At 44.3% G+C, this 53,426-nt stretch carries 39 protein-coding genes and 1 CRISPR repeat array (1 of these 40 running past the window's edge); of the genes, 29 read left to right on the top strand and 10 right to left on the bottom strand.

The features are described 5' to 3' along the window. The 7 genes from folC to Q4486_RS03645 form a co-directional block, all read left to right on the top strand. Positions 1-185, top strand: the final stretch of a protein-coding gene (gene folC / locus Q4486_RS03615) for a bifunctional tetrahydrofolate synthase/dihydrofolate synthase (RefSeq protein ID WP_303518332.1). 1,084 nt of this gene lie to the left of the window's left edge; 185 of the gene's 1,269 nt are visible here — the last part of the coding sequence; the start codon falls outside the window, past its left edge; it ends in the stop codon at positions 183-185. Continuing rightward, positions 186-749, top strand: a complete 564-nt coding sequence (locus Q4486_RS03620) for an SPOR domain-containing protein (protein ID WP_303415297.1) — start codon at positions 186-188, stop codon at positions 747-749. 64 nt (positions 750-813) lie between these two features. Next, a complete protein-coding gene (locus Q4486_RS03625; protein ID WP_067864027.1) occupies positions 814-1,308 on the top strand; it encodes a CvpA family protein in 495 nt (164 codons plus the stop codon). A 33-nt stretch (positions 1,309-1,341) separates the two neighbouring features. After that, positions 1,342-2,859, top strand: a complete 1,518-nt coding sequence (gene purF / locus Q4486_RS03630) for an amidophosphoribosyltransferase (RefSeq protein ID WP_303415295.1) — start codon at positions 1,342-1,344, stop codon at positions 2,857-2,859. Between the two features lie 12 nt (positions 2,860-2,871). Continuing rightward, the gene (locus tag Q4486_RS03635; RefSeq protein WP_303415293.1) at positions 2,872-4,089 is read left to right on the top strand and encodes an O-succinylhomoserine sulfhydrylase; all 1,218 of its coding nucleotides are present in this window, start codon (positions 2,872-2,874) and stop codon (positions 4,087-4,089) included. A gap of 246 nt (positions 4,090-4,335) precedes the next feature. Then, positions 4,336-5,286, top strand: coding sequence for a tRNA-dihydrouridine synthase (locus Q4486_RS03640; protein WP_303415292.1), 951 nt, complete (start codon positions 4,336-4,338; stop codon positions 5,284-5,286). Positions 5,287-5,315: 29 nt separating this feature from the next. After that, positions 5,316-7,319, top strand: coding sequence for a methyl-accepting chemotaxis protein (locus Q4486_RS03645; RefSeq protein WP_303415290.1), 2,004 nt, complete (start codon positions 5,316-5,318; stop codon positions 7,317-7,319). Between the two features lie 157 nt (positions 7,320-7,476). Here Q4486_RS03645 and Q4486_RS03650 read toward each other — a convergent pair whose 3' ends face one another. Continuing rightward, a complete protein-coding gene (locus Q4486_RS03650) occupies positions 7,477-7,896 on the bottom strand; it encodes a DUF2185 domain-containing protein (RefSeq protein ID WP_303415288.1) in 420 nt (139 codons plus the stop codon). A gap of 230 nt (positions 7,897-8,126) precedes the next feature. Between Q4486_RS03650 and Q4486_RS03655 the strand changes: the two genes are divergently transcribed. Then, complete coding sequence (locus Q4486_RS03655; RefSeq protein WP_303518336.1) at positions 8,127-8,432, top strand: DUF3622 domain-containing protein; 306 nt, start codon at positions 8,127-8,129, stop codon at positions 8,430-8,432. A gap of 131 nt (positions 8,433-8,563) precedes the next feature. Here the strand turns inward: Q4486_RS03655 and Q4486_RS03660 are convergent, their stop codons facing one another. Further along, positions 8,564-9,346, bottom strand: a complete 783-nt coding sequence (locus Q4486_RS03660; protein WP_303415285.1) for a DUF4197 domain-containing protein — start codon at positions 9,344-9,346, stop codon at positions 8,564-8,566. A 278-nt stretch (positions 9,347-9,624) separates the two neighbouring features. Between Q4486_RS03660 and sugE the strand changes: the two genes are divergently transcribed. Together sugE and Q4486_RS03670 are read left to right on the top strand one after the other, a co-directional pair. Beyond that, positions 9,625-9,942, top strand: coding sequence for a quaternary ammonium compound efflux SMR transporter SugE (sugE, locus tag Q4486_RS03665; protein WP_303415283.1), 318 nt, complete (start codon positions 9,625-9,627; stop codon positions 9,940-9,942). 33 nt (positions 9,943-9,975) lie between these two features. Further along, a complete protein-coding gene (locus Q4486_RS03670; protein ID WP_303518337.1) occupies positions 9,976-11,271 on the top strand; it encodes an APC family permease in 1,296 nt (431 codons plus the stop codon). A gap of 172 nt (positions 11,272-11,443) precedes the next feature. On the opposite strand, the gene metH is transcribed toward Q4486_RS03670, so the two are convergent. Then, positions 11,444-15,145: a methionine synthase gene (metH, locus tag Q4486_RS03675; protein ID WP_303518340.1), complete on the bottom strand. Its 3,702-nt coding sequence runs from the start codon at positions 15,143-15,145 to the stop codon at positions 11,444-11,446. A 449-nt stretch (positions 15,146-15,594) separates the two neighbouring features. On the opposite strand from metH, the gene panD reads away from it, so the two are divergent. From panD to Q4486_RS03690, 3 genes are all read left to right on the top strand, one after another. After that, a complete protein-coding gene (gene panD, locus Q4486_RS03680) occupies positions 15,595-16,029 on the top strand; it encodes an aspartate 1-decarboxylase (RefSeq protein ID WP_067864057.1) in 435 nt (144 codons plus the stop codon). A gap of 212 nt (positions 16,030-16,241) precedes the next feature. After that, complete coding sequence (gene thrH, locus Q4486_RS03685; protein WP_067864060.1) at positions 16,242-16,859, top strand: bifunctional phosphoserine phosphatase/homoserine phosphotransferase ThrH; 618 nt, start codon at positions 16,242-16,244, stop codon at positions 16,857-16,859. 156 nt (positions 16,860-17,015) lie between these two features. After that, positions 17,016-18,200 carry an HD-GYP domain-containing protein gene (locus Q4486_RS03690; RefSeq protein WP_303518343.1) on the top strand — a complete coding sequence of 395 codons (1,185 nt, stop codon included), beginning with the start codon at positions 17,016-17,018 and terminating at the stop codon, positions 18,198-18,200. 1 nt (position 18,201) lies between these two features. On the opposite strand, the gene pabB is transcribed toward Q4486_RS03690, so the two are convergent. Further along, positions 18,202-19,548 carry an aminodeoxychorismate synthase component I gene (gene pabB, locus Q4486_RS03695; RefSeq protein WP_303518345.1) on the bottom strand — a complete coding sequence of 449 codons (1,347 nt, stop codon included), beginning with the start codon at positions 19,546-19,548 and terminating at the stop codon, positions 18,202-18,204. Positions 19,549-19,756: 208 nt separating this feature from the next. Between pabB and Q4486_RS03700 the strand changes: the two genes are divergently transcribed. From Q4486_RS03700 to cas6f, 13 genes are all read left to right on the top strand, one after another. Next, positions 19,757-20,623: an alpha/beta fold hydrolase gene (locus Q4486_RS03700; protein ID WP_303415273.1), complete on the top strand. Its 867-nt coding sequence runs from the start codon at positions 19,757-19,759 to the stop codon at positions 20,621-20,623. A 142-nt stretch (positions 20,624-20,765) separates the two neighbouring features. Next, positions 20,766-21,470, top strand: coding sequence for a GntR family transcriptional regulator (locus Q4486_RS03705; protein WP_303518346.1), 705 nt, complete (start codon positions 20,766-20,768; stop codon positions 21,468-21,470). Position 21,471: 1 nt separating this feature from the next. After that, complete coding sequence (gene prpB, locus Q4486_RS03710; protein ID WP_303415270.1) at positions 21,472-22,365, top strand: methylisocitrate lyase; 894 nt, start codon at positions 21,472-21,474, stop codon at positions 22,363-22,365. A gap of 81 nt (positions 22,366-22,446) precedes the next feature. Beyond that, the gene (gene prpC, locus Q4486_RS03715; protein ID WP_303518349.1) at positions 22,447-23,574 is read left to right on the top strand and encodes a 2-methylcitrate synthase; all 1,128 of its coding nucleotides are present in this window, start codon (positions 22,447-22,449) and stop codon (positions 23,572-23,574) included. A gap of 129 nt (positions 23,575-23,703) precedes the next feature. Further along, the gene (gene acnD / locus Q4486_RS03720) at positions 23,704-26,307 is read left to right on the top strand and encodes a Fe/S-dependent 2-methylisocitrate dehydratase AcnD (RefSeq protein WP_303518351.1); all 2,604 of its coding nucleotides are present in this window, start codon (positions 23,704-23,706) and stop codon (positions 26,305-26,307) included. A gap of 270 nt (positions 26,308-26,577) precedes the next feature. Next, positions 26,578-27,759, top strand: coding sequence for a 2-methylaconitate cis-trans isomerase PrpF (gene prpF / locus Q4486_RS03725; RefSeq protein WP_303415265.1), 1,182 nt, complete (start codon positions 26,578-26,580; stop codon positions 27,757-27,759). A gap of 247 nt (positions 27,760-28,006) precedes the next feature. Continuing rightward, on the top strand, positions 28,007-28,858 hold the full coding sequence (locus Q4486_RS03730; protein ID WP_303415263.1) for a WYL domain-containing protein: 852 nt from the start codon (positions 28,007-28,009) through the stop codon (positions 28,856-28,858). Between the two features lie 156 nt (positions 28,859-29,014). Next, a complete protein-coding gene (gene cas1f / locus Q4486_RS03735; protein WP_303518353.1) occupies positions 29,015-29,977 on the top strand; it encodes a type I-F CRISPR-associated endonuclease Cas1f in 963 nt (320 codons plus the stop codon). Continuing rightward, entirely contained in the window at positions 29,974-33,372 is a 3,399-nt protein-coding gene (cas3f, locus tag Q4486_RS03740) for a type I-F CRISPR-associated helicase Cas3f (protein WP_303518355.1), read from the top strand. The genes cas1f and cas3f overlap by 4 nt, the downstream gene beginning before the upstream one ends. A gap of 26 nt (positions 33,373-33,398) precedes the next feature. After that, a complete protein-coding gene (gene csy1, locus Q4486_RS03745; protein WP_303518356.1) occupies positions 33,399-34,661 on the top strand; it encodes a type I-F CRISPR-associated protein Csy1 in 1,263 nt (420 codons plus the stop codon). Continuing rightward, entirely contained in the window at positions 34,658-35,605 is a 948-nt protein-coding gene (gene csy2, locus Q4486_RS03750) for a type I-F CRISPR-associated protein Csy2 (RefSeq protein WP_303518358.1), read from the top strand. Before csy1 ends, csy2 begins: the two co-directional genes overlap by 4 nt. A gap of 29 nt (positions 35,606-35,634) precedes the next feature. After that, positions 35,635-36,660 (top strand): type I-F CRISPR-associated protein Csy3, encoded by a 1,026-nt coding sequence (gene csy3, locus Q4486_RS03755; protein WP_303518360.1) that lies wholly within the window; start codon positions 35,635-35,637, stop codon positions 36,658-36,660. 9 nt (positions 36,661-36,669) lie between these two features. Continuing rightward, the gene (gene cas6f / locus Q4486_RS03760; protein ID WP_303518361.1) at positions 36,670-37,302 is read left to right on the top strand and encodes a type I-F CRISPR-associated endoribonuclease Cas6/Csy4; all 633 of its coding nucleotides are present in this window, start codon (positions 36,670-36,672) and stop codon (positions 37,300-37,302) included. A gap of 128 nt (positions 37,303-37,430) precedes the next feature. Continuing rightward, positions 37,431-41,121: a CRISPR direct-repeat array (repeat unit 28 nt; unit sequence GTTCACTGCCGCACAGGCAGCTTAGAAA). Positions 41,122-42,101: 980 nt separating this feature from the next. Here cas6f and Q4486_RS03770 read toward each other — a convergent pair. The 3 genes from Q4486_RS03770 to fusA form a co-directional block, all read right to left on the bottom strand. Next, entirely contained in the window at positions 42,102-44,246 is a 2,145-nt protein-coding gene (locus Q4486_RS03770) for a methyl-accepting chemotaxis protein (RefSeq protein ID WP_303415254.1), read from the bottom strand. 349 nt (positions 44,247-44,595) lie between these two features. After that, positions 44,596-45,249, bottom strand: coding sequence for a DUF4253 domain-containing protein (locus Q4486_RS03775; protein WP_303518364.1), 654 nt, complete (start codon positions 45,247-45,249; stop codon positions 44,596-44,598). A 97-nt stretch (positions 45,250-45,346) separates the two neighbouring features. Continuing rightward, entirely contained in the window at positions 45,347-47,431 is a 2,085-nt protein-coding gene (fusA, locus tag Q4486_RS03780) for an elongation factor G (protein WP_303518367.1), read from the bottom strand. A 397-nt stretch (positions 47,432-47,828) separates the two neighbouring features. Between fusA and Q4486_RS03785 the strand changes: the two genes are divergently transcribed. Continuing rightward, entirely contained in the window at positions 47,829-48,440 is a 612-nt protein-coding gene (locus Q4486_RS03785) for a tRNA-(ms[2]io[6]A)-hydroxylase (RefSeq protein ID WP_303415249.1), read from the top strand. A gap of 71 nt (positions 48,441-48,511) precedes the next feature. Here Q4486_RS03785 and Q4486_RS03790 read toward each other — a convergent pair whose 3' ends face one another. Then, positions 48,512-49,240 carry a UDP-2,3-diacylglucosamine diphosphatase gene (locus tag Q4486_RS03790; RefSeq protein WP_303518368.1) on the bottom strand — a complete coding sequence of 243 codons (729 nt, stop codon included), beginning with the start codon at positions 49,238-49,240 and terminating at the stop codon, positions 48,512-48,514. A gap of 2 nt (positions 49,241-49,242) precedes the next feature. Continuing rightward, the gene (locus Q4486_RS03795; RefSeq protein WP_303415717.1) at positions 49,243-49,773 is read right to left on the bottom strand and encodes a peptidylprolyl isomerase; all 531 of its coding nucleotides are present in this window, start codon (positions 49,771-49,773) and stop codon (positions 49,243-49,245) included. A 281-nt stretch (positions 49,774-50,054) separates the two neighbouring features. Between Q4486_RS03795 and Q4486_RS03800 the strand changes: the two genes are divergently transcribed. After that, the gene (locus Q4486_RS03800; RefSeq protein ID WP_303415246.1) at positions 50,055-51,722 is read left to right on the top strand and encodes a glutamine--tRNA ligase/YqeY domain fusion protein; all 1,668 of its coding nucleotides are present in this window, start codon (positions 50,055-50,057) and stop codon (positions 51,720-51,722) included. A gap of 94 nt (positions 51,723-51,816) precedes the next feature. Here the strand turns inward: Q4486_RS03800 and Q4486_RS03805 are convergent, their stop codons facing one another. Further along, positions 51,817-52,365, bottom strand: a complete 549-nt coding sequence (locus Q4486_RS03805; protein ID WP_303518370.1) for a TetR/AcrR family transcriptional regulator — start codon at positions 52,363-52,365, stop codon at positions 51,817-51,819. 118 nt (positions 52,366-52,483) lie between these two features. Between Q4486_RS03805 and Q4486_RS03810 the strand changes: the two genes are divergently transcribed. After that, positions 52,484-53,122, top strand: a complete 639-nt coding sequence (locus Q4486_RS03810) for a glutathione S-transferase family protein (RefSeq protein ID WP_303518372.1) — start codon at positions 52,484-52,486, stop codon at positions 53,120-53,122. Positions 53,123-53,426 lie beyond the last annotated feature (304 nt).

Consider the following 53,426-nt stretch of genomic DNA (forward strand, 5'->3'; position numbering starts at 1 on the left):
GAGGCCAAAAAGCTTCAGTGTTAGCCGAGTTTCTTCCTGGCAATACGCCGATAAAGCAGTTTTCTACTGTAGCTGATGCTTTAAATCTATTTAAAAATAACCACAACAGGTCTGGTGATGTTATTATTGCCGGATCGTTTTTTACTGTCAGCGCTGCGCTGGCCGCATTAGGAAAGGAAGAGTAAATGCAGCAAAAAATTAAATATCGGCTGACAGGGTTAGCTGTGATTTTAGTCTCCGCTGTTATTGTTTTTCCTATTTTTTTTGATGGGGCTGGCTATAAAGAACGTCATCTCACATCTGAAATACCAGAAGCGCCCGAGCGCCCAGAAGTGGTACGCATTCAACCTCAGAATCAAGCATTACCCGATACATCATTAGCTGCGGAACCAATGTCACCAGTACCTCTGCCCAAAGCGCCAGAGAAAGTACAAAAAGTAATAGATAAAGAAGCAGCAGACCATAAGATCGACATTGATATTCATAATGAACAACCTGTTTTAGATCAACAAGGTGTGCCGGTCGCTTGGACTTTACAATTAGCTAGTTTTAAAGATGAAGCTAATGCAAAAGGTTTACGCAAACAATTGATCGCCGAAGGGCATAAAGTTTTCACCCGAAAACAGGGTGATTTAGTGAAAGTGTATGTTGGACCTGAGTTCCAAAAGTCTAGATTAGAAGCGCTTAAGTTGAAGTTAAAAACTGACTTCGGACTTAATGGTATTATTGTTCGCTTTACGACGCAGTAAGAATACGTTTAGTGGTGTTAGAAACTCTGATAAAATGCGCGCAATTTTACATTGAGCAGTGGATATGAATTGGGCTGACTGGACTATCTTAACGATTATAGGGATTTCAAGCTTATTTAGTTTGAAACGAGGCTTTGTCCGTGAGGCGTTATCACTGATTACTTGGGTTTCTGCATTTGTAGTGGCCCGATTGTTTAGTCAATCACTGTCTTTTTTACTCGAACCTTATATTCAGACACCATCAGTACGTTTGGCCGCAGCCTTCGCTATTCTTTTTATAGCGGCATTAATTGTCGGGGCTTTGGTCAATAAGTTGATAGGGGTTCTCGTCGAGGCGACAGGCCTTTCGGCAACAGACCGGATTTTAGGTATAGGTTTTGGTGCAGCAAGAGGCGGTTTAATTATCGTAGCAATTGTTGCATTGATTGGAATGACCCCAGCGATCAATGATCAATGGTTTAAGGAATCGCAGTTGATTCCACATTTCTTATTAATGGAAGCATGGACGAAAGATGTAGCGGGCGATGTTGGCCGCATGATCTGGAATGCGGGACGCTAAATTTCTTTAGTTTGCACTTTGAGGTGAGTTTTAATGTGCGGGATTGTTGGCATTGTAGCCAAATCTAATGTGAACCAGACTATTTTTGATGCCCTAACTGTATTGCAGCACCGGGGTCAAGACGCAGCAGGCATGGTAACTTGTGAGGGAAACCGTTTCTTTTTGCGTAAAGACAATGGCTTGGTGAACGAAGTATTTCGTACCCGCCATATGAAGCGTCTGGCAGGGAATGTGGGTATAGGCCATGTTCGGTATCCAACCGCAGGAAGTTCTAGTTCTGCAGAAGCACAACCGTTTTATGTTAATTCACCTTATGGGATAGCACTTGCCCACAATGGTAATTTAACTAATGCGGAAGATGTTGCAGAACAGATGTTCCGTGCTGACCTTCGTCACATCAATACCACGTCAGATTCTGAAGTACTGCTAAATGTTTTAGCTCACGAGCTTCAACTTCAAGGTAAGTTGAAACCACAAGCGGATGATATGTTTGCTGCGGTTCAGCGTGTGCATGAACGTTGTAAAGGTGGTTACGCTGCGGTTGCGTTGATCACCGGCTATGGCATGTTAGCTTTTCGAGATCCTCATGGTATCCGCCCTCTGATTTACGGTAAGCGTGAAACTAAGGGGGGGACTGAATATATGGTCGCTTCAGAGAGTGTAGCGCTAGATATTTCAGGTTTTGAGCGTGTTCGCGATATCGCACCGGGTGAAGCGATCTATATTGATATGGATGGCAATGTATTCACCCAGCAATGTGCGGAAAATACCAAACTGGCGCCATGTTTGTTTGAATATGTGTATCTAGCACGTCCTGATTCAATAATGGATGAAGTGAATGTACATGTCTCTCGTATGCGTATGGGCAAAAATTTAGCCGATAAAATCATTCGTGAAAGACCTGATCATGATATTGATGTCATTATTCCTATACCGGATACCAGTCGTACATCAGCGATGGAGATGGCTAAAGAGTTAGGTGTAACTTTCCGTGAAGGTTTTATCAAAAACCGATACATTGGCCGCACTTTTATTATGCCTGGCCAAGTTCAGCGTAAGAAATCAGTACGTCGAAAGCTGAACCCAATTGGTATGGAATTTAAAGACAAAGTTGTAATGTTAGTGGATGACTCTATTGTTCGCGGCACAACGTCTAGTCAGATTGTTCAAATGGCTCGTGATGTTGGGGCTAAGAAAGTTTATTTTGCATCAGCTGCGCCTCCAGTTAAATATCCAAATGTTTACGGTATTGATATGCCAGCGGCTGAAGAGCTTATTGCGCATGGTCGAACAGATGAAGAGATTGGTAAAAAGATTGGTTGTGATTGGATGATCTATCAAGAACTAGATGATCTGAAAAAATCAGTTTCTGATGGTAATCCAAAAATTACTACATTCGATACCTGTGTTTTTGACGGCCAATATGTTGCCGGTGATATTGATGCTGATTATTTGAAACGCTTAAAAGCTGCCCGTAAAGACTCTGCTAAAGGCAAGAACAAGCAGGCGACTAGTAATGAGTCTTCAAACCTATGCAGTAAAATAGATTAAGAGGCGCTATTAATGTCTATTTCTGATTATGAACGCGCAGAGCGTATTCAATTTGATCCTGAAGGATATGATTTGGGTACCTTGGCTGTGCGCGCAGGTCAGCATCGTTCCCTCGAAGGGGAACATAGTGATCCTATCTATCCTACCTCTAGTTTTGTATTTTCAAGCGCACGTGAGGCCGCTGCACGTTTTGGTGGAGAAGAGGAGGGGAATATCTATTCCCGATTCACTAATCCAACAGTGCAGTTTTTTGAAGAGCGAATAGCAGCCTTAGAAGGTGGAGAGCGTGCAGTTGCTACTTCATCGGGTATGGCGGCTATTTTAAGCACTTGCCTCGCGCTAATGAAAGTGGGGGATCATGTTGTATGCTCCCGTAGCGTGTTTGGGTCAACGGTATCTCTTTTTGAGAAATACCTATCTCGGACAGGCATAACCACTACATTTGTTGATCCAACGGATCTTCAATGTTGGGAAGATGCAATTACAGAGAATACCAAAATTCTATTTTTGGAAACGCCCTCAAACCCACTGGCCGAACTAACCGATATTTCAGCCGTGGCAAAGATTGCTCACCAGCATGATGTTTTGCTGGTTGTGGATAACTGCTTCTGTACACCTGTCCTTCAGCAACCGCTAAAACAGGGGGCTGACATCATTATTCATTCAGCGACTAAGTACCTTGATGGACAAGGGCGTTGTGTGGGTGGTGTAGTTGTTGGTGCACAAAAAGAGATGGAAGAGGTGTTTGGCTTTATCCGTACTGGCGGTGCTTGTATGAGCCCCTTCAATGCTTGGGTCTTTCTAAAAGGCTTAGAAACATTGAAAATTCGTATGGATGCCCATTGCCGTAATGCTCTTGAGATCGCTAACTGGCTCGAAGAGCAGACGGGTGTTGAACGTGTATTTTACTCTGGATTAGAGAGCCACCCTCAGCATGAGCTAGCCAAAAAACAGCAATCAGGTTTCGGTGGCGTGCTTTCATTTGAAGTTAAAGGTGGTCAAGAGGCTGCTTGGCGCTTTATTGATGCGACCACTATGGTTTCGATCACTGGGAACTTAGGTGATGTGAAAACTACGATTACTCATCCCTCTACCACAACCCATGGACGTATGAGTGAAGAGGATCGTGTTGCCGCAGGTATTCATCAAAACCTTATACGTTTGTCGGTGGGTATTGAAGACATCGATGACATAAAAGCGGATATGCAACGGGGTTTAGCTGCGCTCTAGCCGGTTGTAATATCGATCATAAGAGCCCGCTACGAGCGGGTTTTTCGTTATATGAAAGTATATTTTCTTTAAATTGACAGTGAATGGATTACTCAATAATTCGTTTAAGTGGATTGGGCGCCTATTTTTTAGCCTAATCTAATAAATTCTACAGTTTAAAACATCTTATCTTGTTTACTTTGAAGTACCTTTGTTAATAGCAGCTATAATGTAGTGGTTTCCAGTGATCTTACCTGTAATTGTATTTTGAAAATTATTCTTGCGCCGATGGAAGGCGTTGTTGATTACACAATGAGAGATCTGCTGACTCAGATAGGTGGCATTGATCAATGTGTTACTGAATTTGTCCGCGTAAGTGATCGCGTGTTGCCGGCAAAGGTTTTTAGGCGTTTGTGTCCTGAGCTGCTTAATGGCGGTAAAACAAGCGCTGGGACGCCTGTGGCTTTGCAGTTGCTTGGCAGTGATCCTTCGGTCTTAGCGGGTAATGCACGTAAAGCGGCTAAGCTTGGAGCGCCTAGTATAGATCTTAATTTTGGCTGCCCAGCTAAAACAGTAAATAAAAGTAAAGGCGGGGCTGTTTTACTTGATACCCCTGAACTTATTTATGACATTGTTAAAGCTGTTCGAATAGCGGTCCCTAGTGATACCCCTGTGACGGCTAAAATGCGTTTGGGGAACAAAGATAAATCCTTAGCAATGGAAAATGCACAGGCGATTGAAGAGGCTAAAGCGGATGGCTTAACTGTGCATGCACGGACTAAGCTTGAGGGTTATCGTCCACCTGCTCACTGGGAATGGATAAGACGTATTAAGGAGGAGATTAGCATACCAGTAACCGCTAATGGTGAAGTCTGGAATTGGCAGGATTATCAGCAATGTAGAAGTATTAGTGGCTGTGATGATGTGATGATTGGACGAGGGTTGATCGCTAAACCAGACTTAGGAAAAGTCATAAAGCATCATCAAGCGGATGAAAATGTTAAAGCATTAGATTGGCAAGAAATACTCCTGATTGTGGATAGATATCTAGATCGGGTTGAGCAGGATATTGCGGCTAAATATGTGCATGGTCGTTTGAAACAATGGCTATATCACTTGCAGAGAGAATATGCTGAAGCAGCAGTTTTGTTTGAAAAAATTAAAAAAATTAAGGAACCTTCTTTGCTAAGGCTTGCCTTATATGGTTTATTTGAATAACCGCTCAAAAAATTGTGGAGATGTAAAAAATGGGATCTTGGATTAGACCAGCAGTAAAGCTGATGGGTAGCATGAAATACCCAGCAAAGTTCACTATTGTTAGTGTCCTTTTTCTGATTCCGTTGATATTAACGGTTGTTTTGTATTGGCAGGAGTTGAGTCGCAGTATTAACTTAACTCAATCAGAATTACGTGGCATCGAGATTATTCAGCTGACCGAACCTTTAGTTGTGAATATAGGTCAACATCGTGGGCTGACCAATGCACTTTTAAATGGTAATGCAGCAGTAGAAAGTAAAGTTTTAGATCGTCGCGCTAAAGTTGATGCGGCGCTGTCTAATCTAAAAGCCGGATCAACAGGTATAAGTCCGAAGACGCAAGAAGTTCTTGCTGACTTAGATAAACATTGGCAGAACCTGATCGCTAATATTAACAGTCAATCTCCTGCTGAGATCTTTGAATTGCATAACGAATTCTCTGCCAAAGTACGAGATTTCAATCATATTTTGTTGCGTGAATTTTCTTTAGAGTTGGATCCTAGCGCTAGTAATACTTATTTAATTGATAATGTTGCGGTGTTTTTACCGTTAATTATCGATGAAACAGGCCAGTTGCGTGGCAAAGCGGCGGGTGTTGCAGCAAGGGGGTCTTTCACACCAGATACATTTATTTATCTAAATAATGTTATTGGTCATTTGGATGAGGTATATCCAGCTTTGCGCATTGGATTAGATATGCCTGGATTATCATCTATGGCTGAGGATATTAAAGCAGCAGAAGAAGGTATTCGGAATTATATTAGCTATGTTCATTTGAATGTTATAGAACCCGATAATTTAACGGTTGATTCGAATAAAGTATTTTCAGAAGGGACGGCAGCTATAGAGAAAATTGTGGGTCTGTATAAAGGGATGTTGCCTGCTTTATATGAGAAAGAACAAGCGTATTTAGAAACGCAGATTTTTAGTCGTAATTTAATCTTAGCAGTCATTATTGTTACTGTATTTTTAGCATTTTATCTTTTTCTTGGCTTTTATCGTTCAACTATTCAAACCATGGATGAGTTTAAAAGTGTCTCTGAAAAGCTGGCGAATGGGGATTTATCCGCGCGTTTGTATTATCAGGGTAAGGATGAAATGGGAGCTATATCAGCCGGTATGAATAAAGTTGCTGATGGCTTTGAAGCATTGGTAGAAGAGGCGCAAAGGGCTACAAAGCTGGTTGCTGGTAACTCAAAACGTTTGGTAAGCGAAGCGTCTCAAACCCGTGATGGGGTTGCCCGACAAAAAGAGGAAACCTCTCAAATTGCGGATGGCGTAGGAGATTTATCAGCGAGTGCTGCGGAGATCGCAAAAAACACAAATATGGCGTCCACGACTGCCCAAGGTGTAGAAGCGGTAGCAGCAGAAGGCTTAGCAGTAGTACAAAAAACAACGCAGTCATTCACTCAGCTGTCTAATGAGGTAAGTAGTACGAGTGAAGTGATTAGTGAGCTAGACCAAGATGTGCAGAATATTCATGCGGTTTCTAGTGTTATTAGCGCTATAGCAGATCAAACTAACTTGTTGGCATTAAACGCAGCTATAGAGGCTGCACGTGCTGGAGATCAAGGTCGTGGTTTTGCTGTAGTGGCGGATGAAGTACGAACCTTAGCCCAGAGAACGCAAGAGTCCACAGGTGAAATTCGGGAAACTTTAAGCAAACTTCAAGATTGTACTACACGCGCAGTGACCATGATGGAGCGTACGAGCCATTCAGTAAACGAGAATGTTTCCGAAATGACGCGTACAAGCGATGTATTGCATGAAATAAATCATGCATTAACTGACATGAACTTAATGAATGCGGGTATCGCCTCAGCTGCTGAAGAGCAGAGTGGTTTAGTTAACCATCTGCATAATAGTCTGGCCGCGATTGCTGAGGTGGCTGATAGTTCTGAAGGTGCCGCTAGAAATACATCTAGCTTAGCGGAAGAGATGTCATCATCTGCCTCGCATCTTGAACGTGCTCTATCGCGTTTTTCGCGGCGTTAAACGCTAATTGATATCAGATTAGCCCGTTGTGTATCCGCAGCGGGCTTTTTTATTTCTGTGAGATTAATATTTTCTATGTTCGCCCTATATCTAGGGTCAAAATATTTCCTGTTTTTTGACTCTAAATCCTATTGGAAGAAATGCCTAAAATTGGCATTTAATCATTAAGTTCAACGTTAAAGCGATCAATATCGTTTGTGATTTCTACATCAACTTTAGGTGACGGGATCTTATAATCGTATACCCGTTCCCAGCTCTCATTACCTGGTGCTCGCTCCCAAACAGTACCTGCATTGAAAGTGACTAAATCATTCAGTGATGGATCTAAACTGCACATTTTAACAACAGGAATAGGTACTAAGTTTGATAGCTCATCTTCAAGAAACTCTTCGGTCTCATAGCCTGTAAACATACGCCATCCAGTATCATTAAGATGCTCAGGTACAGTTTTATACATAAAACGTATAGGCAGTGTTTCATCAAAGCACAGTTTTGAAACAAGCGCTAAAAAGCCGTTTTTGGTTTGATTTGTTTCTGAGTCGGTTGAGATAGGTGTGTCTACTTCAGGCGATTTCATAGCGTCTCTTTACTTAAAAATAATCAGCAAAATATTAATTGAGCCTATTCTAAACTTTCAGGCTGAATCAGGCTAGCAGCGGAAAGGCTAAGAAACGCCTAAGCTAGCTTTTTGGCAATATCTAAGCGCTTCATCTGCTGTATAAGCTAAATAAATCTATCTTAACTTTAGGGGAAGCATGATAGAATGGAGCGCTTGTTATGAATCATCTATATCTTCAGGAAAAATGAATGGCCAAGGGTAAGAAATACGACTATCAGGTAGTAGCAGAAGGTGAAACCTGGTCTGTAAAAATTTTGCGACAGGCAAGTGCCCGTAGAATAGTGGTATCAAAACGTCAAGATGGTTTTGCGACTGAAGATGAGGCTAAGGCTTGGGGCGAAGCTGAGCTAAAGCAGTTTATGGAACAGCAGATTGAGCGTAATAAACGCAAAGCTGAGCGCCGTGTTGAGCGTGATGAAGCTGAAGCAGCAGCGCAATCTCGCTATGAAGAAGCACAGGCCCGTTATGAAGCTTCACGTGTGGAAGACGAGTAAAGCTTTCTAGAGTTTAGTTTCTGCGATTTAGTTTTCTACGATACAACTACATAAAAAAGCCGAGATGAATATTCATCTCGGCTTTTTTTATAAGTGATAATTATATAGAGGAGACTTAATAAGTATCGCTATTATTGAAACAGTTGTTTTAATAGGTCTGTAGTCCGTGCTGCAGGATTCTCACGAATCTTTTTCTCTTCTACTGCCAACATTGTGAATAAACCGTTTAAGGCTTCTTCGGTAACATAGTTATCTAAGTCTACATTTACCTTATCCCCAACGAATGGAATCTCTTTCGCTTCACTAGCTAAGTCGTTGTAGTAACGTGTTGCGCCGACTTGACCAAGGGATTCCTCAACAGTTGGCTGAAAAAGCTCTCTTAGCTTACCGCTAGTTTTCTCTTTAAAGTACTGAGTAGCAGCATCATCTGAGCCTGAGTAGATCTTTTTAGCATCATCAAAACTCATCTCTTTTACAGCGCTAACAATAAGTTCAGTTGCTTGTGGTGCTGCTTTTTCAGCGGCACGGTTCATACTCTCTTCGAATTCAGTTACTTGGCTTTCTAGACCGTATTTTTTAAGTAGTGAAGCAACTTTATTAATGCCGTCAGGTAAAGGTATACGGATATCTTGATTATCCAGATAACCACCCGGCTGGCTGATCTCTTCTATAGCGCGTCGGCTACCGACCTCAAGTGCTTCTTTTAAGCCGTTAATTACGGTTTCAGTACTTAGGTCTGTGGCTTGGCCCGATGTGCTACTTGTTGTGTTACTACCCGTTGCCGTATCTAGAACTTTCTGTTGTACCTCTTCATCTTGAACTGCTTCTTTGAGCATATCAGCCCAACCAGCATAAGCAGTTGCGGATGTAATTGAAGCGGCCAGTATTGAAGTGATGAGATATGATTTTTTCATTATGCTTTTCCCTATGTCGCAATTGCACTAAGCATATCAGACAAGTACGAACGAAGCCTTAATAGGATTTAAAATTAGAAATAAGTGTTAATACAGAGCATAGCTATATATTTAGCTGATAGTAGCGCTACCCGGTTCAATTGAATAGGGAGATTTAATGTGTAGAATACTCAGTATCACCCAGTGGAAGCTGGTGACTTTATCTATTTATCAATGAAGTGAGGACGACCTCACCTCTCGATGCGTCTGGGGACGGCCCCTTTAATTATGGGGGCTATATGCATTGGTTCTTTTTGGTTCTAGCTGGGTTGCTTGAGATTGGTTGGGCAATTGGGCTGAAGTATTCTGAAGGTTTTAGCAAATTATGGCCATCGCTGGGAACCGTGTTGGCATTGTTCGCGAGTTTATTGTTACTTAGCTTTGCAATGAAGGCCTTACCCGTTGGAACTGCATATGGTGTATGGGTAGGTATTGGTGCGCTAGGTACAGCAATACTTGGTATTATCCTGTTTGATGAGTCCGTCAATATGCTTAAGTTAGTGAGCTTAGGCCTTATTTGCTTAGGTATTCTTGGTTTGAAGGTAGCGCATTCTTAGCACTGAGTTGGGCTCGTTGTTTTAAGGAATTATATGCACACGTCAAAAAAACCAATTGGGTTTTGGTCTGCTGTATCTATGGGTATAGGTGCAATGGTTGGAGCCGGTATTTTTGCCTTACTGGGTGAAGCAAGCGCTATTTCGGGTAGTGCTGTTTATCTCTCTTTTATTATGGGGGGAGTCATCGCGTTATTTAGTGGTTACTCCTTAGGTAAGTTAGGCGCGCGCTATCCCTCGTCTGGGGGGATAATAGAATACTTATCCCAGTCCTACGGGAGTGGTTTTTTTACCGGCACAATGGGGGTTATGCTCTATTTTTCGGCCATTGTTTCCTTAAGTCTCGTTGCTAAAGCCTTTGGGAACTATGCAGTGACGTTTCTGCTCACAAATGAGGCAGAGCAGCTATGGCGGGGATTCTTCACGGTTGGGATTATCGTTCTTTTTGTCTTAATTAATCTTAAAGGCGCTAAAGATGTAGCGGTATGGGAAAGGATTACGGTTGGAGCTAAGTTTATTGTATTGGCTGCGCTATCTATTACCGGCATTATTTATTTAGATCCGAGTTTGCTATCGCCTGATAACTATCCCCCGAATAAAGATATATTTTTTAGTCTTGCTATCACCTTCTTTGCGTTTGAAGGCTTTCGCGTAATTACCAATACGGCTGAAGATATGCCCGATCCCTCTAAAACGCTTCCAAAGGCGATGATGACAGCCATCTTATTAGTCATGCTGTTGTATGTTGCGATTGCTTTTGCTGTTTTTGGCAACTTGCCGACAGATCAAATTATTGCGGCAAAAGATTTTGCCTTGGCGGAGGCCGCCTTACCTATATTTGGTGAGATAGGGTTTACGATAGTGGCGATAACGGCGTTAATTGCTACGGCATCATCAATCAATGCTAATTTATATGCGGTGACTAATGTGACCTACCAATTAGCGAAAGATGGTGAACTTCCGGCTGAGTTTGGTAAGCCTATAGGGCATAGCCGAGAAGGGTTAGTGATTAGTGGTATTTTAATTATTATTTTGTCTCTGCTGTTTGATCTATCTGAAATCGCGGCTATAGGCTCAATCTCAATTTTATTTGTTCATACAGTGACTCATATAGGGCATCTAAAGATTCGAGCTGAAACCGGTGCGTCGCTGAGTTTAGTGGTTATTGCTACGCTGTTGAGTTTAATCGCGATGATTCTTGCGTTTGTCTATGTCAGCCAAAACTCAGGGCATATTGCGTATATTCTTGTTGGCTTTGTTTTAGTGGCGGGTCTAACAGAGGTTACATTGCAAAAAATAGCTAAAAGAGAAATAAAGCCAAGGATTGTCTAATAGGGTTTTAGGTGTGTTTTATTGTATTAAACCTTATTGATCTGATCACCTTTAGGTCAGCGGTTATTATTTAGATCAATGCCCAGTGGGGTAAACGATGAGAATAGTTTTTTGTTGTCAGATATAAAAAAGCCGAACCTTAAAGGGTTCGGCTTTTTTTAGCTGTAATGGTTTAACCCTCTTCTGGTTCGTACCCCAGATTAGGAGCTAACCAGCGTTCAGCTTCTTTCATCTCCATACCTTTACGTTTTGCATAGCTTTCCACTTGGTCTTCGCCGATTTTTGCTACACCGAAATACTGGGAGTCTGGGTGGCTGTAGTAAAAACCGCTGACCGCCGCTGTAGGCAACATAGCGTAAGAGTCAGTAATGGTCATACCTGTGTTTTTTTCAACCTCTAGTAGCTCCCATAGTAAGCCTTTTTCAGTGTGTTCTGGGCAGGCAGGGTAGCCAGGTGCAGGACGGATCCCTTTATATTTTTCAGCAATTAGGTCGTCATTGCTAAGATTTTCATCCGCAGCGTAGCCCCAAAGTTCTTTACGTACTTTATCATGCATCATCTCGGCTAATGCTTCAGCAAAACGATCTGCCAGTGCTTTAACCATAATGGAGTTGTAATCATCATGGTCCGCTTCGTATATAGCCACCAGTTCATCACAGCCATGGCCAGCGGTAACTGCAAAGGCACCTAAATAGTCGGCTTTGCCGCTTTCTTTTGGCGCGACAAAGTCGGATAGGCACATATGGGGTTTACCGGCGATTTTTTCTGTTTGTTGACGCAGGTTATGAACAGTCATAAGTACTTCAGAACGGCTGTCATCAGTATAGAGTTCAATATCATCATCACCAATTGTATTTGCCGGAAACAAGCCAACAACAGCTTTGGCCGTTAGCAGTTTCTCATCGATGAGTTTCTTCAGCATAACTTTGGCATCGGCAAAAAGCTTTGTAGCTTCTTCGCCAATGATTTCGTCATTTAGAATGCGAGGATAGCGGCCCGCTAGTTCCCACGAGTGGAAGAAGGGTGTCCAATCGAGATAAGGTTCGATCTCCGTTAAAGATATATCATCAAAAACAGTAATGCCTGGTTTGATTGGTACCGGTGGGGTGTAACTCTCCCAATCAATCTGAAACTTGTTGGCGCGTGCTGCGTTAAGAGGTACGCGGCGTTTGTCTGTCATACGGGCGGCATGACGTTGGCGTACTGCTTCATAGTCCTCTTGAATCTCTTTTACGTAGGCGGCTTTCTTCTCGTTTAATAGATTAGAGACAACATTCACTGCGCGTGAAGCATTGGTGACATGCACCACTTGGTCACGTTTATACCCGCGATCAATTTTTACCGCTGTATGGGCTTTAGAGGTTGTAGCACCGCCAATAAGAAGGGGAATGTTGAACTCTTGGCGTTCCATCTCTTTGGCAACATGCACCATCTCATCAAGGGAGGGGGTGATCAGTCCAGAAAGACCGATAATGTCGGCATTTTCTTCACGTGCTGTACGCAGAATTGTTTCTGAGGAAACCATTACGCCTAAGTCGATAATCTCATAGTTATTACACTGTAGAACCACGCCAACAATGTTTTTGCCTATATCGTGCACATCACCTTTAACCGTTGCGAGTACAACCTTGCCATTTGTTTTACTGGAGCCGGTTTTTTCCTCTTCGATAAACGGCATCAGATAGGCAACGGCTTTCTTCATTACGCGCGCTGATTTGACAACTTGCGGAAGAAACATTTTACCTGCACCGAATAGGTCACCCACGATGCTCATGCCATCCATGAGGGGACCTTCAATAACATGTAAGGGACGGTCATGATTTAGGCGGGCTTCTTCTGTATCTTCTTCGATAAATTCAGTGATGCCTTTCACTAACGCATGGGCTAAACGTTCATTGACGGGTAGGTTGCGCCACTCTTGGGTTTTTTCTTCAACCTCTACGCCATCGCCACGATATTTCTCTGCGATATCGAGCAAACGCTCGGTGGAATCATCGCGTTTGTTTTGAATAACATCTTCAACCGCAAGGCGAAGTTCTTCAGGTAGATCATCGTAGATTGCCAACTGGCCGGCGTTAACGATCCCCATATCCATCCCTTGTTGAATGGCGTGATAGAGAAATACACAGTGGATCGCTTCACGTACAGGGTTATTGCCACGGAAAGAGAAAGAGACATTGGAAACGCCGCCCGATACTTTTGCATGGGGCAGGTTCTTTTTAATCCAGCCGGTCGCTTGAATAAAATCGACAGCGTAGTTGTTATGTTCATCTATACCGGTCGCAACCGCAAAAATATTTGGGTCGAAGATTATATCTTCTGGCGGGAAGCCGACTTCATCGATTAATACGCGGTATGAGCGTTCACAGATATTTATTTTACGTTCAAAAGTATCGGCTTGACCATCTTCGTCGAACGCCATGACTACAACGGCAGCACCGTAGCGACGTAGCTTTCGTGCTTGGTGGACGAAGTTATCATGGCCCTCTTTTAAGCTAATGGAGTTTACAATTCCTTTACCTTGTATGCATTTTAGGCCCGCTTCGATTACCTCCCATTTTGAGGAGTCGATCATAATCGGCACGCAAGATATATCTGGTTCAGAAGCTATCAGTTTAAGGAAACGATCCATGGCAGCAAGGGAATCAAGCATCCCTTCATCCATGTTGATATCGATAATTTGAGCACCGTTTTCAACTTGTTGGCGAGCAACATCTAAAGCTGTTTCATAGTCTTGCTCTTTAATTAGTCGTTTAAACATCGCTGAACCGGTTACATTGGTACGTTCACCAACGTTTACAAACAAGGTGTCAGCGCCAATGTTCATAGGCTCAAGACCAGATAGACGACACTCTATAGGTAGTTCAGGAATTACTCTTGGCGCCTCAACTTCGACCGCTTCTCTAATGGCTTTAATGTGTGCTGGCGTAGTGCCGCAACAGCCACCAATAATATTTAGAAAGCCTGAGCGAGCCCATTCGCCAATCTCTTCAGCCATCTGTTCCGGTGTTTCATCATAAGCACCGAAAGCATTAGGTAGGCCTGCATTAGGGTGAGCAGAGACAAAGGTGTCAGATATGCGGGAAAGTTCTTCCACGTATTGGCGAAGCTCTTTCGGTCCCAATGCGCAATTGAGGCCTATAGAAATGGGTTTTGCATGGCGAACAGAGTTCCAGAACGCTTCGGTTGTTTGACCCGATAGTGTGCGTCCTGATGCATCGGTAATGGTACCCGAAATCATTACGGGGAGGCGTATATCATGTTCTTCGAAATAGGTTTCTACTGCATAGATACAAGCTTTAGCATTGAGGGTATCAAAGATAGTCTCAATCAGAATAATATCTGATCCGCCTTCGATGAGGCCTGCTAGGGATTCGGTATAAGCATCAACTAGCTCATCAAAGCTGACATTACGGAAAGCCGGATCATTTACATCTGGGGAAATTGAACAAGTACGGTTAGTTGGGCCGAGTACACCGGCTACATAGCGAGGACGATTAGGTGTTTCTTTAAGTATTTCGTCACAGGCTAGACGTGCTAAACGAGCAGCTTCAACGTTTATTTCACGGCTGATCGATTCCATCTCATAATCAGCCATTGCGATCTGAGTGGCATTGAATGTATTCGTCTCAATGATATCAGCCCCCGCAAGTAGGTACTCACGGTGAATCGCTTTAATAATATCTGGCTGGGTCAGCACTAAAAGATCGTTATTCCCTTTGACATCTACCTGCCAGTCAGCAAAGCGCTCGCCACGATAATCCTTCTCTTCCAATTTATAATCTTGGATCATCGTGCCCATACCACCATCTAAAATCATGATGCGGTTTTTTAGGCTTGTGGAAAGTGTTTCATAAAGCGTTTTATCTGTCACAGCAACGTACCTGAATCAGCGACTAAAAAATTATAAGACGCGATTATAAATCAATTAGTTAAGAAAGGGGGTGAGGAAAGTTAATGTCTTTATGAGTAGCGTTCAATTTGCCCCTGTTTTTCGGTGTACTGTTAGCAATTAGTCACTGTTGATCTAAAGAATAGGGACTTACCCCTTAAAATTTTTGTAGATGGTGGTAGAATGCGCGCACTTTGCGGTTTATAAGCATAATTTAATGCTCTGGTTAGTTAATTTTTTGAGTGTTTTCCAGTATTATGTGCGCCGCAACATAAATGGCTGTAAGGTCATTGCTAAAAATACACCCGTAGTTGAGATATAATGATCTGCTTACGTGGCGTTTACGTGTTACTTAATCACTTAGTGAATAAGTAGCGAAAGGGGGAAACCGAGGTCACTCGGTAAAGATGAGCAAACGCAGGATTTAGTCTATGCTGCAGACATTCTTAAAGTGCAAGCTACACCGTGTAACGGTCACTCACGCTGAGCTTCACTATGAAGGTTCATGTGCGATCGATGGTGTATTGCTTGATCAGTCAGGCATTCGTGAATATGAATTAATTCATATTTACAATGTGAATAATGGCGAACGCTTCACTACGTATGCAATTCGTGCTGAAGATAATAGCGGAATTATTTCCGTTAATGGCGCAGCTGCGCACAGAGCGAGTAAAGGTGATTTGCTAATCATCGCTTCATACGTTCAATTGGACGAAAAAGAAGCTGATGCTCATCAACCAACGCTTTGTTACTTTGAAAATGCCAAAGCGGATGGCGGTGTTGGTGCATCTGATGAAGAACTTCATCAGCGTAATGTACTGACAGGAGTTAAACAGGCAATACCTGTTCAACCTAAAGATATTTGATTTCTAAAGCCACCCTCTAGGGTGGCTTTTTTTTGCAGCCTCTGTTGGTAACAACAGGGGCGCTTTTGTTTATGTGTTCAGAAATTTATTTTGACTATTTTGCTGACATAGCATTCTTGCAAGGCTGCTCGATAGCAGGTAAATTGGCGCGCATAGATAATTGTTTATTAAATCATTTTGTTGCCTACATCAATTAATTTAAGGAGTCGCGTGTGGAACTCGCTTGTCTTGACCTTGAAGGGGTCCTAATCCCTGAAATCTGGATCGCTTTTGCTGAAGAAACAGGTATTGAAGAGTTAAAAGCAACCACCCGTGACATCCCTGATTACGATGAATTGATGCAGCAGCGCCTTAGAATTCTCGATGAGAATGGCCTAACATTGCCGCAGATTCAGGATACTATTAGTCGCTTATCTCCTCTAGAAGGCGCGGCGGAGTTTGTTGATTGGCTACGTGAGCGTTTCCAGTTGATTATCTTGTCTGACACTTTTTATGAGTTTGCTCAGCCATTGATGCGCCAACTGGGTTTCCCAACATTATTGTGTCATAAGCTAGAAGTGAATGAAGAGGGACGTATTACTGATTATACGTTGCGTCAGAAAGATCCAAAGCGTCAATCAGTACGTGCTTTGCAATTACTTAATTATCGAGTAATCGCCGCAGGTGATTCATATAATGATACAACCATGCTTACGCAAGCTGAGTCCGGTATTTTATTTCATGCGCCCGATAACGTAATTGCTGAGTTCCCTCAGTTTCCGGCCGTACACACTTACGAAGATCTGAAAAAAGAGTTTCTAAAAGCGAGTAATCGTAATCTAACTCTTTAATTTATTGTTATTTTTTACTAAACCCTAGCTTAAGGTTGTCTTATATCAATCTTAGCTGGGGTTTTTGCTTTATACTAAGCTGCAGTTTTTGACTGCATGCTTCTCAGTTTGCTATCACTATCTTTATAAATATCAATTGATTAGGTTTTTTACTTCATGCTTAACGCATTGATTTTGACCGCTTGTGCTGATTTGACCGACCAATTGTCCGGATGTTTTTGTAGCGGATATGATCTGAGCTATGGCCGGTGTAGCAGTGAGCCACTTCCCGTTAGTTGTAATTTGGCTATTATTGGTAGTGATCAGTTTGATAGCTCCGGTACGGAGGGTGTAGAGAAAACGCTTGTAGAAAAAACGATCGCTGAATGTGAGCGTTTAGGTATCCCAGTGTTCTTAGCTTGGACTGATTTAAAAGATGACTTTCGGGCATTAGCTTTAAAATTAGGTTGTACTGATTACCTAGCGCCACCCTTTATTGAGTCTGTTGTTAATTCCAAATGCAAAACCTATTCAGGCCTTGCAAATCTGAGACGAAACTTATTAGTTGAACCTAGAAGTACAGTTGAGGGCGCGTTAAACCTTACTGATAATCAAGTTAATTTAAATGATCTTAATACAGTGCAAGACGCGGCTATCTTATGTTTAGCGACTATTGCACGGGTTAGAGATCATTCAACGGGTAATCATATTCTCCGTACTCAACACTATGTTAAGGCATTGGCAGAGCATCTACGCCGTAGTCCAGAGTATCGAGATGAACTCGATGATGAAACGATTGAGCTTTTTTATAAAACATCGGCGTTACACGATATAGGTAAAGTGGGTATACCTGATCGAATCCTAAAAAATCCAGGAGAGCTATCGACCGAAGAGTATGAGGTTATGAAAACCCATGCCCGGCTTGGGTATGAGGCTATGCACGCCGCTCAGCAATTGATTGAGCATCAATCCAGCAGTCGAACCATTCGGTTTTTAGCTATTGCTCAGCAAGTGACATTGAGCCACCATGAGCGTTGGGATGGTCAAGGTTATCCTGAAGGCTTAAAAGGTAAAGAGATCCCTTTGGTTGCTCGCTTGATGGCGGTCGCTGATGTCTATGATGCGATGATTTCCCGTCGACCTTATAAAAGTGCAATGGATCATAGTTATGTACGAGAGGCGATAGCTAAAGGCAGTGGTAGCCATTTTGACCCAACCGTTGTTAATGCCTTTTTAGATCTTGAAGGTATGTTTGAGCGTATTTCTCAGGCATTAGAAGATGCTTTCCCATCCTCTTCTGAGATGACTCTGCACTCACTTTCTGATCTTATGGACGGGGATAAGGAAGATAAAAGTTTCTAAATTAGAGCATCGTATCTTCTAAGCAGTGTAGTAAGTTATTGACCTTATCAAAGGTCTCTTCATATTCCATCTCTTTAACAGAGTCGGCAACAATGCCGCCGCCCGCCCAGCAGTAAATATGATTTTCTTCACACAGCAAGGTTCGAATCGTAATACTGGTATCCATCCTTCCGCATAAGCTGATATAGCCAATTGAACCGCAGTAAACTGCTCGGCGGTGAGGTTCTAGCTCTTCGATAACTTCCATCGCACGAATTTTTGGCGCACCCGTGATAGAACCACCTGGGAAGCAGTGGGCTAATAATGAGATCGGCGTGTGCTCTTCGCTTAATGTACCGGTGACTGTGCTTACTTTATGGTGAACGTTAGCATAGCTTTCAATTGTAAATAATTTAGGGACTTTTACACTGTTATGCGTGCAGACCTTACTGAGATCGTTGCGTAAAAGGTCGACAATCATTAAGTTTTCTGCCTGATCTTTAACTGAATCTCTCAGCGCTTGTTTTAAGCGTTGATCCTCTTCTGGGTTATTCGATCGAGGCCGTGTACCTTTAATCGGCTTTGTCGTGACCTGCTGCATTTTGGATTCAAGAAACTGCTCTGGCGAGAGTGATAAAATAGGTGAACTCTCTGAATCAATAAAGGCCGAGTAGGGCGTAGGCGCGACCTCTCTTAATGCTTTGTAGGCCAACCAAGGGTCGCCTGTAAATTGGCTGTCGAACCGTTGAGCGAAATTAACTTGGTAGCAATCTCCCGCATGGATCAGTTCATTTACTTTTTCTAGCTTTTGTTTGTATTCAGGGGCGGTGAGATTGGCCGTAAAAGGGCGCTTTAGCCTAAACTTATTTGTTTCGGGTGCTGATACTACGTCAGCTCTCTTTGTTGCTAATAAGGTGTTTAGTTGCTGAAGAACTTCTGCTTCTACACGGCTATCTGCCACGAGTTGCGTGGTCTGCTCTTTGTGATCAGTAACAATCGCCCATAAGTACATGCCAACACGCATATCTGGCAGAGAGGAGAATTGCTTGGCAATCGTGGGTATTTTCTCTAGAGAGCGCCCGAGATCATAAGAAAAATGACCGATAATCCCGCCTTGAAAGGGTAGGTTTTCAATCTCTTTTTGATCTGTTTTGTATTTGCTATAGAGCTGTTCTAGTTGTTCAAAGGCATTTTTATTATCGGCATTTAATTCTAGTGTCTCTACGGGTGCTGCCGCGATAATGTCATAACGTCCCCAAGGACATTTTGGCCGGCCGCTGTCGAGAAAGACGGCATGGCCAAGGTGGCGAATTGTTTCAAAGTAAGGTTGGCTGTCGGCCAAATAGGGAAGTGCGCTTTGAGTAATCAAGGGATCGGCTTAAATAGCAAGTTACAAAAGTAAGGGTAGATTGTAAGTAACCCGATTGTCAGTGTCTATTTAAAGTCGGATTAATTGATTGCGACCAAAGATTGTCGACAAAATGCTTAATCTAAAGGCGGATTAGTCTAAAATAGTTTCAATAAAGCTGTAGGCGTAAAGCGTACAATTTTCTAAGTTAAAGAAGAGACAGTCGTTAATGAAGCATCCTTTTACGGTAGAACAACGTGAATTTCATCTTCCAGATCAGCACATTGTTTATCGACTTTATCGTAATCCAAATATTGAGACTAAGCGCCGCTTAGTACTACTTCATGGCGCAGGCGTCGCTGGTGTTGATACGTGGGAATTTATCATTGCTTTCTTAACTCAATGGTCAGAAGTATTAGTGCCAGATCAGCGAGGAATGGGCGATACCCACTATCCTGATGGTAAAGAGCACCCCTACACCGCTCAAGCTTTAGTGGGTGATCTAAATGCATTGGTTGATCATTTAGGCTGGTGGACCTTTGATTTGGGTGGTTACTCGATGGGCGGTTTAGTGGCACTTCTATTTAAACAGCAACACACAGATCGAGTGGGTAAGCAGTATTTACTGGAATCAGCTGTATTGGATCGCCCTTGTTGGGAAACAACTATAGATTTAAGAGAACAGTTTTCGCAAGCCGCGCTACACCTGCGTGGTGCATCAGATATAAAGAAAGGGATTGTAAACTTTCTTGATGCTATCTCGCCGAATAGAAAAATCTCACCAGAAGTTGAGGCACTGACTGTTCAGCGCTTAGGGATGAGGCCTGAAGGCTTTGCAAATGCGCTTGATTGCGTCACAACGGCTATCCGTCATATTGATAGAGATGAGTTGGTGGCATCTCAAGGGGATGTAAGTAGTGTAATTGGAGGAAATAGTGTTGAGTTAATGCATCAGTACCAACGGGAGTTGGCTGAACGCTTACCTAATTGGCACTATTTTTTGATGACAGGTACAGACCATTCCTTGCCATTTCAAAAGCCACGCCAAATTGCACGAATAATGAATGATGAATTGCTGCGCTACATAGGAAAATAGAAATATCTAAGTAAGAGGGCAAAACCCTTAAACTTTTGTATTGTGTTGACAATAATTGGGCATTTTCGAGTTGACTGCGTTATTTAGCGAAGGTATCGTGGCTTTAGTTCGAGATTGTCGACAATTTATAATGTGAGTTGTTATGACAGAAAGTATAACTAGCAAGATGTTTCAATCTGAAACACGCACTTTGGCTGATAGCGTTTGCGAGCAAATTGTAACTGCAATCGTGATTGGAGAAATTCCACCAGGCCAAAAAATTAGCGAGCCTGAGCTAGCTAAGACTTACGGTATTAGTCGGGGCCCATTACGTGAAGCAATGCGTAAATTAGAAGCCTTGAGACTTGTTGAACGTAAGCCGCATATAGGTGCCCGTGTTGTTAATCTGTCGGCAAAAGAGCTAATCGAAATCTATCGAGTTAGAGAAGCCCTAGAAGGTATGGCTTGTCGTTTAGCGGCGGAAAATATGCCGCAAGATGAAATTGATAGTTTACGAGATCTGCTTGATGAACATGAACAGAGCATCGATCAGCTTGATGGGCGCTCTTATTTTCAAAAAGAGGGTGATTTGGATTTTCACTACCGAATTGTTAATGGCAGCAAGAATGCAAAGCTATTGGAATTTCTCGGCGGAGATCTTTACCACCTTGTACGAATGTATCGATATCAGTTCAGTGTCTCTAGTTCCAGACCAAAACGCGCACTAAAAGAGCACCGCCAGATCATAGACGCTATTGAGTCACGTGATCCCGAATTGGCAGAAATGCTTATGCGTCGTCATATTGGAGCAGCCCGCAAAAATGTGGAAGATAAACTGAATGCAGCGACCGAATCCAGAGGGGAATAACATGTCTAAACACCTATCTGCAGGTGCACGTTTTCGTAAAGCGCTAGCTGAAACTAGCCCATTACAGATTGTAGGTACAACAAATGCCTACCATGCAATGATGGCTGAACGCGTTGGCCACAAAGCTATTTACTTATCTGGTGGTGGTGTTGCAAATGCCTCCTACGGTCTACCTGATTTGGGTATGACGTCAATGAATGACGTACTAGAAGATGTACGCCGTATCAGCAGTGCTGTTGAAACACCATTATTGGTTGATATTGATACAGGTTGGGGTGGTGCTTTTAATATTGCCCGCACGATTAAAGAGATGACTAAAGCCGGCGCTGCTGCCGTGCATTTAGAAGATCAGATTGCGCAAAAACGTTGCGGACACCGTCCAAATAAAGAGATCGTATCTTTAGAAGAGATGGTCGATCGTGTTAAAGCAGCGGTTGATGCTAAAACAGATGACGACTTCTTTATCATTGCCCGTACAGATGCATTCCAAATGGAAGGCCTTAATGCTGCGGTTGAACGTGCACAAGCCTGTTTAGAAGCCGGTGCTGATGGTATCTTCGCTGAAGCTGTACATACTTTAGATGATTACAAAGCGTTCTCTAAAGGGATTAATGGCGCACACTTATTGGCGAATATTACCGAGTTTGGTGCTACACCTCTGTTCAATAAAGATGAGCTAGCGGAAACCGGCTCAACGATGGTGCTTTATCCTCTGTCTGCATTCCGCGCGGCCAATAAAGCTGCCTTAAATGTTTATGAAGCTTTACTGCGTGATGGCGATCAGAAAGCGGTTGTTGATACTATGCAAACTCGCATGGAACTATACGATTTCTTGAACTATCACGATTTTGAACAAAAATTAGATGGCTTGTTTGCTGAAGGTAAAAACAAATAAGTAGGCGAGTTAAGCCGATCATTATTTTAAATTAGTAACGAGCAGGCCGTTAGAGCCTGCCATATATAACAGGAGCACAATATGGTAGATAAAAAACTGAGCGGTGCGGGTCTGCGAGGACAATCCGCTGGTGAAACCGCCCTGTGTACTGTAGGACAAAGCGGCGCAGGCCTAACCTACCGTGGCTACGATATTAAAGAGCTAGCTGACAATGCACAGTTCGAAGAAGTTGCTTATCTGCTGCTTTACGGCAAGTTGCCTAATCAGGCCGAACTAGATGCCTACAAAGCAAAATTAAAGGGTATGCGGGCGTTGCCTGACGCACTAAAAGTAGTGTTAGAGCAGATTCCTGCAAGTGCACATCCTATGGATGTTATGCGTACCGGTTGTTCTATGTTGGGTAACTTGGAAACAGAGCAAGATTTTTCTGAGCAGCACGATCATATCGACCGTATGTTGGCGACGTTTCCAGGCATTATCAACTACTGGTACAACTTTAGCCACAAGGGCAAACGTATCAATGTAGAGACTGACGCAGACTCTATCGGCGAGCAGTTCCTATGGACGCTACATGATAAAAAGCCAGAGCCTTTGCATGTTGATGTAATGCACGCTTCATTGATTCTCTATGCAGAGCATGAATTCAACGCCTCTACATTTACTGCACGTGTATGTGCATCGACTTTATCTGATATTCACAGCTGTGTGACTGCGGCTATCGGTTCTCTACGTGGACCATTGCATGGTGGGGCTAATGAAGCCGCTATGGCGATGATCGAGAACTGGCGTTCAGCGGATGAAGCTGAAGAAGAAGTGATGGGCATGTTAGCGCGTAAAGATAAGATCATGGGCTTTGGCCACGCGATCTACCGTGAATCAGATCCACGTAATGCGATTATTAAAGAGTGGTCTAAAAAGCTCTCTGCGCAAGTAGGTGATGAGTACCTATATGATGTATCTGAGCGTGTTGAAGCGGTTATGTGGCGCGAGAAAAAGCTATTTTGTAATGCTGATTTCTTCCATGCATCTGCTTACCACTTTATGGGCATTCCTACTGAATTATTCACGCCAATCTTTGTTTGTTCGCGTGTAGCAGGTTGGACTGCTCATGCAATGGAACAGCGTGCTAACAACCGAATTATCCGCCCAAGTGCCGATTATACTGGCCCTGAAAGTGCGGAATGGGTTGCTATCGAAGATCGTGATTAATTGATCTGATTAGGCTGCTTTACGTTTATAAGCAGCCTAAATTTTTTAAATTTTTAGATAAGGAAAGCGAGCTTTATGTTGAATGCACGCTTTACCTCTCTGAACCATAGCTAATGGAGTTCAGACCTAATGAACACTGAATATCGTAAACCTTTACCGGGTACTGAGCTTGATTATTTCGATACGCGTGCAGCGATCGAAGCGATTCAGCCAGGTGCTTATGCAAAATTGCCTTACACTTCACGTGTATTGGCGGAACAGCTTGTGCGTCGTTGTGAACCAGAAACACTTACCGACTCACTGAAGCAGATCATTGGCTTTAAGCGCGATCTGGATTTCCCTTGGTATCCAGCACGTGTAGTCTGTCATGACATTCTAGGCCAAACCGCACTCGTCGATTTGGCTGGTTTGCGTGATGCTATTGCTGAGCAAGGGGGGGATCCTTCCAAAGTAAACCCTGTTGTTCCTACACAGTTAATCGTTGACCACTCTTTGGCTGTTGAAGCGGCTGGCTTTGATCCTGATGCTTTTGAAAAAAACCGTGCTATAGAAGATCGCCGTAACGAAGACCGTTTCCACTTTATCGAATGGACTAAAACTGCGTTTGAAAACGTTGATGTTATTCCAGCAGGTAACGGCATCATGCATCAGATTAACTTGGAGAAGATGTCTCCGGTTATTCAAGCGCGCGATGGCGTAGCTTTTCCTGATACTTGTGTCGGTACCGACTCGCACACCCCTCATGTTGATGCCCTAGGTGTTGTCGCAATTGGGGTAGGCGGCCTTGAAGCTGAAACCGTTATGCTTGGCTTGCCATCTATGATGCGCCTACCTGACATTATTGGTGTAAAACTGATTGGTAAGCGTCAGCCAGGTATTACAGCGACAGATATAGTACTGGCAATAACTGAATTCCTACGTAACGAGAAAGTTGTATCCTCTTACCTTGAGTTCTTCGGCGACGGCGCAAAAGAGTTAACTATCGGCGACCGTGCAACGATCTCCAACATGACACCTGAGTTTGGTGCATCAGCGGGTATGTTCTACATTGATGAACAAACCATTGATTACCTAAAACTTACTGGTCGTGAACCAGAGCAAGTTGAACTTGTAGAAAAGTACGCTAAATTAACTGGCCTATGGGCGGATGATCTAGAAAACGTTGAATACGAACGTGTACTTGAATTCGACCTATCCACTGTATGTCGTAATATGGCTGGTCCATCTAACCCACACCGTCGTTTGCCAACTTCCGACTTAGAGTCCCGTGGTATTGCGGTGCATTTAGATGAAGCGCTAGAAGAGGAAGCTGAAGGCTTAATGCCGGATGGTGCAGTGATTATTGCCGCCATCACCTCTTGTACTAACACCTCTAACCCACGTAACGTAGTTGCAGCAGGTCTGATAGCTAAAAAAGCCAATGAGCTTGGTTTAGTGCGTAAACCTTGGGTTAAATCTTCCTTTGCTCCAGGATCCAAAGTAGCCAAACTCTATCTAGAAGAAGCCGGTTTGCTTTCAGAGATGGAAAAACTCGGTTTTGGTATTGTGGCTTACGCATGTACAACTTGTAATGGTATGTCCGGTGCACTGGATCCAAAAATTCAGCAAGAGATCATTGATCGTGATCTTTATGCAACGGCAGTGCTGTCAGGTAACCGTAACTTTGATGGGCGTATCCATCCTTATGCGAAACAGGCTTTCTTAGCATCACCACCATTAGTTGTCGCTTACGCGATTGCGGGTACCGTGCGTTTCGATATTGAGAAAGATGCTTTAGGAAAAGATAAAGAGGGTAACCCAATTACCCTAAAAGATATCTGGCCAAGTGATGAAGAGATTGATGCATTGGTGGCTAAATGCGTTAAACCTGAACAGTTTAAGCAGGTTTATATCCCAATGTTCGATCTAGGCGCACGTGAGCAAGCAAAAAGCCCACTATATGATTGGCGTCCAATGTCTACCTATATTCGCCGTCCTCCTTACTGGGAAGGCGCTCTTGCTGGTGAGCGTACTATGAAAGGTATGCGTCCATTAGCGGTACTAGGTGATAACATCACAACCGATCACTTATCCCCATCTAATGCGATCCAAGCATCAAGTGCTGCAGGCGAATACTGCGCGAAAATGGGCTTGCCTGAAGAGGATTTCAACTCTTATGCAACTCACCGTGGCGATCACTTAACGGCACAACGCGCGACATTTGCAAACCCTAAACTGCTTAACGAAATGTGCCGAGATGAAAACGGCGAAGTTAAGCAAGGTTCTCTTGCTCGTATAGAGCCAGAAGGTAAAGAGAGCCGCATGTGGGAAGCAATTGAAACCTACATGGAACGTAAACAGCCGTTGATCATCGTTGCCGGTGCTGACTATGGTCAGGGGTCCTCCCGTGACTGGGCAGCGAAAGGTGTGCGTCTAGCGGGTGTTGAAGCGATCATGGCTGAAGGTTTTGAACGTATTCATCGTACTAACCTTGTGGGTATGGGTGTGCTTCCTCTACAGTTTAAAGAGGGCGAAACACGCCATACTTATAATATCGATGGTACTGAAACCTTTGATGTTGAAGGTGAACTATCACCCCGTGCAGAATTGACTGTGGTTATTCATCGCACCAATGGTGAAACGGTTAAGGTTCCTGTGACTTGCCGCTTAGATACAGCTGCAGAAGTGCATGTGTATAAAGCGGGCGGTGTACTACAACGCTTTGCTCAAGATTTCCTTGAAGAGAGCGCTTAAGTTCACGGCATAAATACCGGATAGGTGCAGTGTTAATAGGTTGGTAGGGTTTCTAACAACTAACCTATTTATCAAAACGCTGCGCCGATCACTATAGCAGTGATTAAAATACAAGATTATTTACTAACAATAACTGGCCAGAGTAGAGGCTCCAACAGAGAGTAGGAAAGTTATTGTTATTAAGTGATTCTTACTAAAATAGTTACTAAATATTTTTCATAATCGCGGGTGCGGTAACGCGCTTGCATAGTTTTTACAGGTTTACATAATATGGCAGCGCATGTTCCTCAGATTAAAATCCCTGCAACCTACATTCGTGGCGGCACAAGTAAAGGTGTTTTCTTCCGTCGACAAGATCTGCCTGAAGTAGCACAAGTACCTGGTAAAGCACGTGATAATATCTTATTGCGTGTAATTGGTAGCCCTGATCCTTATGGCAAACAGACCGATGGTATGGGTGGTGCGACTTCAAGTACCAGTAAAACGGTTATCTTAGATAAAAGTAGTCAGCCAGATCATGATGTTGATTACTTGTTCGGCCAAGTCTCTATAGATAAAGCCTTTGTTGATTGGAGTGGTAACTGCGGTAACTTAACCGCTGCCGTCGGTGCATTTGCCATTAGTGGTGGGTTAGTTGATGCCGACCGTATCCCTGAAAACGGCACCTGCGTTGTTCGTATTTGGCAGGCTAATATTAAAAAAACCATTATTGCTCATATACCAATTACTAACGGTGAAGTACAAGAAACCGGTGATTTTGAACTAGACGGTGTTACCTTCCCAGCAGCGGAAGTCGCCGTTGAATTTATGGACCCCGCCGATGGTGAAGGCTCCATGTTCCCAACAGGTAATCTGGTTGATGATCTTGAAGTGCCTGGCGTGGGAACGTTCAAAGCCACAATGATCAATGCAGGTATACCGACTATCTTCCTAAATGCCGAAGAGATTGGTTATACAGGAACAGAGCTGCAAGAAGCGATTAATGGCGATCCAGCAGCACTTGAGCGGTTTGAAACCATTCGTGCATATGGCGCTATGCGTATGGGGCTGATTAGCGATCTATCTGAAGCCGCTGCTCGTCAACATACCCCTAAAGTTGCTTTCTGCGCGCCAGCAAAAGCGTACGTTTCTTCAAGTGGCAAACAGCTCACTGAAAATGATATTGATCTTGTTGTTCGCGCACTGTCTATGGGTAAATTACATCACGCTATGATGGGCACTGCGGCTGTAGCCATTGGTACTGCCGCCGCGATCCCAGGTACCTTGGTTAACTTAGCAGCGGGTGGCGGTGAACGTACCGCCGTTACTTTTGGGCATCCATCAGGCTCCCTAAAAGTAGGCGCTGAAGCAAAATTAGTGGATGGGGAATGGACTGCGACAAAAGCAATCATGAGCCGCAGTGCACGCGTATTAATGGAAGGCTGGGTACGTATTCCTGGTGATTCCTTCTGATCTCTGGAGAATGCCACATAATACGTGGCATTGTTTGGATTTATAGATCTAACTGGATCTAAGAGTTGAAGAACGCCGCGTAGATTGGTTTCCCTATCAGGATCAATCTGCAGTTCTTCTTTGAGCCTTATGTGTAAACATAAGGCTTTTTTTTGTTTAGTATTATCGGCATTAGTGTAAAAATGCGATTGTTTAATTGTCATTAAGTTATACAGCCATTCCACCGGTGTATAGAGATAGGACGTGTATGGATACACAAGAGCATATTGAAACTAGTTTTCAAGAGAGAGAATGTTTTCTTATTATTGAAAACTTTGCCTTATGGGAGGGGAGGGTTAATACAACCTATCTACGGAATATTTTAGGTGTTAGTCGTCAAAAAGCATCGGACTTATTTGCCCTTTACCAGCACTTGCATCCAGAAAACCTACATTATGACGCTTCTCTTAGAGGGCATGTTCCCACGGATGAATTTTCACCTTATTACGCTTCTGGGCATATAGATGATTATAGCCAGCTTCTTTATCGCAGCGGGCATCCGGACTACCTGTCTATTTTTGATGCAGGTTTCTGTTATTTAGAAGCACCTTTGCGAAATATCTCACCTACCTTGGTTCAACCAATTATGCGGGCGATTCGCGACAAGCTACGTATAGATATTGGGTATACGTCTCTAAGTAGTCCTGAATATGAATCCCGTATTATCTCACCCCATTGTTTAGTCTTTGATGGTATCCGTTGGCACGTTCGTGCGCATTGTGGAAAAAGTAATGATTTTCGCGATTTCGTACTCTCCCGTTTTAATGGCGAAGCCGAATTTGAAGGCCCCGCATTATATACGGCTGAACAAGATGAACGCTGGAATACATGGATTGACCTAATCATCCAACCAGATCCAAGACTTGCGCCTGAAAAACGTAGATTGTTGGAACTAGATTACCAAATGGAAAATGGCCAACGGGTTATACCTGTACGTGCTGCATTGGTTATGTATCTGATTCAGCGCCTACGGCTTGATCGCTATGATCAAAATCCTGAAGCCCAACAAATCATTATTGAACCTGAATGTCTCAAGCGTATTTCACATTACCTGCCTTAAAAAACGACATGTGTTTTTAACCAGCATTGCTGAGTTTATTTAAACGCGTTTGAATAAGCCCAGTCAGGATGACAGCAGGATATTGGAATAAGGTTAAGGATACCAAGGAAAAGGAAAAGCCAAGGATGGCTTATTAATAAACTAGGACACACGAATATGGATCAGTTGACCGATCTAAAAGCTATTTTGCATTCTCACCGAGCGAACCTTTATTACTTGGAACATTGCCGAGTGATGCAAAAAGATGGGCGTGTTCTATATCTCACTGAAGCGAATAAACAAAATCTCTATTACAACATACCTATAGCAAACACGACCGTATTGCTTTTAGGAACAGGTACATCTATTACTCAAGCAGCTATGCGGATGTTAGCGCAAGCGGGTGTCTTAGTCGGATTTTGTGGTGGCGGAGGGACGCCGTTATTAATGGCAACAGAGGTTGAATGGTTAACACCACAAAGTGAATACCGTCCAACTCAATATCTACAAGGTTGGCTTAGCTTCTGGTTTGATGATGAAAAGCGTTTTCAGGCGGGTAAACATATTCAACAAGCAAGAGTTACCTACCTTGAGCGAGTTTGGGGCAAAGATCGTGATCTAAAAAATGAAGGAATCTCCCTTGACGCAGGGGAACTCAAAACATCATTAATACGTTATACAGATAGACTGACAACAGCAGAAAAACCGGCCGATCTATTGTTAGCAGAAGCTCAGCTAACAAAATCCCTCTATAAGTTCATAGTACAATCGGTTTCTTTTGGGGATTTTAAACGTGAGCGAGAAGGCACCGATAAAGCTAATGCTTTTCTTAATCATGGTAATTATCTAGCTTATGGCTTGGCAGCCACCACTTTATGGGTATTGGGTATTCCTCACGGCTTTGCCGTAATGCATGGCAAAACACGGCGGGGAGCTCTAGTTTTTGATATCGCTGATTTAATAAAAGATGCCATCATCTTACCTTGGGCTTTCATCTGTGCGAAAGAAGGCGCAACGGAGCAGGAGTTCCGCCAACAATGTCTACAAGCTTTTACTGACCATAAGTCCTTAGAATTTATGTTTGAACAAGTGAAACAACTCGCTTTGCGCGGTGAGCCAGAAGAGGAAATCGTGCAATGATGGTCACCTTCGTTTCCCAATGCGAAAAAAATGCACTGAAGCGAACCCGCAGAGTGCTAGATGCTTTTGCTAATCGTATTGGCGATAACACATGGCAAACAGTTATCACCCAAGAAGGCTTATTAGCGGTAAAAAAACTACTTCGCAAAACCGCGAGTAAAAGCACAGCGGTGAGCTGCCACTGGATGCGATCTCGTTCTCGCAGTGAGTTGTTATGGGTGGTGGGGAATAAAAAACAGTTTAATGCTGAAGGTTATGTGCCGGTTAATAGGACGGAGCAGGATCTGCTCAGTAGCGATATAGCAGATAACTGGCGTTATTTACCTTTAATTAAAACCTTTACTGGGTTGGCAGCTCTATTGCACGACTGGGGCAAGGCTACGAAGCTGTTTCAGGATAAGCTGAACCCGTTATCAAAAAATAAATTCAAAGGTGATCCGTTGCGTCATGAGTGGATTTCCAGCTTATTGCTGATGTCGTTGATCCGTTCTGGTGAGAACCCTGCACAGGATCAAAGTTGGCTGGCTCCTTTGGTTGAGGAAAAACTAGACGAAAGTCAGTTACAAAAAGCCTTGTCTATACAAAAGGATCTATCTCAACCTTTTGAAAATCTTCCAGATGCTGCAAGTCTAGTGCTTTGGCTTGTGTTGTCCCATCATAGATTGCCGAAAGCTCAAGATCGGGATAAGGCTAGCTGTGCTGACCGAACTAACCAGACTCCCCAGCAATTGCTCGCTCGAATCAGTTGTCACTGGGGCTATGAGAACCACTTTGATGACGATGAGTTTCAACAGCGTCTGCCCGATTGTTTTGTCTTTCCGCAGGGCTTGCTGAGTGAGTCGTCTAAGTGGTGTACAGAACTCAGCCATCGAGCCCGTCAACTCAGTGAGCAGTTGCCTCTATTTTCCATGGCGGTTAACGATGGTAGCTGGCGAACGATTGCTCACCATGCCCGCTTATGCCTTATGCTAGGCGATCACTACTACTCTTCAAAAGATAACGATAAAGCGTGGAACTCCCCTGTTGATCTTTATGCTAATACGGGCTTGGGCCAGGATAATGAGCGTCAGCTAAAGCAGAAATTGGATGAGCACCTCGTCAAGGTAGCAGAGGCGGGTGTCGATGCTTGTCGCTTGTTGCCGGATTTTGAGACTGAATTGCCACTTGCTCAGGATATAGCTGAGCTTACTCCTAACAAATACCTGTCTCAGGAACTAAAAAAACAGTTTGGCTGGCAGGATAAAGCCGTGAATACTTTCACAAACTATCGCAAAGAGACTGAGGACAAAGTCAGCGGTTATTTTATTGTTAATATGGCCAGCACTGGACGTGGTAAAACGCTGGCCAACGCTAAAATAATACAGGCACTCTCAGAAGACCAACAAAGCCTACGCTTTATTCTGGCGTTAGGTCTTAGAACTCTAACTTTGCAGACTGGTGACGAGTATCGAGACCGAATCGGTCTAAAAGAGGATGAGTTGGCGGTATTGATTGGATCAAAAGCGATTCTGGAACTGCATCAGGGAGATAAGATTCCCCACGAGAAGGAAGAGCTCGACTCTGATGAAGAAGGGTTGGGGTCAGAGTCTGCAGAGTCTCTTTTAGATACAGGTGAGCAGATTGACTGGAACGAAAATGACGAATGCTGGCAGAACCTGTTACCGGAAGAAGGCCTGACGACCGTATTAGAGAATAAAAAAGACCGAGCACTGCTTTATGCACCAGTATTGGCCTGCACCATCGACCATATTATGGGGGCGACAGAAACCATACGAGGCGGTCGTTATATTTTACCTTGTCTGCGATTGATGTCATCGGACCTAGTGATTGATGAAATTGATGACTTTGTCGGTGAAGACCTAGTGGCTATTGGTCGTTTGATCCACTTGGCTGGCATGTTGGGGCGCAAAGTGATGATATCCTCGGCCACTATTCCGCCGGATTTGGCGCTGGCTTATTTTACCGCCTATCAAAAAGGCTGGTCGCTATTTGCCGCTAGCCGTAATCAGAACGATCAAGTTGCTGTGGGTTGGACCGACGAGTTTAAAACCAGTCTGGTAACGATCCATCAGGATGAAAACGCAGTTCAGTATTATCAGACGGCCCATGAAAACTTTGTTGCTAAACGTATCATCAAATTGAAGCAGGAGCCGGTTAAACGGCGCGCTGAGATTTTGCCTCTGCCGGAAAAAGGTGAAACAGACTCCATTGAATATCTGTTTTTCAGTACCGTGCAGCAAGGCATTCTGAGCAAACACCAACAACACTTTACTCAGGATGATAAAACTGGCATCCAAGTCTCTTTTGGCGTAGTACGCTGTGCCAATATTAAACCCTGTGTTGAATTGACGGAGTTCCTTTTAGCTGCAGACTGGCCAGATGATACTGAAGTACGGGTCATGGCCTATCACAGTCAGCAGGTGTTGCTACTGCGCCATGCCCAAGAGCAACATTTAGATAAGGTATTAAAACGCAAGCATTCGGTTAATGACCTGAAAGAAGGCGCTTTTTATCAGCCGGGGATACGGCAGCATCTGGATACTTGCGGCACCAAAAATCTGATTTTTATTCTGGTAGCGACGCCTGTTGAAGAAGTGGGCCGTGACCATGATTTCGACTGGGCGGTAGTCGAACCATCCTCTTATCGCTCCATTATTCAGCTGGCAGGGAGGGTACGCCGCCACCGGGATGCAGCGGATAATGACTGGCCGAATATGGCGCTGTTGCAGTACAACTTGAAGGGGTATGGAGGCAATAAAAAGGATGTTTTTAGTCGCCCAGGTTATGAACAAGGCACATGGCAGTTAGAACCCTCAAAAAGTCTGACGGATGTACTGGATGTGAAAGCGATAATAAAAAGTGTTGATGCAATACCACGCATTGAAAAAGATTCAGCTCCACCTTCTAAGAAGCTTGCGGCTCTAGAGCACTTTTCCATCAGTCGAACATTGGGCTGCCACTACCTGACTGGAGAAGCTAAAAGTGGTGTATCCAGAAGCCCGAAAACACTATGGGGCTACACCGATGATTATTGGTGGATGACCGCATTGCCACAGCAGTTTAACCGTTTTCGCCACAGCGCTCCTAGTTTAAGTCTGTATCGGGTATTGGATGAAAAATTAGGGCCTATCTTTAAAATTTATGACCGCCGAAACAGGCGCTGGGTACCTGTTGAGGGCGAGTTAGGTATTCAGAGTCAGCCGCTACCAGATCATCTGCAGCAACGGCTTTGGTTGGATCGGGACTATGAGGCTCTGGTGGTCGAGCAGTGCTGTATAAGAGATGAAGACCCCGAGCGTACATCGCAACGGCTGGGTGAATTGAATTTGAGTTTTTATCAGGATGGCAACCGCTATCGTTATAACGATCAACTGGGGTTGGTCAAAGCTGATTAAAGGATAAAAAAGGTTGGGAGAACATTATGATAGATCCTGCAATAGAAACCTTCTTTACTGAGCGTAAAGAGGGCTGGTTAAAGAAGAATATAAAAGCCAGCATGACCGAGGAAGAGGTTAGGGATAAAACCTTAGAGTGTGAAGAAGTTTTCGCGTTGATAAATTGGTTGCCAAATGCTGCTAAGCGAGCAGGGCAGATATCTTTATCAACACACCCCGTGACGTTTAGTCATCCGAGTGCGCGTAAAAATAAAAATGGTTACGCTAGCTCTGTTATTGCTGAAGCCGATTTCAAGCCAGATGGTTTTTTGCGTACTGGCAATGTGCAGGCAGAGCATGATGCCTTGGGGAATGCCGCAGCGCTGGATGTTTATAAATTTCTGACTTTGGTTATGGCGGATGGCGATACTTTACTGCATCACCTACAGCAAGGTAGTGAACTGGCAATAGAGTTGTTAGCAATAGCAGGGGATGTAGAATCGTTGAAGCAAGGCTTTCTGGCGATGGTTGTTGCTAATGATGAAGCAGTCACCAGTTCCAAAATAAAACAGGTCTATTTTCCTGTTGAGGAAGAGACAGAAGGCTATCACCTGCTTTCCGTGCTAAGTCATTCCGGTCATTTGTTTGAAATGCGTAAACGTTTAGATCATTTACGCTTTTCGGATTTCACTAAAGAAAAGCGGGAGTTGAGAAAAAATAATAAATACACTGAAACCGGTTATCAGGAGATCTATAACCTAACCACCATCGGTTATGGTGGCACTAAACCGCAAAATATTAGCGTGCTGAATAATCAAAATGCAGGTAAGGCACATCTGTTGTTATCTATGCCACCGGAGCTTTCTCCCCGAAATACCCGTTTACCGACCCGTAATTTTTTTGGTGATGTTCTTTATCCCAAACAACTGCAAGAAACCTTCCAGGCTTTTCACCGGCTGATCAGCGCTGATCACAATAACATTAATATTCGCAAAGGCTTGGACTACCGAATTGAGGAGTATCTGGATCATATGATTTTAAAAATGTGGCAGGTACGCAAGGGCTTTACCGAGCAAACTCATAGTCGACCAGAAGCTCTGCCTACATATCAGAAACTTTGGCTGTTACCAGAGTATGAGCAGGATCGTTTAGCTAATCAGGCTTGGGCGAATGAGCTAATTCGAGAGGCTGCCCGTCACTTTAATGCTAGCTATAAAAAAGTATTGGGTCGGTCGGCCATGGAGCTGGGAGACGATCTTTATCAACGTGTCACTCTGATTATTGAACAGAGTAAGGAGGCGCTGTTATGAATATCCGCCGCTTATTAGTGTTGCCGCATTTGAAGGTGCATAACGCCAACGCCCTCTCTAGCCCCTTCACTATAGGTTTTCCCGCGATGACCGCTTGGCTGGGATTTGTCCATGCTCTGCAGCGTCGTTTAAACACCAATGGTTATCCTGAGTTGATATTTACCGGTACCGGTGTCATCAGCCACCAGTGTGACCTGCAAACCTATCAAGGGCCGGGGGATTTCGTTCACTCCATCATAGGTACCGGTAATCCTTTAGACAAAGATGGCAATCGTTCCGCTTTTATCGAAGAAGCCCGCTGCCATCTGGATGTGTCCCTGCTGATTGAGTATAAGGCTGATGAAGCAACAGAAGATGCGGTTCTGCTGCCAGATTTCTTAAATAACGTCAGCCAGCAGCTGATGAGAATGAAAGTAGCGGGGGGTGATCTACAGAGCTTAAAAACGCCTATTCTTTCTGTGATAGAGGGAAGTGATGAGCAATCTCAGGCTAAGCTGATGCGCTCTTTGATGCCGGGTTTTGCTTTGATTGAACGGCGTGAATTGATGCAAAAAGCGATGGAGCAGGGCAGTGATGCGCTGGATGCGCTGTTGGAATATTTGACTGTGCATCACACCTGTACGCAGGATGATGATGGTAGCGTGAACTGGAAAAGTCAGCGCAAGTCCGATGCTGAGGGCAACAAGCTTGGCTGGATTGTGCCTATAGCCACTGGTTTTCATGGTATTAGTGAACCGGGATATGCGAAAAATCAGCGTGATCCAGAAACCCCGCATCGTTTTGCGGAAAGCGTTGTTACCTTAGGTGAGTTCAGGATGACACACCGGATTAAACAGCTGGATGATGTTATATGGCACTACTATAGTAACCCAGAAAAAAATCTCTATTTGTGCCAGCAGGCGCAAATCCAAACTAAAGAAATCGATAACGATGGCTTTCATTAAGTCGGATTAAGGAATAATCGGAGAACAACATGGCTAAAACAAAAGATACAGCATCGGTATTGGCGTTTGAGAAAAAACTAGTACCATCGGATGGCTATTTTTATGGCACCACTTGGGTTAACAAAGCAGAATCGACCCCGCTGGCACTACAGGAAAAATCGGTACGAGGTACCATCTCTAACCGTTTGAAGGCAGCGATAAAAAATGATCCAGCCAAACTGGATGCAGAAGTTGAGAAACCGAATCTGCAAACGGTAGACGCCTGTGCGTTAGGCACGGAACAAGACACCCTAAAACACTACTTCACCTTGAAAATTTTGGGTGGTGTTGAAACCCCATCTGCTTGTAACAATGCAGCCTTTAAGACCAGTTATCAACAGGCCGCAAAAAATTATATCGAAAAAGAGGGCTTTAAAGAGTTGGCGCGTCGTTATGCGGTCAATATCGCCAATGCCCGTTTTTTGTGGCGCAATCGTGTTGGTGTTGAGCAGATTGAGGTACAGGTTAACGTCCTAAATAAAGGACAGGAAGCTAGTTGGACCTTTGACGCTACTCAGTACAGTACTCGACATTTTGACTATGAAGATGCGCAGATTAGTAAGTTGAGTGAAAAAATTGCTCATGCTTTGTCAACTGCAGATGGTTGTCTGATGCTGGAAATTACAACCTACGCTCAAATGGGTAAGGCTCAGGAAGTTTATCCATCAGAAGAGCTGGTGCTGGACAAAGGTAAAAGCAAAAAGAGCAAGGTTTTATATCAGGTGAAGGGTTATGCGGCGATGCATTCGCAGAAAATTGGTAATGCGTTGCGCTCTATCGACACTTGGTACCCTGCTTTTGAAGATGAACAAGCTACAGCAGGGCCGATTGCGATTGAGCCTTATGGCGCGGTTACTAACTTGGGGGCTGCGTTTCGCACACCAAAAAAGAAGCAGGATTTTTATACCCATTTTGATAAATGGGCACGTGGCGAAGCGCTGTCACGGGTAGAGGATGAGCACTATGTTATGGCAATTTTAGTGCGCGGCGGAGTCTTCGGCGAGAGCGATAAGTAGGAGTCCGTTATGAACTACTACCAAGACATCACATTGTTACCGGATGCGGATATTGCACTAGGTTTTCTCTGGCAGAAAATCTATCAGCAAGTGCATATCGCCTTAGTGGAGCAGAAGGTGGATGCACAGCATAGTGCTATAGCGGTCAGCTTCCCGGCTTATGGCGGTAAAGGCTTTCCTTTGGGTAATAAGCTGAGGGTGCTGGCTAAAGAAAAAGAGCAATTGGAAACATTAAATCTCGCTGGATTTCTGAGTCGATTCGAGGATTACACGCATCTTAAATCAATACAGCCAGTGCCGGAGGGCGCACCTCTTGTTACCTTCGTCCGCAAGAAAGTAAAAGGGCTGGCTCGTATCGAAAAAGATATGCAGGCTAAAGCGGAGCTTTGGGCAAAACAATCAGGACAAAGCATTGCGGACTGTCTAAAACAGCTTGAAAAAACCAAACCAAAGGCAGAATCAAAAGCGCCTTTTATTTGGATGGAAAGCCAAGAAACCAAAGCGGGGAATTCCAAGGGCGCCGCCAGATTCCCACTGTTCATTGAACGAATAAAGGTCAGTGACGCGCAAGAAGGGCTTTTTAACTGCTATGGCCTGAGCGCCTTAAGTGGAGATCAAGCTTCTACTGTTCCTGATTTTTAACCAAAAAAATTGCTCTTTAAAAATAAGTAATAGAAACAGATAGTTACAGCAAGACTGAAAATAAAGGTATTTATTGATATTTTTATTTAAGTCTTTGTTGTAACTGTTTTTTATTGTACATTTTCATAGTTCACTGCCGCACAGGCAGCTTAGAAAAAACAGTTGATGAGCTAGTGCAGGATTTTAATGTTCACTGCCGCACAGGCAGCTTAGAAAATGATCGAGCGCAGCCAAAACACCATTTTCATGTTCACTGCCGCACAGGCAGCTTAGAAATCTTCTTATAAGCCTTCTTCGGCTCCTAATTTGTTCACTGCCGCACAGGCAGCTTAGAAATTCTCTACTTCATTTATAGATATTTTATTTTTGTTCACTGCCGCACAGGCAGCTTAGAAAAGAGCGTCATTATTCGCAGCTTTTAGCGCTTCGTTCACTGCCGCACAGGCAGCTTAGAAAGAGTTAAGCCGTCACTTCAGGTGACGATGGATGTTCACTGCCGCACAGGCAGCTTAGAAAGACCCATTAACACATTCAAGTAGGTTTACTGAGTTCACTGCCGCACAGGCAGCTTAGAAAGAGTAGATCCGCTGTACCAAATGTATCCATTTGTTCACTGCCGCACAGGCAGCTTAGAAAAGAGCTGGCGCAAGGTCAAAGCGGGGATGGAGGTTCACTGCCGCACAGGCAGCTTAGAAAGGCAGTAAGTAGTTGGCCACCTATGCCAATAGGTTCACTGCCGCACAGGCAGCTTAGAAAAATCGGTGCCAATACCTGGACGACGACTCATAGTTCACTGCCGCACAGGCAGCTTAGAAAGTCCGGTGGTTTTGATAATGGTTCCCTGGCTGGTTCACTGCCGCACAGGCAGCTTAGAAATACCTTAGTTCCGCTTATTTTTACATACATTCGTTCACTGCCGCACAGGCAGCTTAGAAAGCCTTGGAGTTCTGTCAATAACTGTACGGAGCGTTCACTGCCGCACAGGCAGCTTAGAAAGTAACAATAACAACAACAAAATCGTTAATGTTGTTCACTGCCGCACAGGCAGCTTAGAAACTACCCCGTCTGATTACAATACGGTAGCACTAGTTCACTGCCGCACAGGCAGCTTAGAAAGTACAGGCCCATAAGGATACGAACTGTTTGATGTTCACTGCCGCACAGGCAGCTTAGAAAGTCAGTAGCATTTAGCCATTCGTCATCGCCAAGTTCACTGCCGCACAGGCAGCTTAGAAATATATCTAACTGCCAGCGGCAACTTGGTGGTTGTTCACTGCCGCACAGGCAGCTTAGAAATACAAAACTACTAACCGTACCTAACACATTACGTTCACTGCCGCACAGGCAGCTTAGAAACATGCATACAACGGATAGCCCATTGTCTAGAAGTTCACTGCCGCACAGGCAGCTTAGAAAAAGCAAGCCGATACCAGCCGTAAGCAACTGACGTTCACTGCCGCACAGGCAGCTTAGAAATTCTGGCTAATTGGGGCGCGTTATCAACAGTAGTTCACTGCCGCACAGGCAGCTTAGAAATGATCAACCCATTGATAGTGATCTTCTGCAAGGTTCACTGCCGCACAGGCAGCTTAGAAATGATAGAAAAAGCGCTCAATCATTACGGTGGTGTTCACTGCCGCACAGGCAGCTTAGAAAGCCTGCGTATCTTTGGTGGCCCTACATCCATACGTTCACTGCCGCACAGGCAGCTTAGAAATAAAGAATATACCGTAGCAGTAACAGATTACGGTTCACTGCCGCACAGGCAGCTTAGAAATACATGTACAGGATAACCGCCGATATTAAACAGTTCACTGCCGCACAGGCAGCTTAGAAAGTATAGCAAAATTCCTAAAAATGGATTCACTAGTTCACTGCCGCACAGGCAGCTTAGAAAAAACAGTCCGCCCACAAAACTACTAACCGTACGTTCACTGCCGCACAGGCAGCTTAGAAATCATGGAGCCGGATGGGGAGATTCAAGAATTCGTTCACTGCCGCACAGGCAGCTTAGAAAAGGTACCGGATCAATTACCAAGGAGTTTTAATGTTCACTGCCGCACAGGCAGCTTAGAAATAACTTATTTCAGGTAATAAAAAACCCCGTTACGTTCACTGCCGCACAGGCAGCTTAGAAATGAATATATAAAACACTCTTTATTGATTTTAGGTTCACTGCCGCACAGGCAGCTTAGAAATCTTTACTTTCTAGCGATTTTACAAACTTATAGTTCACTGCCGCACAGGCAGCTTAGAAACTGTGTCTCGATCACTTCGCGGCCTCTGGCTCTGTTCACTGCCGCACAGGCAGCTTAGAAAATATCAAGAACCTACCAACGAACGAGAAACCAGTTCACTGCCGCACAGGCAGCTTAGAAACTTCAGTTCTCAGCTGCAAGGGCGTTTTTATTGTTCACTGCCGCACAGGCAGCTTAGAAACATTGAGTATTGAGAATTAACGCAATTTCGTGGTTCACTGCCGCACAGGCAGCTTAGAAATAGATGAAGATTTAGATGAAAACGAAGAGTGAGTTCACTGCCGCACAGGCAGCTTAGAAAGTCACGCGGGGAACAGTGGCAGCTATCACAATGTTCACTGCCGCACAGGCAGCTTAGAAATGTTCTTACTGTGCGCACGCTGGTGGTTGTGCGTTCACTGCCGCACAGGCAGCTTAGAAACAATCGAATGGGCACTCTGCGCGGAGCGGGTAGTTCACTGCCGCACAGGCAGCTTAGAAATAACTAGTCAATATGCACGGCTTGAAATTAATGTTCACTGCCGCACAGGCAGCTTAGAAAGAAACCGGAAAAGCCCAGCGTTTTGGATTGGTGTTCACTGCCGCACAGGCAGCTTAGAAAAGATACCAAGAAATGCAGTTTACCATTTACTAGTTCACTGCCGCACAGGCAGCTTAGAAATCCGTGGATTCACCCCCGAGCAATGCCATGCCGTTCACTGCCGCACAGGCAGCTTAGAAATGATAGACGAAGCCACTAAAGAACAACCCAGAGTTCACTGCCGCACAGGCAGCTTAGAAAGTACCCATTCCCTGAGAGACACAGCTCTTACCGTTCACTGCCGCACAGGCAGCTTAGAAAATTAACAATAACAAAATCGTCAGGATAGACATGTTCACTGCCGCACAGGCAGCTTAGAAAATCAGCAGTTAGATCCCCCGTTGTGATCTTAAGTTCACTGCCGCACAGGCAGCTTAGAAATGACATTAAATGCCCCCTGTTACCGGTGTTGAGTTCACTGCCGCACAGGCAGCTTAGAAAATTCATGAGCATAAGCGAGGGCGTAGATAAAAGTTCACTGCCGCACAGGCAGCTTAGAAAGCTTCGGTATTCGAACTCGTGCAAATGAAGAGGTTCACTGCCGCACAGGCAGCTTAGAAATTGCGGAGAAGTACCATCAGTGGAAGAAGTCTGTTCACTGCCGCACAGGCAGCTTAGAAATTATACGCCGCGTAAGCGCGTCTCACTGTCTTGTTCACTGCCGCACAGGCAGCTTAGAAAAAGCACCGCGCGCTTCGTAAAAGTTTCTCTTAGTTCACTGCCGCACAGGCAGCTTAGAAATCTACTGAATCATTAAGCTCTGCGATTAGTTCGTTCACTGCCGCACAGGCAGCTTAGAAATATCTATAACGGCAGAAACTAAGGATGAGTTCGTTCACTGCCGCACAGGCAGCTTAGAAAACGTTTACGCTCTTTCTTCTGACCAGATCCGCGTTCACTGCCGCACAGGCAGCTTAGAAATGATAAGAAGCCTAGCTATTAAAACTATGTAAGTTCACTGCCGCACAGGCAGCTTAGAAACCGGCTTCGTAACTGGAGCAGGATTGAGCTTTTGGGGATTTGGGAATAGCTTAATAATCCGAGTTTTAAAGTCCTCGAATTCGAGGACTTTAAAAGAGAGGCGGGTCTTAACAGCTTTACCTTAACCCCGAAACAATGGATAAAAACCGGGACTGAGTGGAATGCTTATCTGGAGTGATAACGTGAAGGAGGGAGTATCGCACAAAGGATGACCCCGAGCAGTAAGTAGATGGTGGCTCGCTCCGCCGTGCCACCGGCCAGCAGCTCTTTGGTCGCACCTCGGAGTGCTATAGGCTGCTAGGCAGAACATAATTATAGGATAAAAAAGCAATGGCGGGAACTCAAGAAATTATAAGTATCGACTATGATAGGTAGCTTAGAAACGGGCTTTGTAACGGAGCATCATTGAATTTTTTGGGATTTGGGAGTAGCTGAATAATCCTGGCTTTAAACCCGTCGAATTCGACGGGTTTAAAAAAGAGGCTGGACTTAATAGCTTCACCCTAGCACTCAAGCAGTGGATCGAATCGACCAATGCTAAAGGGCTGGTTTCCAGGCGAGGCCGTTATGGTGGCACCTTCGCGCAAAAAGATATTGTCTTTGAGTTTGCCAGCTAGATCTCTGTTGAATTCAAGCTCTATCTGATTAAAGAGTTTCACTGCTCACAGGCAGCTTAGAAAGGTAGTGCTTCGCTCGCACTCTAATTCGTCTAGGCACCCGTTCCGGGCATAAGGGTAAGCGCCTACAGGGAGAGATTGTCTGTAGGAGGCCAACCTTTGGTCGAAGAGGGTTGTGTGTTGATCGGGTTAAGTGCGTAATTTATTCGCCCACGGGGTGGGCTCCTACAAGGGATTATGTTTTTTTAGGGTTGGGTGCGTAATTCATTCGCTCACAGGGTGAGCTCCTACACCGGACGTGCGTGTAGGAGGTCAACCTTTATGCCCGGAACGGGTGTCTGGCCGAATGGGCTTGAGCGCTCGTTATGCGCTAACTTGGAACACGCTGACCAACTGATTGAGCTTGTTGGCGGTGTTTTTCACTGAGGTGGAGCGTTCTTGTAGCGTGCTAATCGAGCCATTCATCTGTTCTGCGGAGACGCCTACCCGTCGGGCGGCATCACCGTGACGTTGGCTGTTATCATTTAGCTGTTTGATAGCTAAAAACATATGCTCTACGAGGTTGTGCAAGGAGGCGTTTTCATTCGAAGCTTGTTCAGTTTTTCTCAAGTTGCGATCAACTTCTTGCACCCCGGATTCCATAAAATCTACGGCGCTTTGAGTTTCTTGCTGAATCCCTTCGATCATCCGTTGAATCTCATTCGCCGAAGCGGCGGTGCGATGCGCTAAGCCGCGAACTTCTTCCGCGACAACGGAAAAGCCTCGGCCATGCTCACCGGCTCGGGCTGCTTCAATGGCAGCATTAAGCGCCAATAGATTGGTTTGGTTGGTGATGTCGCTGATAACGCCAATAATCTTACCGACTTCAACGGTACGGCTATTCAGTGAGTTAACCTGTTTCGCCGATGTTTCAACGATGTTGCGAATATCTTCAGTACCAGAGCGCACGGATTCAAACTGTTGACGGGCCTCCGACACTACCGTATCCATTGCTTCTTTAAGAGATTCAGCGGTGTTCGAGGCCTGACTAATTTCAGTCAGTTGCTCTTCGAGCAGCACCAATATCTCCTGAATCGCATCACTAACCTCAGCCGATACCTGATAAGCCTCTTTATTGGTATCGAGCATTGCTTGGTTGGTCTGTTTAACGTGGCTGCTAGAGGTAATTACTTGGCCAACAATACCATCGAGGTTATCAATAAAACTATTGATCCAGCGTGCCATATCGCCTGTTTCATCGGCGACCAGTTTGTGGGGTTCTACCCGTTGTCGCAAGTTACCTTCACCCTCGGCAATGGTGCGAATAACCTCTGTCATATCATCGAGCCGAGATGCTAGCCTGTTGGTACTGAGTTTAGGGAACATCAGTGTTGTAATCAGTAATAACAGCAGCGATAGCCCATCAATTGTATATTGCGGTAGCTCGGTGAAGGTATGCAGGGCGCTGTTAACACCTAGAATGACTGCGGCAGTGAGGCCAAAGCCTTTCATTAAGCTTAGGTTGATTGAGCGGCGACGATAGACCTCTTCTAAATCACCTTCGCACATCATACCCCAGCGGTCGGGCGAGCCTTTTAGTTGAAAGGTTACTCCCTTGCCGATCACCGGAATGTGGCGATAGTCAGAATAACCGGGGTAGGTGATAAATAGATTTTCACCGTTACGAATAGTTTCGCGTACACCTGGATGGAGTTGGCCAGTGGCGGGATCGGTAAACCGTAACTCTAGCTCGGTATGGCGTTGGACTCTGACCGTACCCCATTGGGTGTGGATACCACTTTTTAAATTCTCGCCGTGGGAAAAAGTGTTATCTTCAAATCGGGAGCGTGATAGCGCTGTACCTGGCTGAATATTCCGGTTGAAATGAGAATCGACCATAAAAATATAGTTATCACCGGATTCAGGATAAATATGGCCTGCTTCCCGTTGGATTAGGTCACCGAGGACATCGTTCGGTACACGACCACAAATAGCCCCGATAGGTTCGCCATTGTGCTCAATGGGTTGGTAGAACATCAGAGTGACTTCATCGTGGAAGTTGGAGCTAGAGGCTCCAATATCTAGCGTGAGAGAGTCAGTGTAGGGACCATGTAAAAACTGTTGTTTTACGCCTTGAGTCCATGCAGCACTAGCAAGGTCGGATGCGCCTATATGAGCGCGATGAGTCGAACTGATGACTGTGCCTTGAAGGTCGATCAAAAACAGTTCAGAAAAATCGCGGTTCGCTTCTAGACGTTGGTTGAGCCACGACTGATCAATATTATCAAAGTTGGGGCCAAGGTGTTCAGCGAGAAAGGCGAGCTGATCCCATTGGTTTTCCACCCACTGATTAAGAATTTTTACTCGAGTGGCAGCAATACCTTCAAAGGTTTGCTCGACTGATGAATAGGTATGGCGGTTTAGAAAGCAGGATTTATACATCGCAAACTTGCCTGTGCTGCCAAACCAGTTAAGCCACTTTCGCTCCTGCGGGCTGAGGTCCATTGAACTACTTTTAAGTTGAGTCATGACTGCGACTACCCTCAAACAGTGTAAAAAGATATAATTAATTATGCTAATGCAAATAATATGCCATTAAGTTGTGCGATAATGAATTCAAAAGAGAAACTCCCTGAGGGAGCAATCTTCGCCAGCTTCGTGGCATGTGGAGCATTTTTTTTGGTGCGTGTTGTAATAACGGTTAGATTTTATTGCACCAGATTGGTGCGGTATTGCGGGGTGAATGTAGGAGGTCAGTTTCTGGCTGAAGAGATCTTCCATTGTGATGAGCCTTGGGGTAGGGGCGTTTTTCGGAAGGTTAGCGAGGCTTTTGCTCTTGCACTGGTTTGGGGCATAAGGTGAGTATCTACAAGGTGGATTAATCCCACCAAAAATACCAGCTGTCGTGGTTGATTAGCATAGATGCGAGTTTAGCGACGCTTTCTACGCCTTGGTCTACGATGTCGTTGCAGTAAGCGTATTGCTGCCAAGCGAGTGCCATCGCGTCTTCTTCGGTTGTGGGTGGGTTGCTAATATGGGCTTCGATCAGGTCATTGCTGACGGCAACGATCTGTGCGCCGTACGCTTGCTGCCAGTGTTTCCATATAGCGCAGTGGATGTCTGGGGTAGGGCATTGGTTCCAGCCACCAAAATTGAAGTAAGCAGGTATTTTCCAGTTACGATCTGTCTTTATTTTTGCGCCGATTAAATCGTTGATCGGCTCGCCCGTCATAATGTCTTGGGCTAGGCTGAAGCTTTGTTTCTCTTTTGATTCACCTTGCCAGGTGCCGGTAATTGCGGGGAGGTCAATTTCGCCTTTTAGTGCATTCAGCTGTTCTGTTAGCCAGATGTTGGGGTTGATCAATGTTGAGGCTTTGATGATCTCTTTTGGGCTGTTCTGGCGGGATTCTATGGTGTCTTCGATGTAGGTTAGATCTTCTTGGGTACCGCAGACGATAACCTTGGTGTCTTTGCCGCAGGATTTAATTGCTTTGTTATAAGCGGTTGTGGCGTCAAGGTTAATAAATTTCATAGGGTGACTCTAAGTTTTTATCGATGTTAGTGAATGGAATATACAAAAAAGCCCGATGATTTCTCATCGGGCTTTTTGTTAGCATTAAGTAATTAGATTACTTAGCTGCGTTCTTTTCTTTAACTTCAGCAATAACAGCTTCAGCTACGCTTGATGGACAAGCGCTGTAGTGTGAGAACTCCATAGAGAACTGACCACGGCCGGATGTCATTGTACGTAGGTGTCCGATATAACCGAACATTTCAGATAGAGGTACATCCGCTTTAATACGAACGCCTGAACCTGCAGTTTCCTGACCAGAGATCATGCCGCGACGACGGTTAAGGTCACCGATAACATCACCTACGTGATCTTCTGGCGTGAACACGTCAACTTTCATGATAGGTTCAAGAAGCTGCGCGCCTGCTTTAGGGATAGACTGACGGAATGCGCCTTTTGCAGCGATTTCGAAGGCTACAGCAGAGGAGTCAACCGCGTGGAAACCACCGTCGAAAAGCTCTACTTCAACGTCTAGTACTGGGAAGCCAGCTAGAACACCTTGTTCCATCATGCTGCTGAAGCCTTTCTCAACTGCAGGGAAGAATTCTTTAGGTACGTTACCACCAACAACTGTAGAGGTGAACGTGAAGCCAGAGTTTGGCTCACCTGGTTTGATACGGTAATCGATTTTACCAAACTGACCAGAACCACCAGACTGTTTCTTATGGGTATAAGAATCTTCAATCTCTTTAGTGATTGTTTCGCGGTAAGCTACTTGTGGCTCACCAACAATTAGGTCAACGCCGTAAGTACGTTTAAGGATATCTACTTTGATATCTAGGTGAAGCTCGCCCATACCACGTAGGATAGTCTGGCCGCTGTCTTCATCAGTGTGTACTAGGAAAGTTGGATCTTCTGCTACCATTTTACCAATGGCTAGACCCATTTTCTCAGCACCGCCTTTATCTTTAGGCTCAACAGCGATAGAGATTACTGGCTCAGGGAATACCATAGCTTCAAGCGTACATTCATGTTTAGGATCACAAAGTGTGTGACCTGTCTGTACGTTTTTCATACCTACGATAGCGATGATGTCACCCGCTTGAGCGGAATCAAGTTCTTTACGCTCGTCGGCTTCCATTTCACACATACGACCTACACGTTCAGTTTTGCCAGTGAACGAGTTAAGGATAGTGTCGCCTTTCTTCAACTTACCGGAGTAGATACGGATAAAGGTAAGGGCACCGAAACGGTCATCCATGATTTTAAATGCAAGGGCACGGAATGGCTCGTCTACAGATACAGTTGCTACTTCACCTGTTGGCTCACCTAGTTCATCAGTTAGATCCTGTGGAACAACTTCTGTTGGTGCTGGTAAGTAGTCGATAACCGCATCAAGAATTAGCTGAATACCTTTGTTCTTGAATGCAGAACCACAGTAAGTAGGGAAGAACGCTAGTTCAAGTGTACCTTTACGGATGCAACGTTTGATCTCTTCAGTAGAAGGCACTTCGCCTTCCATGTAAGCCATCATTAGGTCGTCATCTTGCTCAACCGCTGTTTCAATAAGTTGATCGTGGTACATGTCAACGTCATCTACCATATCGGCAGGTACGTCTTCAATTTTGAAGTTTTCAGGAAGACCTGTGTCATCCCAAACGTAAGCTTTTTTGCTAAGAACGTCTACAACACCAACAAAGTCATCTTCACGACCGATTGGTAGAGTCATAACAAGAGGCTTAGCCGCAAGTACGTTCTCGATCTGGTCAACAACTTTAAAGAAGTCAGCACCTAAACGGTCTAGTTTGTTAACAAAGATGATACGGGAAACGCCGGATTCATCAGCATAACGCCAGTTAGTTTCTGACTGAGGTTCAACACCGCCAGAACCACAGAATACGCCGATGCCGCCATCAAGTACTTTAAGGGAACGGTAAACTTCAACTGTGAAGTCAACGTGTCCCGGAGTATCGATTACGTTCATACGGTGATCTTTCCAGAAAGTGGTGATCGCCGCTGACTGAATAGTAATACCGCGCTCAGCTTCCTGTTCCATGAAGTCAGTAGTAGATTCACCATCGTGAACCTCACCAGTCTTATGGATTTTACCCGTAAGCTTTAGGATACGTTCTGTTGTAGTGGTTTTACCCGCATCAACGTGCGCGAAAATACCAATGTTTCTGTACTTGGATAGGTCTGTCATCTCTTTACTCGACTATGTGAGGTCCTAAAATTGCGCGACAGTATACAGTCTTTTTTATTACTTTTCGAAGAAAAATTACAAGTAAATGGGGCTTTTGATTAGTTTTTTTTTATCTTAAAAGTTTATTGTGAAGTTGGCGCTATAAATGATGGCTTTTTCTATTGAATAGGTAGGGGAAAGACAGGGGGATGATAGGGTTGTTTTTAGTCTGCAAAATAGGCTGATTTTTATAGTGCTGTTCTTTAGCTATTTACGAAGGCTATGTGTGAAGAATACTGCGTTTGGTCAATTTATTTATGATTTGAGCTTTTTCTCTGCTGGTTGAGTGGTGCATGAGTATTCATGGGTCGCTATAATGCGCCCTCATTTTAGTTTGTATAGTAGTGAGTCAATATAGATGGATGCTCTTGATGAGATCAAAGAATTTTTAGCTTGTGAAACTCCTGATTTATGGATTCAGGCGGCACTGGCCAATCAGGATATTTTATTGATCGACCATGCGCACTGTGAGAAAAAAGCGGCTTCTACTGCAATGCGTTTGATGTTTCGTTATGTTGACCGTGTTGATCTGCTTAATAAAATGTCCCGTTTGGCGCGAGAGGAGTTGATCCACTTTGAGCAGGTTCTGGCGATTATGCAGGCGCGAGGAGTGGTTTACACGCATCTTTCGTCGGCGCGCTATGCGGGTGGTATGCTTAAAAAGGTGCGTACATATGAGCCCGGCCATTTGATTGATTTACTTATCGTAGGGGCTTTTATTGAAGCGCGTTCTTGTGAACGTTTTGCCAAGCTTGCGCCTCATTTAGATGATGAGCTGGCTAAGTTTTATCGCTCATTGCTTAAATCGGAAGGGCGTCACTATCAAGATTATTTAGGTTTAGCTGAAGAGTATGCAGGTGAGCCTATTGAGGAACGTATTCAGGTGTTTCGGGAGGTTGAACAAGGTTTAATTGAACGTGATGATGATGAGTTCCGCTTCCATAGTGGTAAACCTACTTTCATCTCTTGATATTTATCGCTGTATAAACGCTTGCGAGGCAAGTGTTTATTGTAGGCAGAGGGCTCGCTGACTGCCTGTGGTTATTTAGCTATTTCAAAACTGATTAGTTGGTAGCCGTCGTGATCCATTTTTAGGTACCAGCCTAAAGATTCCCAATCGCCTAAGACAATTCTCGTCGCTTCATTACCTTCTATTGTTAGCTTATGTATAGCTGGTCGATGGGTATGGCCGTGAATCATAAGTTGAACATGCGCATCGTTAAGCCGTTTATTGACTTCATCCGCATTGACATCAGTGATGTAATCATCTTTTTCGGCCGTGCGCTCTTTGCTTGTTGCCCGCAGTTGCTTAGCCAGTGCGATGCGCTCCGCGATCGGTTTGCTGAGGATCTCATTTTGCCATGCGGGATTGCGTACCATTGCCCGAAACTGCATATACTCTTGATCATCAGTACAGAGTTGATCGCCATGCAGGATAAGCGCGTTGCCAATAGGTAGTGAATGAACTATCTGTTCAGGTAAGAGCTCTGCGCCGATACTATCGGTAAATGCTTTGCCGACTAAAAAGTCACGATTGCCATGCTGAAAGTAAATTTTGCAGCCGGAGTCGCTAAGTTGTTTTAGTTGAGAAACTAAAGGCTCAATACCGGGCACAGGAGCATCGTCACCGATCCAAGCATCAAAGATATCACCTAACAGGTATAGGGCTTCAGCACCTTTGGCTGTGTGTGATAGGAAAGATGAAAACGCCCGAGAGAGATCCGGGCGTTCAGGTTTCAGATGTAAATCTGAGATAAAATAAACCGACATGCTTACTCTTCGGTACTTGCTGCTTCGGTTTCAGTTGTTTCGTCAACCAGCTCGGCAGATTCAATGATGATGTCTTCAACAGGGACATCTTGATGGCCTGCGCGCATAGTTGTCGCTACAGTTTTTAATTTGTTAACAACATCCATCCCATCTACAACTTTACCGAAGACTGTATAACCCCAACCTTCTGTTGTTTTAGCTGAGTGATCAAGAAACGTATTGTCTGATACGTTAATAAAGAACTGTGCAGATGCGCTGTGAGGATCCATTGTCCGCGCCATTGCTACAGTGCCTGTTGAATTAGAAAGTCCGTTGTCGGCTTCATTTTCAATTGTTTCGCGGGTTACTTTTTGAACCATGCCCGGTTCAAATCCACCGCCCTGAAGCATAAAACCGTTAATTACGCGGTGAAAAATCACACCATCGTAAAAACCATCGGTTACATATTGTTCAAAGTTTTCTGCTGTTTTTGGGGCTTTTTCGTAATCAAGCTCTAAGGATATGTCACCAAAATTGGTATGGAGAATTATCATCGTTATAGTGTCCACTTCTTCGCCTTTAACCGGGACATTATACTCAAGTCGAAAAGAAACGCATCCTTGTTTGTTCTTTAGGAGTAACTCTAAAGGCAATAGTTGCTTCTATATAAGGGAAGAAACCAAATAATCTAAAAATAGATCAATTTGTTTGTTTGTTCTCTGCCATTTGTATAGAGCATCCGTTTATAATGGGGCAACTTTTTACTCGCCTTTAGGTTTATCCATATATCAGGGCGATACAGAATTCATGCTATTCCAGGATTAAGACGCTACCTATGAGCACAACAGAAAGCAGCAAACCAACGAACTTCATCCATCAAGTGATAGAGCAGGATCTGGAGCAAGGTAAAAACGACGGTAAAGTGGTTACCCGTTTTCCTCCAGAGCCCAATGGTTACTTGCACATTGGTCATGCTAAATCTATCTGTTTGAATTTTGGAACAGCAGAAAAGTATAAGGGTGGATGTAATCTACGTTTTGATGACACAAACCCAGAGAAAGAGAGCCAAGAATATATCGACTCTATTATTGAAGATGTGACTTGGCTTGGATTCCAGTGGCAGGGTGATATCTGTTATACCTCTAATTACTTCGATCAACTTTATGCTTGGGCTGTGCACCTTATTAAAGAGGGTAAAGCTTATGTATGTGATTTGGGGCCGGATGAAGCGCGTGAGTATCGTGGTAACTTCACTACACCGGGTAAAGATAGCCCTTATCGCAACCGCAGCGTTGAAGAGAATCTAGCGCTGTTTGAAAAAATGAAAAACGGTGAGTTTGCTGAGGGTGCTTGCTCTTTACGTGCAAAAATAGATATGCAATCACCTAATATGAACCTGCGTGATCCGATGATCTACCGCATTATCCATACCAGTCATCATCAGACAGGGGATAAATGGTGTATCTATCCTATTTATGATTTTGCCCATGGCCAATCTGATGCAATCGAAGGTGTGACACACTCTATCTGTACCTTAGAGTTTGAAGACCACCGTCCACTTTACGAATGGTTTCTTGAAAACTTGCCGGTTCCTGTTGTCCCTAAACAGTATGAGTTTTCCCGTTTAGAGCTTAACTATACTATTACCAGTAAGCGTAAGCTTAAACAGCTGGTGGATGATAATAAGGTGACTGGTTGGAATGATCCACGTATGCCGACTATTTCAGGCTTGCGTCGTCGTGGTTATACCCCCGCATCATTGCGTAACTTCTGCGATATGGTCGGTGTTACGCGCTCTAATGGCGTGGTTGATATGGGTATGCTCGAAGCCGCAGTGCGCGAGGATCTGGATAAAAATGCACCTCGGGCTATGTGTGTTGTGCGTCCATTAAAAGTGACGATCACTAATTATGATGAGGCGTTGGAGGAGTGGTTTGAGCTACCTAAACATCCTAAAGATGAAACTATGGGTATGCGCAAAGTTCCATTTACACGTAATTTGCTAATAGAGCAGGATGACTTTGCCGAAGTGCCACCACGTAAGTGGAAACGTTTAACTCAAGGTGTAGCCGTTCGTTTACGTGGTGCATACGTAATCACTTGTGATGAAGTGATTAAAGACGCAGAGGGTAATGTAGTCGAGCTGAAATGCTCATACGATCCTGCGACTAAGGGCGCTAATCCTGAAGGTTATAAACCTAAAGGGGTTATCCATTGGGTGTCAGCTGATAACTCTGTCCCATGTGAAGTACGCGAATATGATCGTTTGTTTACAGTGGAAAATCCAGAAGCTGATAAAGAGCGTGACTTTAATGAATTTATCAATCCAGAGTCACTCGTGGTAGTAACCGGCGGGCGCTGCGAGAGTGGTTTAGCGGATGCGGCAGTTGAAAGTCGCTACCAATTTGAACGGACTGGTTATTTTTGTGTTGATGCTGATTCGACCGCCGACAAATTAGTTTTTAACCGCACTGTGACCTTACGAGATTCTTGGGGTAAGTAAAACACTTGCTCTAAGGTTGGGTGCACGATAAAAAAACGGTCTCTTTAAGAGGCCGTTTTTTTATGCACCTATCAGGCTAGCTCCGATTGAACAGTTAAGCATTAACGCCCTCACGGCAGGCATTGAGCAAGCGTTCGGCAAAATCATCTTCGTTCACTGCCCGTGCAATGGCTAAGCCGCCGATCATCATGACCGCTTTTCTCATGGCTTCGTTTTCAGTTAGTGTCTTTTCGGTTTCATTAAGTGTGTGCATATTGTTAATAAAACCTTTTAATACACGGGTATATGTTGCCCTGACATTGTCATCCCGTTGATGTATGTCGGTGGTTAAAAACGCAAGAGGACAAGAGAACTCGCCTTGTCGATGTTTATCGCTTAAGTAGGTCTCAATAATATCAGCGAATTTAAAGCCAGATCGCTCTATCGTATGCGCTTTAGCAAGGTGGGCGGCACTTACAATAGCTTCGGCATAGAGCTCACTTTTAGACGTAAAGTGATTGTAAAATGCGCCTCGTGTGAGGCCCGCATGTTTCATCACATCATTAATCGCCACGTTATCAAAACCATTTTTGGTAAAAAGCTGTGCAGCGCTGTTAATGATCTTTTCGCGGCTTGTGTTTTTCTGTTCTATTGTCCAACCCATTAGCTATCGCTCCTCGCTTGCGTTAAATGAGTATGGCATAGGTTTAAAATATGTTCTTGAACATATGGTGGTAGTTACTACAGTGGTACCTCATTATTCATAAAACTGGAGTACAGTTATGACCGCACCTATTAAAATTTACGGCCCCTCTTTTAGCACCTTTGTACGTAGTGTCATGATGGCCTGTGAACTTAAAGGACTCGCTTATGAAGTTACGACAGAGGTTAATGGTGAAGAGGTTGGCTTTCATACCGCGGGTCATAAAGCGATTCATCCTTACACTAAATTTCCTGTTCTATTAACGGAGCAAGGCCCAATTGCTGAGACTGTCGCAATTTTGCATTACTTAGAGAATGCATACGGTGGTACGCCCCTTTATCCAACAGATGCTTTTGCCCAAGCACAGGTTGAGCAGTGGAGTGGCATTAGTGGCATTTATGTGGATTTTGATATTGTTCGGAAAGTGCTTTTGGAGTTTATTTTTCCTAAAGGTGAAGATGGCTCAGTCCGTATGGACAAAGTAGAAGCGGCACTGCCTAAGGTTGAAAGCGCTTTGGCGATTGTTGCTGAACAGTTAGCCGATCAGCCTTATCTTTGTGGTGATGATCTAACGGCAGCCGATTTGATTTTGATTCCAATTATCGACTACATCGAAAAAGCGGATGTAGGTAAGCCCCGCGTAGCTGAGCATGCAAATCTATTAGCCTATATTAATAGAATACGTAAAGAAGCATTCGCTAAAGATATTCTTAGCTAGAGTATTCCCTTGTAGGAGGTCAGCCACTGGCCGAAGAATGGTGTTTTGATTGGGTTTTGAGGTGTGATTTATTCGGGTGCTTTTTGTGGATTTTTACACGTAATTCTTTCGCTCACAGGGTGGGCTCCTACACTGGGCGTGCACGTAGGAGGCCAGCCTCTGGCCGAAGGGTTATGTGATATCGGGTTAAGTGCGTAATTTATTCAGGTGCTTTTTTCGGATTTCTGCACGTAATTCTTTCGCTCACAGGGTGGGCTCCTACACTGGGCGTGCACGTAGGAGGCCAGCCTCTGGCCGAAGGGTT

This window comes from Neptuniibacter sp. 2_MG-2023 (assembly GCF_030547495.1).
GTDB lineage: Bacteria > Pseudomonadota > Gammaproteobacteria > Pseudomonadales > Balneatricaceae > Neptuniibacter.

Excerpts from the sequence above, each read along its gene's own strand:
- Q4486_RS03620 (WP_303415297.1), top strand. The coding sequence starts at position 186 with ATGCAGCAAAAAATTAAATATCGGCTGACAGGGTTAGCTGTGATTTTA.
- Q4486_RS03625 (WP_067864027.1), top strand. The coding sequence starts at position 814 with ATGAATTGGGCTGACTGGACTATCTTAACGATTATAGGGATTTCAAGC.
- purF (WP_303415295.1), top strand. The coding sequence starts at position 1,342 with ATGTGCGGGATTGTTGGCATTGTAGCCAAATCTAATGTGAACCAGACT.
- Q4486_RS03635 (WP_303415293.1), top strand. The coding sequence starts at position 2,872 with ATGTCTATTTCTGATTATGAACGCGCAGAGCGTATTCAATTTGATCCT.
- Q4486_RS03645 (WP_303415290.1), top strand. The coding sequence starts at position 5,316 with ATGGGATCTTGGATTAGACCAGCAGTAAAGCTGATGGGTAGCATGAAA.
- Q4486_RS03650 (WP_303415288.1), bottom strand. The coding sequence starts at position 7,896 with ATGAAATCGCCTGAAGTAGACACACCTATCTCAACCGACTCAGAAACA.
- Q4486_RS03655 (WP_303518336.1), top strand. The coding sequence starts at position 8,127 with ATGGCCAAGGGTAAGAAATACGACTATCAGGTAGTAGCAGAAGGTGAA.
- Q4486_RS03660 (WP_303415285.1), bottom strand. The coding sequence starts at position 9,346 with ATGAAAAAATCATATCTCATCACTTCAATACTGGCCGCTTCAATTACA.
- sugE (WP_303415283.1), top strand. The coding sequence starts at position 9,625 with ATGCATTGGTTCTTTTTGGTTCTAGCTGGGTTGCTTGAGATTGGTTGG.
- Q4486_RS03670 (WP_303518337.1), top strand. The coding sequence starts at position 9,976 with ATGCACACGTCAAAAAAACCAATTGGGTTTTGGTCTGCTGTATCTATG.
- panD (WP_067864057.1), top strand. The coding sequence starts at position 15,595 with ATGCTGCAGACATTCTTAAAGTGCAAGCTACACCGTGTAACGGTCACT.
- Q4486_RS03690 (WP_303518343.1), top strand. The coding sequence starts at position 17,016 with ATGCTTAACGCATTGATTTTGACCGCTTGTGCTGATTTGACCGACCAA.
- Q4486_RS03700 (WP_303415273.1), top strand. The coding sequence starts at position 19,757 with ATGAAGCATCCTTTTACGGTAGAACAACGTGAATTTCATCTTCCAGAT.
- Q4486_RS03705 (WP_303518346.1), top strand. The coding sequence starts at position 20,766 with ATGACAGAAAGTATAACTAGCAAGATGTTTCAATCTGAAACACGCACT.
- prpB (WP_303415270.1), top strand. The coding sequence starts at position 21,472 with ATGTCTAAACACCTATCTGCAGGTGCACGTTTTCGTAAAGCGCTAGCT.
- prpC (WP_303518349.1), top strand. The coding sequence starts at position 22,447 with ATGGTAGATAAAAAACTGAGCGGTGCGGGTCTGCGAGGACAATCCGCT.
- acnD (WP_303518351.1), top strand. The coding sequence starts at position 23,704 with ATGAACACTGAATATCGTAAACCTTTACCGGGTACTGAGCTTGATTAT.
- prpF (WP_303415265.1), top strand. The coding sequence starts at position 26,578 with ATGGCAGCGCATGTTCCTCAGATTAAAATCCCTGCAACCTACATTCGT.
- Q4486_RS03730 (WP_303415263.1), top strand. The coding sequence starts at position 28,007 with ATGGATACACAAGAGCATATTGAAACTAGTTTTCAAGAGAGAGAATGT.
- cas1f (WP_303518353.1), top strand. The coding sequence starts at position 29,015 with ATGGATCAGTTGACCGATCTAAAAGCTATTTTGCATTCTCACCGAGCG.
- cas3f (WP_303518355.1), top strand. The coding sequence starts at position 29,974 with ATGATGGTCACCTTCGTTTCCCAATGCGAAAAAAATGCACTGAAGCGA.
- csy1 (WP_303518356.1), top strand. The coding sequence starts at position 33,399 with ATGATAGATCCTGCAATAGAAACCTTCTTTACTGAGCGTAAAGAGGGC.
- csy2 (WP_303518358.1), top strand. The coding sequence starts at position 34,658 with ATGAATATCCGCCGCTTATTAGTGTTGCCGCATTTGAAGGTGCATAAC.
- csy3 (WP_303518360.1), top strand. The coding sequence starts at position 35,635 with ATGGCTAAAACAAAAGATACAGCATCGGTATTGGCGTTTGAGAAAAAA.
- cas6f (WP_303518361.1), top strand. The coding sequence starts at position 36,670 with ATGAACTACTACCAAGACATCACATTGTTACCGGATGCGGATATTGCA.
- Q4486_RS03770 (WP_303415254.1), bottom strand. The coding sequence starts at position 44,246 with ATGACTCAACTTAAAAGTAGTTCAATGGACCTCAGCCCGCAGGAGCGA.
- Q4486_RS03775 (WP_303518364.1), bottom strand. The coding sequence starts at position 45,249 with ATGAAATTTATTAACCTTGACGCCACAACCGCTTATAACAAAGCAATT.
- fusA (WP_303518367.1), bottom strand. The coding sequence starts at position 47,431 with ATGACAGACCTATCCAAGTACAGAAACATTGGTATTTTCGCGCACGTT.
- Q4486_RS03785 (WP_303415249.1), top strand. The coding sequence starts at position 47,829 with ATGGATGCTCTTGATGAGATCAAAGAATTTTTAGCTTGTGAAACTCCT.
- Q4486_RS03790 (WP_303518368.1), bottom strand. The coding sequence starts at position 49,240 with ATGTCGGTTTATTTTATCTCAGATTTACATCTGAAACCTGAACGCCCG.
- Q4486_RS03795 (WP_303415717.1), bottom strand. The coding sequence starts at position 49,773 with ATGATAATTCTCCATACCAATTTTGGTGACATATCCTTAGAGCTTGAT.
- Q4486_RS03800 (WP_303415246.1), top strand. The coding sequence starts at position 50,055 with ATGAGCACAACAGAAAGCAGCAAACCAACGAACTTCATCCATCAAGTG.
- Q4486_RS03805 (WP_303518370.1), bottom strand. The coding sequence starts at position 52,365 with ATGGGTTGGACAATAGAACAGAAAAACACAAGCCGCGAAAAGATCATT.
- Q4486_RS03810 (WP_303518372.1), top strand. The coding sequence starts at position 52,484 with ATGACCGCACCTATTAAAATTTACGGCCCCTCTTTTAGCACCTTTGTA.